A 56,064-nucleotide genomic window follows, 5' to 3' on the forward strand; every position below is an offset into this window, starting at 1 on the left:
AAGAAGGGTCTCGATGTCGTTCGTCACAAAACGATCAACGAGGCCCTTCCCCATTGGTGGCTACCGCCCAAGAACTTCGGACTTACTCGTCTAGGGCAGCGAGGGCAGCTGACCGATCGTCTCGTACGTGGTCAGCTGCGCGATGCGCCTGCTGTGGCGCTCGCTGCCGGTGAACACCGTGGTCAGGAAGACCTCCACGAACCTGGTGGCGTCCTCCGTGGAGTGCATGCGCGCGCCGAGGCTGACCACGTTGGCGTTGTTGTGCTCGCGGGCCAGGCCGGCCGTCTCCTCACTCCAGGCCAGCGCGGCGCGGATGCCGCGTACCTTGTTGGCGGCGATCTGCTCGCCGTTGCCCGAGCCTCCGATGACCACCCCCAGGCTGCCGGGGTCGCCGGCGACGCCCTCGGCCGCGCGCAGCACGAACGCGGGATAGTCGTCCTCGGCGTCGTAGACGAAGGGACCGCAGTCGGTGACCTCGTGACCGTGGTCTTTCAGCCAGGACACGAGGTGGTTCTTGAGCTCATAGCCGGCATGGTCGGCACCGATGTAGACACGCACCCGCCCAGTCTTCCACAGCCCCCGCGAATGAGCCTCGCTGGCTAGAGTAAGGACCTCTACCGTTGTCCAGTCCTTACGAAAGTAGATGTCCATGCGTGAGATCCGTGTCATCGGCGATCCGGTCCTGCGCACGCCCGCCGATCCCGTGACGGATTTCGACCGCGAGCTGCGCCGGCTGATCGACGAGATGTTCCAGGCGATGTACGCGGTCAACGGCGTGGGCCTGGCCGGCCCGCAGATCGGCGTGTCGCGCCGGCTGTTCGTGTACGACATCGCCGGGCGCAAGGGTCACGTGCTCAACCCGGTGCTGACCGTCGACGACCCGGAGGAGGTGACGGACGAGGAGGGCTGCCTGTCCGTGCCCGACCGGCAGACGCGGCTGCCGATCTACGCCCCGGTGGCGCGGGCCGCGGGCGTGACCGTCGAGGGGATCGACAGGCTCCAGCGTCCGGTACGGATCAAGGCTCGCGGGTCGCTCGCGCGCTGCTTCCAGCACGAGACCGAGCACCTCGACGGCAAGCTGTACGTCGATCGCCTGCCGCGAAACGAAGCCCGCAAGATCATGCTCCGAGCATAGGTTGGGCGCATGAGCATACTTTCCGGGAAAGGCGCGTTGGTCACAGGAGGATCCAGGGGAATCGGCAAGGCCATCGTGGAGCGGCTGACCGCCGACGGGGCAGAGGTCGTCTTCTGCTACGAGCGCTCGACCGAGGCCGCGGAGCAGGTCGCCAAGGAGACGGGCGCGCACGCCGTACAGGCCGATCTGGGCAGCAAGGACGATCTGGCGCGGCTGTTCGACGAGGCCGGGTCGCGGCTGCCCGGGCTCGACATCCTGGTCAACAACGCCGCCGCCGTGCTCGGGCAGAAGCCCATGGCGGAGATCACGGACGAGGAGTACGAGCGGGTGTTCGCGGTCAACACCCGGTCGGTCTACCTGGCCATGCAGTGGGCCGCGCGGGTGATGCGCGACGGCGGGCGCATCATCAACATCTCCACGCTCAACACGCAGGTGCCCGCTCCCGCGCTGACGCTCTATTGCGGCAGCAAGGGGGCCGTCGAGCAGTTCGCCAAGGTGGCGGCGCGGGAGCTGGGCGGGCGCGGGATCACCGTCAACGTGGTCTCGTCCGGCGCCACCGACACGGACATGCTGCGGGGCGCCAACCCGCCGGAGGCGCTGGAGCAGACGGCGGCGATGACGGCGCTGCGACGGCTCGGGCAGCCCGGCGACATCGCCTCCGTGGTCGCCTTCCTGGCGGGGCCCGACTCGCGCTGGATCACCGGCCAGAACCTCAACGCCACGGGCGGCCTGCTCATCTGACCCACCTCTCTTCCCGTCGGCGCCGCCCCTCACCCACGCAACCCGGGGGGCGGCGCCCCTCACGGATGCCACACCCGGCGCGGCGCGGGCGGGGGGCCTCATGGGGCGGCCCGAGCGTGGCGCGGCACGCACCGGGCCGGGCGCGGGGCGGCGCGGGGGTGTTACAGCTGCATCGCCTTGGTCTCGAGGTATTCCTCCAGGCCCTGCTCCCCCAGCTCCCGCCCCACCCCCGACTGCTTGTAGCCGCCGAAAGGCGCCAGCGGGTTGAAGCGGCCGCCGTTGATGGCCACCTGCCCCGTGCGCAGCCGCCGGGCGACGGCGATCGCGCGGTCCTCGGTGGCCGCCCAGACCGCTCCGGCCAGGCCGTACTTCGTGTCGTTGGCGATCGCGACGGCCTTGTCCTCGCTCGTGTACGGGATGAGCGACAGCACCGGCCCGAAGATCTCCTCCTGCTCGATCGTCATCCCCGACTCCACCGCCGCGAACACGGTGGGCTCCACGTAGTAGCCGCGATCGAGGGGCCGCTCGGTGCCGCCGGCCACCAGCCGGGCGCCTTCCTCCTGGCCCCGGTTGATGTAGCGGACCACGCGGTCGCGCTGGGTGGCGGAGACCAGCGGGCCGATCTTGGTGGAGTCGTCGAAGGGATCGCCGACGGTGTAGCCGCGCGCCGCCTCGACGGCCAGGCGGACGGCCTCGTCGTACTGGTCGCGGTGGACGATCATGCGGGTCCACGCCGAGCAGGTCTGGCCGGCGTTGACGAAGCAGTTGGCGACGCCGACCTTGACGGCCAGCGCCAGATCGGCGTCGGGGAGGATGATGTTCGCCGACTTGCCCCCGAGCTCGAGCGCGACCCGCTTGACGGACTCGGCGGCGAGCGCGGCCACCCTGCGCCCGGCGGCGGTCGAGCCGGTGAAGGAGACCATGTCCACCTCGGGGTGGGCGGCCATGGCCTCGCCGACGACCGGGCCGCGCCCGCTGACCAGGTTGAACACGCCCGGCGGCAGGCCCACCTCGGCGAAGATCTCCGCCAGCGCGTACGCCGCCAGCGGCGCCACCTCGCTCGGCTTGAGCACCACGGTGCAGCCGGCGGCCAGCGCGGGGGCCACCTTGCAGATGATCTGGTGCAGCGGGTAGTTCCACGGCGTGATCGCGGCGACCACCCCGATGGGCTCCTTGACCACCATCGAGTTGCCGACGCGCGACTCGCGGGGGTGGGTCTCGGCGAGCTGCGCGTAGGAGGACAGCACGGTCGCCGGCATGAGCGTCTGCACCCTGCGCGCGAAGCCCAGCGGCGCGCCCATGTCGGTGGCGATCGTCTTGGCGATCTCCTCGGAGCGCTGCTTCAGCAGCTCGGCGGCGGCGCCGAGCAGCTTGCCGCGCTCCGAGGCGGCCGTTTCGGACCAGCCGGGAAAGGCCTTTCGAGCGGCGCCCGCGGCCGACTCGACGTCGTCGGGAGATCCCGCGGGCACACGGTCGATGATCTCTTCCGTGGCCGGGTTGACGACGTCGATCGACTCGTCCGACGCAGAAGCGGTCCAGGAGCCGCCGATGTACAGCTGACGCATAGCCACCATCCTGTCAGGAGCTCAGGTGGCGGTGAGAGGCTTGTCCTGACGCGGGGATAAGTCTTCTACACCGCAAGCAGCGTTCTTCCGCCAGCGTACGATGATTGACCCCTGGAGAATGTGAGAGTTAGAGGGTTAGTCGAATTCGGGGCGCTTGGTCCGGCTGCGCTTCAGCTCGAAGAAATCCTCGAAGGACGTGACGGCGAGCACGCCGTCCCAGAGCCGGCCCGCGTCCTCACCCTTGATGATCTTGGTGATCACCGGTCCGAAGAAGGCGTTGGCGCCGACCCGGATGACCGGGGTGCCGACCTCCTGACCGACGAGGTCGATGCCCTCGTTGTGGGAGGTGCGGATGGCCTCGTCCCATTCGTCGGAGTCGATGGCCTCGATGAGCTCCTCCTCGAGCCCCGTCGCTTCGAGCGCGCCCGCGATGACCTCGCGCAGGCGCTCCGGCTCCTTGCTCAGGCCCTGGTTGTGCAGGCGGGTGCCGAGCTCGGTGTAGAGCGGCCCGAGGATCTGCTCGCCATGCTTGGCGGCCGCAGCGGCGACGACCCGGACGGTGCCCCTGGCCCGCTCGGTCGACTTGCGGTAGTCATCCGGGATGTCCTTGTCCGCGTTCAGGACGTAGAGGGACATGATGCGCCAGCGAGGCTCGATGGGACGGACCTTCTCAACTTCGAGAAGCCATCGTGACGTGACCCATGCGAAGGGACAGGCAGGATCGAACCACAGATCCACGGGAATCTTTTCGCTCATGTGGACCCGTAACCTGAGGTGGATCGGGTCCTATTCCCAGCGTGGCACGATACGGACAAAGTTCGATGAAGTGGTGAAAAGGAGCGCAACTTGGCAGGCAATCTGACCCGGGACGAGGCTCGTGAGCGCGCCCGGTTGATGAAGGTCGAGTCGTACGAGGTCGCACTCGACCTGACCGAGGGAGAGGAGCGCTTCGAGAGCGTCACCACGGTCCGTTTCACCAGCACCCGGCCGGGCGCGTCCACCTTCATCGACCTGCACGGCGCCCACGTGCGCAAGGTGACGCTCAACGGCGAGGACCTCGACGTGTCCGCCTACGACGAGGAGAAGGGCCGCTTCCCGCTCCCGTCGCTGGCCGCGGCCAACGAGCTGCGCGTGGACGCCGACTGCAGCTACATGCGCACCGGCGAGGGCCTGCACCGCTTCGTCGACCCGGTGGACAAGAAGGTCTACCTGCACAGCCAGTTCGAGACGGCAGACGCGCACCGCATGTACGCCTGTTTCGACCAGCCCGACCTCAAGGCCACCTTCCAGCTCACCGTGCTGGCCCCGGCCGACTGGGAGGTCGTCTCCAACGCGGCCGCCTCGGCGGTCGAGGAGCTGCCGGAGCAGGGCGGCAGGCACGGGGCGGTGGCCCCGGCCAGGCGGTGGGAGTTCCCGCCCACGGCGGCCATCTCGACGTACATCACCGCGCTGGTGGCGGGGCCGTACCACAAGGTGACCTCGGAGCACGACGGCATCCCGCTGGGGATCTACTGCCGGGCCTCGCTGGCCGAGCACCTCGACGCCGACAACATCCTCGAGGTCACCCGGCAGGGCTTCGACTTCTTCCACAAGGTGTTCGGGGTCCGCTACCCGTTCGGGAAGTACGACCAGTGCTTCGTGCCCGAGTTCAACGCCGGGGCCATGGAGAACGCGGGCTGCGTGACGTTCCTGGAGGACTACGTCTTCCGCTCCCGGGTCACCGACGCGGTGGTCGAGCGGCGCGCCGAGACGATCCTGCACGAGATGGCGCACATGTGGTTCGGCGACCTGGTCACCATGCGCTGGTGGGACGACCTGTGGCTGAACGAGTCGTTCGCCACCTACATGTCCGTCCTGGCCCAGGCCGAGGCCACCAGGTGGGGCAAGGGCGCGTGGACCACGTTCGCGAACGTGGAGAAGGCCTGGGCCTACCGCCAGGACCAGCTCCCCTCGACCCACCCCATCGCCGCGGACATCCCGGACATGCAGGCGGTCGAGGTCAACTTCGACGGCATCACGTACGCCAAGGGCGCCTCGGTGCTCAAGCAGCTCGTGGCCTACGTCGGCCTGGACAACTTCCTGGCCGGCGTACGCGACTACTTCGCCGAGCACGCCTGGGGCAACACCGAGCTGAAGGACCTGCTCAACGCCCTGGAGCGGACCTCGGGCCGTGACCTGTCGTCCTGGTCGAAGGAGTGGCTGGAGACGTCCTGGGTCAACACGCTGCGCCCGGAGTTCGAGGTGTCCGACGGGCGGTTCACCGGCTTCGAGGTGCTGCAGGAGGCGCCCGCGGAGCACCCGACGCTGCGTTCGCACCGGGTCGCGGTCGGCCTCTACTCGCTGGTGGACGGCGAGCTGAAGCGGACCAAGCGGGTCGAGCTGGACGTGGTCGGCCCCCGTACGAGCGTGGCCCAGCTGGTCGGCGAGGAGCAGCCGGACCTGGTGCTGCTCAACGACGACGACCTCACCTACGCCAAGATCCGCCTCGACGACCGCTCGATGCGGACGCTGGTCGACGGCGGCATCGCGGCGTTCACCGAGTCGCTGCCGCGCGCCCTGTGCTGGTCGGCGGCCTGGGACATGACCCGTGACGGCGAGATGGCCACGCGTGACTACGTCAGGCTGGTCGTCTCGGGCGCCGGCACGCTCAAGGACATCACTGTCCTGCAGGCGGTGCTTCGCCAGGCGCGCATGGCCGTCCAGCAGTACGCCGACCCGGCCTGGCAGGCCGAGGGCCTGGCGCTGCTGGCCGCGGAGCTGCGCAAGCAGCTCGGCCAGGCCGCGGGGGGCTCCGACCACCAGCTCGCGTTCCTGCAGGCGTTCGCGCCGGTGGCCACCTCCGACGCGGACCTCGACCTGCTGCAGCGCATCCTCGACGGCTCCGAGGTGCCCGAGGGCCTGAGCGTGGACGCCGACCTGCGCTGGTCGCTCCTGCACGCGCTGGTCGCCGGCGGCCGGCTGGGCGAGGCCGACATCGACGCCGAGCTCGAGCGGGACCCTACTGCCACGGGTGAGCGGTCGGCGGCGCAGTGCCGGGCCGCGATCCCGACGGCCGAGGCCAAGGCCGCCGCCTGGGAGCGGGTCGTGGGCGGCAAGCTGGCCAACCACATCGCGCGTACGACGATCTCCGGGTTCCAGGACCCGCACCACACCGAGCTGCTGGCGCCGTACCGGGAGAAGTACTTCGCCGAGGTGGGGCGGATCTACCGGGAGTGGACGTTCGACCAGGCGTCGACGTTCGCGGTGGGGTGCTTCCCCGCGCTGCTCATCGAGCCGGAGACGGTGCGGGCCGCGCAGGACTACCTGGAGGCCGAGCAGCCGCCGCAGGCGCTGCGGCGGCTGATCCTGGAGGGCGCCGACGGCGTCAGCCGGGCGCTGCGCAACCGGGAGAAGGACGCCGCGTCCGCCTGACGCGCCGTTTCACGGAGGACCCCTGCCACCGGCGGGGGTCCTTTCGCGTTCCCGGGGGTTGACAGGCACGCGAACCAAGGGGGATATTTCGGGACTAACTTTACTTCTGAAGAAAGTCCCTCATCGCATGGTAAGCACCGATCGCGGAGACCTCACCCGGACGGCGATCCTCGCCCTGCTGGGCACGGTCGGGCCGCTCAGCCGCAGCGAGATCGCGCGCCGGCTCGACCTCAGCCCGGCCACCGTCACGCAGCTCACGCGGGAGCTCATGGGGCACGGGATGCTCGAGGAGCTCGACCTGACGCCGTCGCGCGGCGGGCGGCCCGCCGTGCGGCTGGGGCTGGTCGGGAGCGCGGGGCGGGCGCTGGGCGTCAAGGTGACGGCCGAGCACCTGGTGCTTGTCGACGTGCGGCTCGACGGGGAGGTGCTCGGCTCGTGGGAGCGGCCCTTCGACCCGTCCGCGCCCGACGCGCTCGACTCGCTGGCGGGGGCGATCTCGTCCGTGGTGGCGGAGAGCTCGGCCGATGAGCGGACGCCGCCGCTGCTCGGGATCGGGGTCGGGGTGCCGGGCAGCGTGGACGACCAGGCGGCCGGGACGGTGAACGCCCCCACGCTCGGGTGGCGGGCCATGGCGGTGGGCGACTGGCTGCGGCGCCGGCTCGAACTGCCGGTGCTCGTGGAGAACGACGTGAACGCGCTGGCGGCGGCCGAGCGGCTGTACGGGCGGGGGCGTACGCACCGGGACTTCCTCGTGGTGACGATCGGGCGCGGCGTGGGCGCGGCGATCGTGGCGGACGGACGGGTGTACCGGGGGGCGCGCGGAGGCGCGGGCGAGTTCGGCCACCTGCCGGTGGACCCCGGCGGGCCGGTGTGCGGATGCGGGGCCCGGGGCTGCCTGGAGGCGTACGTCGGCGCCGCCGGCCTGCTCGCCGCGGCCCGGGCCAGGAACGTCCATCTCGATCTGCCGGCGCTCGGCCGGGCCGCCGCCGGGGGCGACGCGGCGGCACGGGAGGTGTTCGCCGAGGCCGGGGCCATCCTGGGGCGGGCCACCGCCGGACTCATCAACGTCGTCGACCCCGAGGTGGTGGTGGTGCTCGGCGAGGGGACGGCCGACTGGCCGCTCTGGCGGGCGAGCTTCGACGCGGCGCTCAGGGCGCAGCTCTACCCGGGCCGGCGCGACATCTCCGTCGAGGTGGAGAGCTGGGACGACACGAGCTGGGCCCAGGGCGCGGCGGCCCTGGTGCTGGCCACCCCGTTCGACGCGGCGGGGGCGGCGGGCGAGCAGGGCCGCCTGGTGCGGGCCCGCCTGATCGGGGCGACGCCGTGACCCCCATCCAGGGCCCGCCCAGGAAGGGCTGGCGGTACGGGGTCACCGTCGCCGTGTTCCTGCTCCCCAGCCTCGTCCCCCTGACCCTCTACACGCTCATCCCGATGCTGGGCTCGTTATGGACGAGCCTGCACGAGTGGGACCTCATCACGGACATGCGCTGGGTCGGCCTGGACAACTACGCCGAGCTGATCGGCGACCCCGAGATCCGGGCGGCCTTCCTGCACACGCTCTCCTTCATCGCCGGCTATCTGCCGCTCGTCTACGTCGGCGGGCTGGGCCTGGCCGTGCTGCTGAACCGGGCGATGCGGGGCCGGAGCCTGCTGCGCGGCATCTACTTCCTGCCGGTGATCACGAGCTGGGTGGTCGTCGCGCTGATGTGGAAGTGGCTGCTCAACCCCGCCGGCGGCGTCGTGAACTGGGCGCTCGGCCTGCTCGGGATCAGCGGCCCCGGCTGGTGGACCGACCCGGACTGGGCGATGCCGTCGATCATCCTGGCCTCGGCCTGGAAGGACCTGGGCTTCGTGATGATCATCCTGCTGGCCGGGCTGCAGGCGATCCCCCGCGAGTACCAGGAGGCCGCCATGGTGGACGGCGCGTCGGCCTGGCGCAGGTTCCGGCACATCACGCTGCCGCTGCTGTCGCCTTCGACGTTCTTCGTGGTCGTGATCTCGCTGATCAACGGCTTCCAGGTCTTCGACCAGGTCAAGATCATGACCGGCGGGGGTCCCGGGGGCGCGACGCAGGTGGTGGTGTCGCAGATCTACGACCTGACCTTCAGGTACGGCAGGGCGGGTGCGGCCTCGGCGCTGTCCTGGCTGCTGTTCGCCGTGGTGCTGCTGGTGACCGTCGTGCAGATCCGAGGTCAGAAGCGGTGGGTGACCTATGGGTAGCCGAGGATGGATCCGCAGCGAAGCGAGGACATCCATCCGAGTCCGCCGAGCGGAGCTCGGCCAGATAGCACGCTACCTGCTGGTCGGGCTGGGTGCGCTGGCGATGCTGTTCCCGTTCGCGTGGGCGGTGATCACCTCCGTCACGCCCGGTGACGCGGTGCTGGCCGTGCCGCCCGACTTCACGCCCGAGGGCGCGAGCCTCGACGCGTACGGCAAGCTGCTGGAGACGTTGCCGTTCTGGCGCATCGTGCTCAACAGCGCCTGGATCGGCGCCGCCTCCACCGCGCTGCAGCTCGTCACGAGCGCGATGGCGGCCTACGCGTTCGCCCGGCTGCCGTTCCCGGGCAGGGGCGCGCTGTTCGCGGTCTATCTCGCGACGCTGATGATGCCGCTGCCGGTGCTGGTCGTGCCGCTGTTCATCGAGATGCGCACGTTCAACCTGGTCGACACGTATTTCGCGCTGCTCGCGCCGACGATCGCCTCGGCGTTCGGGGTGTTCCTGCTGCGGCAGGCGGTCAACCAGGTGCCGCGGGAGTTCGACGAGGCGGCGGTGCTGGACGGCGCCGGACATTTCAGGATCTTTCTGTACGTGGTGCTGCCGCTGATCCGCCCGGCACTGGCCACGTTCGCCATCTTCGGCTTCATGGCCAGCTGGAACAGCTACCTCTGGCCGCTGATCATCATCAAGTCGCCCGAGTTCATGACCCTCCCCCTGGGCCTGGCCACGCTGCACGGCCAGTTCACCACCGAGTGGGACGTGGTCATGGCGGGCTCGGTGGTCAGCGTCGTACCGATCCTCATCCTCTACGTCTTCGCGCAGAAGCACGTCATCGCCAGCGTCGCGCAGAGCGGGCTCAAGTAAAGGAATCCCCCCATGTCCAGACATTTCCTCATCGTCGCGGCGGCCACGGCGCTGCTCGCCTCCGCCTGCTCCCAGGGCTCGGCCACGAAGGCCACGACCGGCGCGGACGGCAGGGTGACCCTGCGGTACTTCACCTTCTCGGCGGCCCCCGACCACGTCAAAGACCTGGACAAGATCGAGAAGGCCTTCGAGAAGGAGAACCCGAAGGTGGACGTGGTCGTCGAGACCGCGCCCTTCGACCAGTACTTCACCAAGCTCCAGACCAGCATCGCGGGCGGCACCGCGCCGGACACCTTCGAGCTCAACTACGAGAACTTCGTCACCTACGCCAGCGCCGGCTCCCTGCTCGACCTCGGCGGCGTGGCGGGCGACGGCGACACCTCGGTCTACGCCCAGGAGTCGCTCAACGCGTTCAAGCGCGAGGGCAAGCAGTACGCCCTGCCCGCGTCGTTCTCGACAGTTGTGCTCTTCTACAACAAGGACCTGTTCGAGAAGGCCGGGGTCGCCCCGCCGACGGCGGACTGGACGTGGGCCGACGAGCAGGCCGCGGCCGCGAAGCTGACGGACCGGAAGAAGGGCGTGTACGGCGACTTCCAGCCGGTGCAGTTCTTCGAGTTCTACAAGACGCTCAAGCAGGCGGGCGGCGAGTTCCTGTCGGCCGACGGGAAGAAGGCGGCCTTCGACAGCCCGCAGGGCGTCAAGGCGGCGCAGTGGCTGGTCTCCAAGGTGGGCAAGACCATGCCGACCGAGGCGGAGATCGGCGGCACCGCCGACTACGACACGAACCTCTTCAAGTCCGGCAAGCTCGCCATGTGGCACAACGGCATCTGGCAGTTCGCGGGGCTGAAGGACGTGCCGTTCGAGTGGGACGTGGTCGTCGAGCCCGGTGACGCCACCAAGGCCAGCGCGGTCTTCCACAACGCCGTCGCCGCCTCCGCCACCACGAAGCACGCCAAGGAGGCGTGGGCGTGGGCCCGCTTCCTGTCCTCGTCGGACACCGCGGCCACCACGCGCGTCGAGTCCTCCTGGGAGCTGCCGCCGGTCGCCGACCAGCAGGTGCTCGCCGGCTACCTCAAGGACCCGAAGCCGGCCAACCGGCAGGCCGTGTTCGACTCGCTCAAGTCCATCGCGCTGCCGCCGGTCATCAAGCGGCAGCAGGAGATGCAGGACGCGGTGACCAAGCAGCTCGGCGAGGCCGCAGCCGGGCGCAAGCCGGTGGCGGACGCGCTCAAGGCCGCCGCCGCCGACGTGAACGCCCTGCTCGGCTGATCATTAGGAGAGTTCTCGTTGTCCCTCGTCGCGCACAGCCTCGACGTGATCAAGAGGTTGCAGTCCCCCACCGGGGCCTATCCGGCCTCGCCCACCTTCTCCGCCTACCGCGGCTACTCGTGGCTGCGGGACGGGGCCTTCATCGCCGAGGGGGTGAGCAGGCACGGCGACGTGGCCGGGGCGGACGCCTTCCACGCCTGGTGCGCCCGCACGGTCGGCGACCGGGCGGGCCAGGTGGACGCGCTGGTCTCGCGGGCCGCCCGGGGCGAGGCCGTACCGGTCGCGGAGATGTTGCCGACCCGCTTCACCCTCGACGGGGTGGACGGGGACGACGACTGGTGGGACTTCCAGCTCGACGGGTACGGGACGTGGCTCTGGGCGCTGCGCGAACACGCCGCGCGGCACGGCAGGGCGGTCCCCGGGGTCGAGAAGGGGGTCAGGGCGACCGTCCGGTACCTGACGGCGTTCTGGCACCTGCCCTGCTACGACTGGTGGGAGGAGCACGTCGAGCAGCGGCACGTGGCCACGCTCGGCGCGATCCACGCGGGCCTGCGGGCCGCTGCCGCGCTCGGCGTGCTGAGCGCGGCGGAGGAGGCGTCGGCCGCCGAGGCGGTCGAGGGCATCGCGGCGCTGGTGGAACGCGACGGCCTCATCCGGGACGGGTCCCTCGCGGCGCCGGTGGAGCGGGACGGCCTCACCCGGGACGGGTCCGGCCCGCCGCGGCTGCGGAAGTGGCTCGGCGGCGACGCCGTGGACGCGAGCCTGCTCGCGTGCGTGGAGCCGTTCGGCCTCTACCCGGCCGCGCACCCCGTCGGGGCGGCCACGGTCGCCGAGGTGGAGCGCGTGCTCGCCAGGGACGGCGGGGTGTACCGCTACCTCGCCGACACCTTCTACGGCGGGGGCCGGTGGGTGCTGCTGGCCGGTTTCCTCGGCTGGAACCACGCCAGGGCGGGACGCCCCGCCGAGGCCCGGCGTTACCTGGACTGGATGGCCGCCCAGGCCACCCCCGGCGGTGACCTGCCCGAGCAGGTGTCCGACCTGCTGCTGGCGCCCGGGCGGCGGCAGGAGTGGCTCGACCGCTGGGGGCCCGTGGCCACGCCGCTGCTGTGGTCGCACGGCATGTACCTGATCCTCGCCGACGAGTTGGGAGTACACGCATGATCCGGCATCGGCCGCACGGCTCCGGGCACCCGTACGCCGAGACCGAGGACCAGCGCGTCCCGGCCAGACCCGTGGACGGGGAGCCGGTGGAGCTGCGGGTGCGGGCCTCGGCGAACGTGACCGCCGTGGTGTGCGAGTGGGCCGCCGACGGCGCGCCGCCGATCGAGCTCCCTCTGACCAGGAGCGACGGCGGTACGCGGGCCGGCGCGGGCGTGGACGGCGGCCATCTCGCCGCCGCCCAGGCCAGGGCCACGCGGGCCGCCGCCGGGTCGTGGGCCGTGCGGACGCCCGCGCTGCGGGCCGGGCACCGCTACGCCTACCGCTTCCGCGCCACGGCCGCCGGCGGCGGGACCCGTACCGGCAGGTGGTTCGAGGTGTCGGCGGCGAGCTGGTCGGACGACGGCGGGAAGCTCGACGTCACCGGCGCCGACCGGATCGTCCCGGGGAGTGTGCGGTGGCTGTCGGACGGCGACGGGCCGCTGCGGGTGCGCTTCGAGCTGGAGCTGGGGCCGGAGGAGCACGTCGTGGGGTTCGGCGAGCGGTTCGACGCCGTGGACCAGCGCGGACGCGAGCTCGACGCGGTCGTCTTCGAGCAGTACAAGGCGCAGGGGCGGCACGGCCGCACCTACCTGCCGATGCCGTTCGCGATGGTCGTGGGCGGGCCCGCGAGCTGGGGCTGGCACGTGCGGACCTCGCGGCGCACCTGGTACGACGTGGGAGCCTCGACGCCCGGCCGGGTGCGGGTGGAGGCCGAGGTGGGCCGGGACGGCGAGCTGGGCGTGCGCTTCCACGACGGCGCCGCGCCCGCCGACGTCCTGCGCGGCTTCCTCGACGACGTCGGGCGGCCCACGGAGCTGCCGCCGTGGGTGTTCCGGCTGTGGGCCAGCGGCAACGAGTGGAACACGCAGGAGCGGGTGCTGGCCGAGATGGACCGCCACCGCGAGCACGGCATCCCCGTCGGCGCGCTGGTCATCGAGGCGTGGAGCGACGAGAGCACGTTCACGGCGTTCAGGGGGGCCGAGTACGAGCCCTCCCAGGAGCCGCACCGCCTGGCCGACTACACCTTCCCGCCCGACGGGCCCTGGCCCGACCCCAAGGGCATGGTGGACGAGCTGCACCGCAGGGACATCAAGGTGCTGCTCTGGCAGATCCCGCTGCAGAAGACGCGCCCCCACCCGCGGCACCAGGCCGCCGTGGACGCCGGGCAGCTCGTCGAGCGCGGGTACGGCGTGCGCGAGCCCGACGGCCGCCCTTACCGCAACCGTGGCTGGTGGTTCCCGCTCGCGCTCATGCCCGACCTGTCCTCCCAGGAGGTACGCGACTGGTGGACGGCCAAGCGCCGCTACCTGGTCGAGGAGGTGGGCGTCGACGGCTTCAAGACGGACGGCGGCGAGCACGCCTGGGGCCACGACCTGCGCTACGCCGACGGGCGCGACGGCGCGGCGGGCAACGGGCTGTTCCCCGTCCACTACGCGCGTGCCTTCGGCGACCTGCTGCGGTCGTGCGGCAAGGCGCCGGTGACGTTCAGCCGGGCGGGGTTCGCCGGGTCGCAGCCGCACGGCGCGTTCTGGGCCGGGGACGAGGACTCCACGTGGGAGGCGTTCAGGTCCTCGATCAGGGCCGGGATCACAGCCTCCGCCTGCGGGATCGTCTACTGGGGCTGGGACCTGGCCGGCTTCTCCGGCGAGGTGCCGGAGGCGGAGCTGTACCTGCGGGCGGCGGGGGCGGCGGCGTTCATGCCGATCATGCAGTACCACTCGGAGTTCAACCACCACCGCGCGCCCCTCAGGGATCGCACGCCGTGGAACGTCGCCGCCCGGACCGGGGACGAGCGGGTGATCCCGGTGTTCCGGCGGCTGGCCGAGCTGCGTGAGCGGCTGGTGCCGTACCTGGTGGAGCAGGCCCGTACGGCGGTCGGCGGCGGCGCGCCGCTCATGCGCGGCCTGTTCTTCGACCACCCGCGCGACCCGCGGGTCTGGCGCCACCCTCTGCAGTACAAGCTCGGGGACGCGCTCCTCGTGGCCCCCGTGACCGAACCCGGCATTTCGGAAATTTCGGTCTACCTTCCGGACGGCGACTGGATCGACGTCTGGACCGGGCGCGACCTGGCGGGCGGCCGGGAGGTGACACTGCCCGCCGCCCTCGATCACCCGCCCGTCACCTGCGCGAAGGAGCACTGGACACGCCTCGCGGGAGTGTTCACCGACTTGCCAAAAGCACGCCGGACACGATGTTAGCCTCGGTAGCGTGCTAGGGGCCGGGACCACTCTCAATGATCGCTACGTGCTCGCCGACCGCCTCGGCGGCGGTGGCATGGGCGAGGTGTGGCGTGCCGACGACACGGTTCTCGGGCGCGCGGTGGCGGTCAAGGTGCTCATGCCCGCGTTGTCGGAAAGCCCGGCGTTCATCCAGCGCTTCCAGAACGAGGCCCGCGCCATGGCCACGCTCCGGCACCCCGGCGTGGTCGACGTCTACGACTACGGCATCTGCGAGGTCGAGGGCCGCCAGGTCAGCTTCCTGGTGATGGAATACGTGCGCGGCGAGTCGCTCGACCGCGTCCTGCGGCGCGGCCCGCTCGGCGCCGAGGCCACCATGCGGCTGATCGCGGAGGTCGGCGACGCGCTGGCCGCCGCGCACGCGCAGGGCATCGTCCATCGCGACGTCAAACCCGCCAACCTCATGATCAGGACCGACGGCGGCGTGGTGCTCACCGACTTCGGCATCGCCCACTCGGCCTCGGCCGGCCATCTGACGGCCACGGGAACGATGCTCTGCTCGGCCGGTTACTGCGCCCCCGAGCTGGCCACGGCCAGCGACGTGACGCCCTCGGTCGACGTCTACGCCCTGGGCGTGGTGGCGTACGAGTGCCTGACGGGAGAGCTCCCGTTCCAGGGCGACACACCCGTACAGATCATCTTCAAGCACCTCAACGCCCCCATCCCGCAGCTGCCTCACGACGTGCCTCGCGGGCCGCGCCAGGTGGTGGCGCGGGCGCTGGAGAAGACGCCCGACCGGCGCTGGCCGTCGGCCGCCGTGATGGCGGAGGCCGCGCGCAAGGCGATGGACGCCCCGGACCGGCCGCTCGACCGGCCGCTCGACCGGCCGCTCGTGCCGCGCCGCCACCGCACGCTGCGGGCGGTGCTGACCGCGGCCGTCGCGGTGGTCGTCTCGGGGGTGGTGGCGGGGTCCGTCTGGCTGCGCCCGGCCGGCCCGGCGACCACCGTCGACGAGGTGTCGCCCACCGTGGACGCCACCTCGGTCACCGCCACCCCGCCCACGCCGAGCACCAGGAGGCCGTCCACGCCTCCGGCCAGGCGCGGGCCGACCCCCAAGCCGACGGCGACCGGCAGCGTGACGCACGTGCCGAGCCCCAGCGCCTCGGTCTCCGCCACCCCGACCGCGACGCCCACCCCCTCGCCGACCACCTCGGAGCCCGAGCCCACGGCGGAGCCGACCACGGCCGGTCCGGAGGAGCCCCCGACCGCCGATCCCACGATCAGCCACTCTTCCGGCGAGATTCAGTGCATCCGCTCCCCGTGCCCGGGATGACGGTCTTTTGCGTGTCCTCGGCCGCTCGCCGATCGTGAGAGAGTCGTCGGGTGGACTCGACTCGTGACCTGCTCGTCGCCCTGGCCCGCCGCTATGCCTTCGCCGATCTCGGCGCGCTCGCGCCGGCCGCGGAGATCGCCGAGGTCTGCGAGTTCGGTCACCGGTTGCTCTCGCTCGACGCCGAGGACTTCGCGGCCGAGGCGAAGGGCGTCCCGGCCGACCTGCGGCGGCGCGCCCGGGCCTGTCACATGCCGCAGACGCCGCGCGAGCAGCCGCGTGGGGCGCTGGAGTCGCTGCGGCCCGCGTACGGCCTGCTGCTCGAGGTGATCGCCGCACGGTGGCACCGGCGCGAGCTGAGCCCGATGATCGCCGCGGTCCACATCGCCAGCGAATACCTGCCGCTGCTGGCCTTCGAGCCCCAGCTCGGCCATGCCGGCGACCCGGCCCGCTGGCCCGAGGGGCTGAGCGCGCCGGGGAGCCGTTTCGGCGTGATCGGCGACCGGGAGTGCGACCACACCAAGTCCGAGCAGTCCGCCACCAACCGGACGCTGCGGGTGTCCCTGGAGCCGGGCGAGGGCTGGCGCGCGTACTTCGACCGGCAGCACAGCCAGGTCGCCGGCGCGCTCGCCGTCTGCGTCGCCACCTGCCGCAACCCGTGCACGGCCATGGACTGGATCGCGCCCGAGCCGCGCGCCGACCTGCATGTCCGGGCCCGCACGGCGCTCACCTTCGCCGACACCCCCCTCGTCCGGCTGCGGCACGCGGCCCCGGTGGGGCACGGGTTCGGGGTGCCGTCGCCCGAGGAGGTGCTCGACGCGTGGGAGCGCAGCCGCGCCGCCCTCGACAAGAACCCCGTCGGGGCCGCGGCCATGCAGGACGACGGGTTCCCGCTGCCCGGGCTGCCCTCGCTGTTCTCGGCCGTCGCGACCGCGCCCATCGAGCCCGCGACGCTGCTGAGCGGGGTCAGCGAGCACATCGTCGACCTGCTCCAACGCCTCTAGCGGCGGGCGGTGGCCTGCTCCCCCAGGGCGCCGATGCCGTAGAGGAGGCCGCCCACCAGATCGCCCACGCTGAACGCCGTCGCCATCGACATCGCCGTGAGCCGGCAGGAGCCGTCCGTCAGCCGCCTGCGGGCGTTCTCCCCCGTCACGATCTCCAGCGCGCGGCCCTTCAGGTCGACGAGGAGCACCACGGCGTCGCCGGCCTCCTCGCCCAGGGCCGCGTGCAGGCGTTCGGCGAAGTGGCGGCGCGAGCCCACCGGATCCCCCAGGAACACCCCGAACCGCAGCCCGCTGCGCCGCTCGGCGGTGTGCAGGGCGCGCCTGACGTCGTCGGCCTGTGCGGCCGTCAGTCCTCGCATCGTCACATCACCATCCCGCGGAAGCCCCGCCGAGGTGTCCGCCGGGCTCGGCCGTCTCGGCGGCGGCCACCCAGTCGTGCTCCGGGACGTCCGCCCAGTGCGCCACCCGGTCGGCCAGCACCAGGTCCGAGGTGCTCACGCCACGCTCGCTCCTGGACGGGCCGCCCAGCCACACCGGGCCGGACTCCACCCGGCGCTGCGCGCTGCGCCCCGGCAGCAGGACCAGCAGGCTGATCACGATGAACAGCCCGAACGACACCCCGATGAGAAAGAGCAGAATCTCGCCTGCGCTGTGCACACCTTGAACGTAATCCCGATGTGAGCAGCGGGCCAGACCCCACCTGGGAGTGTCCACCAGGTAAGATCTTTTTTGAGACGACATCTCTAGAGAAGAACGTAGAACATACCCCGAAAACATGCGTGGAACACGATGAGCTGGGCCATAAAACTATGGACAGGGCAACACTAGGAATCGTTCCGATCTCCGAGCTACGGTGAGTTACGTGGACTCCGACATCCAGCGTGAAGACGGTCACAATGCGTCACCAATCTGGGTGAACGACCGGCCAGAGAGCGAGCAGACCGCTGCCGCGAAGCCTTCGGCGCCCACCTCCACGTACGCGCCCGTCGAGCGCGCGTCCGTGCGTAGCCTGCTGCAACAACCGCAGTTCCACCGCCTGCGCAACCGCGCGCTGGTGGGGATCGGCGTCGCGGTGGTGGTGGGCTTCCTCGTGAGCGACTGGCGGCTGGGCGTGACCGCGGGTGTGATCGCGGCCGTCGCCGAGGCGGTCTATCGCTCGCGATCCCATTCGTCCGTGCCCGCCTGGCGGCGCACATCCGTGGCGGAGCGCCGCACCGAGGCGCAGCTGCGCAAGCTCGAACGCAGCGGCTATCGCACGCTCCACGCCAGGGCGATCCCCAACAGCGAGGCCCAGATCGACCATCTCGTGGTGGGCCCGACCGGCGTGTACGCGGTCGACTCCGAGAAGTGGGACAAGCGGCTCCCGGTGCGGGTGCAGATGGGCAAGAAGCTCTTCCACGGCCCCTTCGACAAGAAGGCCCGCCTCACCGAGGCGAAGTGGGAGGCGTCGCAGGCCAGCGAACTGATCACCCAGTCGTTCGGCCGCGAGGTCTCGGTCGTGCCCTCGCTCGCCATCTACGGCCCGCCGGTGCCGTGGAAGATCATGACCATCCGCGGCGTGGACGTCTACCAGGGCGACCGCGCACGCAAGTGGATCACCAAGCGGGAGCGGGCCCTGACCGACGGCGAGATCGACCGGATCTTCGACATCGCCGCCCAGGTCCTGCCCGCCCGCTACGGCGAAGACTAGGCCCCGGCCCGGGCATACCCGTTCGATATGGCGGGGTCCGGGCCGACGGTCATTCCCCAGCCCCGCCGGGCTCGTCCCCGCGGGGCTTTTCCACGCCCGAGGCCACGCCCGAGGCCAGGCGCGCGCCGAAGTCGTCCAGGGCCACGGCCAGGTCCGCGCTCGGCGGGAGCGTCTGCGGCAGGCGCGAGTACAGCGCGGTGCCGAACCCGGCGACGCGGACGATGTGGTCGATGAGCGCCTCCCTGTCGCGCGGCCACGGGAACGACGGCTGGGCGATCAGCAGCGAGACGCAGCCGTGCACGGCCGACCACATGCCCAGCGCGAGCTCCTCGGGGTCGCCCTCCAGCACCCGTGTCTCCACGCAGGCCGAGACCGCGTCGACCATGTGACGGAAGCACTCGGCGGCGGCCGGCGGCACGCCCGGCCCGGCCGTGGCCCGCATCATCAGCACCCGGTACTGCACCGGATGTTCCAGGGCGAAGCGGGCGTAGGCGCGCCCGCACCTGCCCAGGGCGAGGAACGGGTCGCCGCCCAGGTTCTCCCTGAACATCCGGCCGAACTCGCCCCAGACCCGCATGCAGACCGCCTCGACCAGCGCCTCCTTGTCGGCGAAGTGCAGGTAGACGGAGGGCGTGGAGACGCCGGCCCGCAGGGCGACCGCGCGTAGCGTGAGCGCGTCCTCGCTGCCGGACTCGGCCAGCAGGTCCTCGGCGGCCCGCAGGATCTCCTCGCGCAGCAGCGCTCCCTCTCCGCGCCTGGCGCGTACGCGTCTGGTGGTCATGGGTCTCAGGTTGACGCCGTCAGGTTAACGATGTCAATCTGAGGCCCTGGGGAAGGGATTTACTGAAAAATGGGGAATTTTAGCGAAGCGACCGCCTTGACCGATCGCGGCGAAGGCGAGTTCGGGGCCGTGCTGGACGCCCAGTGGAGCGTCGGCAACCGGCTGCACGGCGGCTACCTGCTGGCCGTGCTCGCCAGGGCCGCCTGTGAGAGCCCGGCGGGCGCGGGCCACCCGCACGTGACGGCTGTCAGCGGCTCCTTCATCGAGCCGCCCGAGCCCGGCGAGGCCGTGGCCCGGGTGGAGACGCTGCGGGTCGGCAGGAGCGTGGCCCAGGTCAGGACCGCGCTGGTGCAGGAGGGCCGCATCCGCGTCGAGTCGCACATCACGCTCGGCCTACTGGACGACACCGGCCCCTGGTGGTCGTCGCAAGAGCCGGTCGAGCTGCCGCCCGAGGAAAACTGCTTCCTCGCTCCCACCAACCCGCCGGGCACGGACCTCACGGTGCCGCTGATGGCCGTGGTCGAGGAGCGCATCGTCCCCGAGCACCTGTCCTTCGCGTTCGGCGCCCCCACCCGGGCCGGCGTCATCGCGAGCTGGCAGCGGCTGGCGGACGGCTCCGACTGGGACCCGCTGAGCCTGCTGGTGGCGCTCGACCCGGTGCCGCCGGTGTCGTTCGACCTGGGCCTGTCCGGGTGGGTGCCGACGATCCAGCTCTCGGCGTACATCCGCAGGCTGCCCGCTCCCGGGCCGATCAGGGTGCGGCTGGCGGCCACGGACGTCGGCGGCGACCGGATGGACGAGGTGGCCCACGTCTGGGACGACAAGGGCCGCCTGGTGGCCCAGGCGACCCAGCTCGCCGCCGTACGGCTGCCGTCCTAGCGGTAGATCTCCGGGACCGAGGCGCACCACGGGAAGATCTCGCTCCGGCTGGAACGGGTGACGTCGCCGCACAGGCCGACCTGGGTCGGCCGCTCGGCCCCCTTGGCGTGCAGGATCAGCACGGCCTTGTCCAGGGGATACTGCCGGGGCGAGTCCGCGCCGAAGTCGAGCGCGCCCGTGGCGCCCTCGATGGCGTGCCCGCTCTGGTCGGGCGTGTAGAGCGTGCCGAGCTGGCGCCAGACGGTGTACGAGTTCACCGGCACGCGGTGCCGCTCCCTGCCCAGCCGCCGGATGGCGGTGATCATCGTCTCGGTCGCGTCGTAGGCCAGGGCGGCGTGCCCGTCCAGCGTCCGCCCCGGCCCCGGCTCCTCGCACTCGAAGGGGAACGTGGCGAACAGGGTCGCGTAGAAGTCGTGCCGCTGCGGCTCGCCGCACTTGTTCGGGGCGGCGGCGAACGACTCGTAGTAGTAGCCCACGCCGCTGACGGCCGATCTGACGCGCACGTCCGCGGCGTACCTGGTGACGTCGTCGCCGCCGAGGATGGTCGGCGGCGCGTCCGCGCACTTGTCGGCCACCCCCTTCACGAACTCGGCGAAGTCGGGAATCCCGCGCCCGGCGAAGTACACCAGCCCGTCGAACCCGCACGCCGACACCCCCGCGTCCCTGGGCTCCCCCGCGTAGGGGTCGTCGCTGCGGTCGTCGGGGCCCGGCTTGGCCCCTCCGACGGGCGTGAACCTGAGCCCCTCCACCGCGAACCCGCGCTCCTCCATCCGGGCGACGACCCGGGCCCTGAGGTTGGAGGCGTAGTAGTCGGTCACGTCGTGCGAGTAGTAGACCCGGGCCCGCCGCTTCACCTCGCCCTTCTTGACCAGCGAGTCGGCGAAGGCGGCCGCCATCCACGCCTGGCGGGAGTTCTGCGGGGCGACCTGGAAGTAGAACGGCGACTCGTTCACGAGGCGGTCGGCCGACAGCGTCGAGGCCACCATGGGCAGCCCGGCCTTGCCCAGCTCCTGGATGGCCGCGACGGTCTCCTGGCGGCTCTGGTCCAGGCCCACCACGCCCACGATGGGCGCCTCCTCGTCGCGGTAGCGCAACAGCAGCCGGGCGATGCTCGAGCCGTGCTGCATCCTGCCGCCCGCGTTCGCCAGGAGGATGCGGACCAGCGGCTCGCTGGCGCCGGCGGAGTTGTTCTGCCGCCTCTGCGCGATGGCGACGCCCGCCAGGCCCTCGCGGGCGGCGGCCAGCGTGTCCCGGTCCGTGGAGGTGAGCGCCGCGAGGTAGGCGATCGTCACGTACGGCCGGTCGCCGCCCTCGTGCAGCTTCGCGGCCCGCTCGTTCTCCTGCTGGAGCACGGCCTGGACCTGCCGCATCTCGGTGTTGCCCGGCGAGAACAGGTAGTCGGGCTCGGCCACGCCCACGCACTCGGTGCCGGCCAGCTGCCTGCCGCTCTCCGTCCACGGCGTCCACAGGCCGGTCGCGCAGGCGTTGCGGTGCCAGGCTGCGGTCTGGCCCGCGTACGCGCCGACCATGCCCGCCAGGGCCATCCAGAACAGCGCGATGGCCGTCCGGGACGACCACCACGGGGCCATGCGAGCGGGCGGCACCCAGGCGGGGTCGGCGACGTCGTACCTGGTGAGGTCGGCGGGCACGGCCGGGGCCGAGATGGTGAGCGGCGTGTCCAGCACCCGCCGCCACGTGTCGCGGTCCTCGGCCGTGACCAGCTCACGGCGCCAGCGGATGAGCCGCAGCAGCGCCTTGTCGTCCTCCGGGAGCACAGCGTGCGGCGTGTAGGAGACCACCACGACCGGATCGAACCTGCCGAGGTCCGCGCGCCGCTCCTCGATGAGCTCGACGAGCGCCTCGCCGTGCTCGTTGAGCAGCAGGAGCGGGTAGAAGACGTGGCCCGCGCCCCGCACGTGCAGCGGGGAGCGCCGGTACTGCCCGCTCAGGTCGTCCATGAACGCGCGCAACAGCAGCCGCGCGACGGCCGGCTCGTCGGCCGGATCCAGGTCGGCCAGCAGGGCGGCGACGCCGGACGCCTTGGGGCCGTCGCCCGACAGCGCCCGCCGCAACCAGCGGAAGCGCCCGCCGAGCCCGGGCACCCGCCCGCTGAGCCGCAGGTCGTGCAGGAAGCCGGGTAACAGCTTGAGCAGCAGGTTGAGCGGGAAGGGGACGTGTTCGGCGCCCCTGCCCGCGGTGTCGACGCCCCACCCCCAGTTGCGGTCGGACTCGCGCAGCACGCGGCGGGCCTGGTCCTCCTTGCCGTGCGACTCGGCCAGCCGCTCGACGATCAGGGCGGTCAGCTCGTAGCGGGGGAAACGCAGCCTCGTGCCGCGCAGCGCGGACACGATCCGGGAGAGGATCTCCAGCACCCCCTCGCCCGGCTGGATGTCGGGCCGGGCACGCGGGATCCCGCGCGAGATCACGTGGGTGGCCTGCCTGCCCTGCGGCGCCAGGATCTGTGGCCAGTCCCCCGCCTTGCTCAGCTGGACCAGCGGGACGCCCATCCGGTCGACGTGCTCTTTCGTGTCCTGCCCACCTCGCCACCTGGCCAGCAGCGGCTGCCTGGCGACGTGCGGCGAGTCCTGGACCCCCTCGCCCTTGGCCGGTCTGCGGCACAGGCGGTCTATCGTGTGGATGAAGTTGCCGACAGGGTCGTCGAGCATGACTGCCCCGTTGCTCATCTGATCTCTGTAACACGAGTCCGGGCGCGGACGGCTGCTTTTTCGGGCTCGATCCGGTAACCAACCGTCCGATGTGTGGACACGTGTCTCAGTTGCCGGGCAGTGGCCGTAACATGTGAAGACTCGCTAGCGATGGGAGATGCGCAATGCCCGCCCTCAGGTCACGTACAGTCACCCACGGCAGGAACATGGCCGGTGCCCGGGCCCTGCTCCGGGCGACCGGCGTAGCCGGGAGCGACTTCGGCAAGCCGATCATCGCGGTGGCCAACAGCTACACCCAGTTCGTGCCGGGTCACGTACATCTCAAGGACGTGGGCGACGTGGTGTCGGCCGCGATCCGGGAGGCCGGGGCGATCCCGCGGGAGTTCAACACGATCGCCGTGGACGACGGCATCGCGATGGGCCACGGCGGCATGCTCTACTCGCTCCCGTCGCGCGAGCTGATCGCCGACTCCGTCGAGTACATGGTCAACGCGCACTGCGCGGACGCGCTGATCTGCGTCTCCAACTGCGACAAGATCACGCCGGGCATGCTGCTGGCCGCGTTCAGGCTGAACATTCCGACGATCTTCGTCTCCGGCGGGCCCATGGAGGCCGGCAAGATCCCCGGCAAGAAGCTCGACCTCATCGACCCGATGATCGCCGCCGCCGACGACTCCGTCTCCGACGCCGCGCTGCTGGAGATGGAGGAGAGCGCCTGCCCGACCTGCGGCTCGTGCTCCGGCATGTTCACCGCCAACTCCATGAACTGCCTGGCCGAGGCCATCGGCCTCGCGCTGCCCGGCAACGGCACGATCCTGGCCACGCACAAGGCGCGCAAGAAGCTGTTCGAGGACGCGGGCCGCCAGCTCGTGGAGATCACCCGCCGCTACTACGAGGACGACGACGCGTCGGTGCTGCCGCGCTCGATCGCCACCCGCGACGCGTTCGAGAACGCCATGACGCTCGACGTCGCGATGGGCGGCTCGACCAACACGATCCTGCACATCCTGGCCGCCGCCCGCGAAGCCGGCGTCGACTTCGGGCTCAAGGAGATCAACGAGATCTCGCTGCGGGTGCCGTGCGTCTGCAAGGTCGCCCCGGCCACGAACAAGTACCACATCGAGGACGTCCACCGCGCCGGCGGCATCCCCGGCATCCTGGGCGAGCTCGACCGGGCCGGGCTGCTGCACCGCGACGTGCCCACCGTGAACGGCGGCTCGCTGGCCGACATGCTGGCCGCCTGGGACGCGAAGTCGCCGACGGTGCTGCCCGAGGCCGTCGAGCTCTGGCACGCGGCCCCCGGCAACGTGCGCACGGTCAAGGCCTACTCGCAGGACAACCGCTGGGACGACCTCGACCTCGACCGCGCGGCCGGGTGCATCCGCGACCGGGAGCACGCCTACACCGCGGACGGCGGCCTGGCCGTCCTCTACGGCAACATCTCGCGCGACGGCGCGGTGGTGAAGACGGCCGGCGTGGACGAGTCGATCTGGAAGTTCAGCGGGCCCGCGGTGGTGTTCGAGTCGCAGGACGACGCGGTCGAGGGCATCCTCGGCGGGCGCGTCAAGGAGGGCGACGTGGTGGTCATCCGCTACGAGGGCCCCAAGGGCGGTCCCGGCATGCAGGAGATGCTCTACCCGACGTCCTTCCTCAAGGGCAGGGGGCTCGGCAAGGCCTGCGCGCTGGTCACCGACGGCCGCTTCTCCGGCGGCACCTCCGGCCTGTCCATCGGCCACGCCTCGCCCGAGGCCGCCGAGGGCGGCGCGATCGCGCTGGTCGAGGACGGCGACATCATCGACATCGACATCCCCAACCGGTCGATGGAGCTGCGGGTGCCCGAGGCCGAGCTGGCCGCGCGGCGCGAGCGGCTCCTGGCCGACCTGGGCGGATACCGGCCGCGCGACCGCAACCGGCCGGTGAGCGCGGCCCTGCAGGCGTACGCGGCGATGACCACGTCCGCCTCCACGGGCGCCTCGCGCGACCTGTCCCAGCTGTCGCGGTGATGCAGTAAACCTGCGATGGATCCGCAGCGCAGCGAGGACATCCATCGCAGGACCGCCGGGCGCAGCACGGCCAGAGAACACTCACTGTGCGGTAGGTGACAAGGACCTTGCCTGCCGCACAGGTTTTCGAAAAATGTCGGTCGTCGTCTCTAATATTGGGGTATGACGACAGTCGTGAAGCACGATACTCGCCCGCTGACGACCGCCGAGATCGCCGCCCTCGCCCTCTCCCTCGCTCACCTCGGATCGGGCCCGCAGGCCGTCACGGCACGACGTGGCCTGCAACACGCACTCGAGCACCTGGAGCTCGACGACGACGTCATCGCCACCACGCTCACGACTCTGACCGAGCCGCTGCCCGTCGAGGTCGCCTCCAGAGCCAGGCTCATGGCGGACGCCATCACCAGCCGTCTCATGATCCGCCTCCACTACCGCGACGCCTCCGGCATCATCACCTCGCGCGACGTCGAGCCGGTGACGTGCCTGGTCCACCGCGAATACTGGTATCTGGTCGGCGTGTGCAGGATGCGCCGGGGGATCAGGGCGTTCCGGTTCGACCGGATCATCGCGGTCGAACCCACGCTCACGCCGTCCCGTCCGCACCTGGCCGACCGGTTCCTCCCGTTCCAGCGCCGCAAGCGCCCCAGGGCCGCCTAGGAAACTGACCGGCGTTTGACCTTCCGCGCCCCCGGCCTTTGGGGTGGCGGCTGGCAGGCTCCCGCACATGCGCGTTCGGGGGATCTCGCTCGTCGTTGCCCTGCTGGCCGTGGCCGGCTGTGCAAACCCGTCAACCGTCGTCCCGCCTCAGGCCGCCTCCTTCGGGCAGCCCGGCGGGGTGGTCGTCGAGAGCGTGCTGCCTGTTGCCGCGCGGCGCGCTCTCGACCGCACGCTGGACCAATACCTGCGCGAACGCCCCGGGCGCGCGGCGCTGGCCGTCTATGACCGCACGACCGGCGCCAGGTACTCCTACCGCGAGCGCACGCCGTTCGTGCTGGCGAGCGTGGCGAAGGTGGACATCCTGCTGGCGTTCCTGCTGAGCAAGCAGGGCGAGCTGAGCGCGTACGAGCGCACGCTCACCTCCAAGATGATCCGCGAGAGCGACAACGACTGCGCGCACGAGCTCTACCTGACGGTCGGCGGCCAGAAGGGGCTCACCAGGGTCCTGCGCCGGCTCGGCGTCGAGCAGACGTGGCCGGGGCCCGGGCTGTACTGGGGAACGACCCGCAGCCGGCCGTCCGACCAGGTCAAGGTGCTGGAGTGGCTCACGGACCCCGCGGGGCCGCTGCCGGCCTCCGACCGGCGCTACGCGCTGAAGCTCATGTCGTCCGTGGAGCCGTCACAGGCGTGGGGGGTCAGCTCGGCCGGGGGCGACGTGGCGCTCAAGAACGGCTGGCTACCCGTGGACGCGCACGACGGGCTGTGGACGATCAACAGCGTGGGCCGGCTCGGCGTGGACGGGCACGACGTGCTCATCGCGGTGCTGTCGGAGCGCAGCCCGACCATGGAGACGGGGATCGCCACGGTCGAGCGGCTCGCCAAGCTGGCGGTGGAGGAGCTGACGCGTTCGCAGGCGACCTTCACCGCCGCCCAGGTGTTCTAGGCCGCCACAGGCCGTCACAGGCCGTTCTAGGAGCAGCACCCTCCGCCGCAGCAGCCGCCCCCGCTCGCCTTCGGAGCGGCCGCGCCGCCCGTCATCGACACCGTGGACAGCAGCTTCACCGTGTCGTCGTGGCCGTCGGGGCAGGTGGCCGGGTCGTCGGAGGCCGACATGGGACGGGAGACCTCGAACGTGGAGCCGCAGGCGCGGCAGCGGAAGTCGTAACGCGGCATGCCCCTAAGAGTAAGTCATGTGCTCGTAGTCGGACACGGGCACGTAGCCGATCGACTGGTAGACGGCGTTGCTCGTCGGGTTGCCCAGGTCGGTGAAGAGCACCACCTGGTCGCAGCGCTCGGCCAGGCCGACCTGGCTGGCGTACGCGGTGACCGCGGCGCCGTAGCCGTTCCTGCGGCACGACGGCGGCGTGTAGACGGGCCCGATGCGGCAGACCCCGCCGACCGCCGGGGAGAGCGCGGCCAGCGAGACCGGCGCCCCACCCGCCTCCCACACGAACAGCTCGCGGGCCGCCAGCCGCCGCGCGACCGACTCGACCACGTCGTCGCCCATGCCCATCCGCACCTCTTCGGCGAACGCCTGGTACCAGCTGACCAGCAGCGGGAAGTCGGCGGGGGCGGCGAGCCTGCCGCGTCCCGGCGTGCCGGGGACGGCGAGCGCCCCCAAGCGGTAGAGCCGCTCGGGCACCAGCCGCCCAGGCTCCCCCAGCAGCCGCTTGACCTCGGAGGTCAGCTCCACCCTGCCCACGACCTCGGCGGGGTCGCCGAGCGCGGCCAGGAGCGGCTCGACGGCCTCCAGGGGCATGTCGGCGAGCCCGACCGGGTGCGGCGGGGTGTGGAAGACCGCGCCCCGAACCTCGCCGCCGACCGTCCACCAGCCGAACCGGGGACCCTTCGCGGGCATGCCGGCGCGCAGGTTGGCGAGGACGGTCAACGCGACCGTGTTGCGCACCGGGTCGCCGAGCAGGAAGGGCTCGGCGACCGCGGCGTACTCCTCAACATCTGAGGTGAAGGTCCACATGCCTGCTCATGGTGTCAGGCGGTGGCCACCCCTTACAAAGCGATATCTCAGGCCGCGGCCTCGAGGTAAGGCGCCCATTGGGGGTCTCCGATCAGCGACGCGCCGATGAGCCTCCAGTGAGCGCCCCGTGGCACCGCGGGGCTGAAACGCAGCGTCCACCCCAGCTCCTCCAGGTACTTGTCGGCCTTCCTGTGGTTGCACGTGGTGCAGGAGGCGACACAGTTTTCCCAGGTGTGGGTGCCGCCCCGGGACCGCGGGATGACGTGGTCGATGGTCTCGGCCCGCTGCCCGCAGTAGGCGCAGCGGTAGTCGTCGCGCCTCATGAGGGCGGCCCTGGTCAGCGGGATGCGGGACCGGTAGGGGATGCGGACATATCTTCGCAGCCTGATCACCGAAGGGACGTCGAGCGTGTGGCTGGCGGAGCGCAGCACGGCGCCCCTGCCGTCCCGGTGGACGACGTCGGCCTTCTCCCGCAGCACCAGCACGACGGCCCGGTGCAGGGAAAGGGTGGTCAGCGGTTCGTAGGTGGCATTCAGCAGCAGGACCTGGCGCATCATGGAGCCTCTCCCTGCTGCGCGCGTATCAAAGGGGACATGCCGTGGCATGTCCCGACTGTCGGCCCCTCCTGGGGCACTTGTGCTTCCGTCACGTGGACCTCCGCCGGACGGTCCAGCGGATGGTCACCACGGCACCGTCCTGTCACCAAGTCTGGCGTTTGCACCCCGGTCCCCGCCACCCCAAATATCCTCCAACCGGAATGGACCAGAGGGACACACGTTACGTTTTATGCCCGCTTCACCAGCGCTTTACGCATGTCCTTTGGCAGTAGGGTTCCCAGCATGAAGCTGGAGCCGTACCCGACCGCACGCCGCGAAGACACCGTCGACACCCTGCACGGCACGCCCGTGCCAGATCCTTATCGATGGCTGGAGGATCCCGACAGTCCAGAGACGAAGGGGTGGCTGCTGGAGCAGGCCGAGCTGTTCAGCAGGGGCAGCGGGCCGCAGCGGTTCAAGAGCCGCATCGCGGAGCTGCTCAGGTCCGGCTCGGTCGGCGCGCCGGCGTGGCGCGGTGGCCGCCACTTCTTCAGCCGCCGCACGCCCGACCAGGAGCACGCCGTCTACTACGTCGTCGAGCCTGACGGGACCGAGCGGGCGCTGATCGACCCGATGGAGATCGACCCGTCGGGGTTGACCACGCTCGACGCCGTGCAGCCCGACAAGGAGGGGCGCCTGCTGGCGTACCAGATCTCCGTGGGCGGCAACGAGGAGTCGATCCTCTACGTCATGGACGTCACCACCGGCGAGCGCGTCGAGGGGCCGATCGACCGCTGCCGCTACTCCCCCATCGCGTGGCTGCCCGGCGGGGAGGCGTACTTCTACGTCCGCAGGCTGCCCAGCACCGAGGTCCCGGAGAACGAGACGCAGTTCCACCGCCGCGTCTACCTGCACCGGGTCGGCACCTCCACCGAGGACGACGTGATGATCTTCGGCCAGGGGCTGAAGATGACCAACTACTACGGCGTCTCGGTCTCGCGTGACGGCCGCTGGCTGCAGGTCTCGGCGCACGAGGGCACCGCGCCGCGCAACGACCTCTGGCTGGCCGACCTGGCCGCGTCCCCGGCCGACCGGCCGGACCTGCGGGTGGTGCAGGAGGGCGTGGACGCGCAGGCGGGGCTGGTGTTCGGCCGCGACGGCAGGCTCTACGTCCACACCGACCGCGACGCGCCCAGGGCCCGGGTGTGCGTCACCGACCCGGCCGAGCCGGGCTTCGAGACCTGGCGCGACCTCATCCCCGAGGACCCCGAGGCGGTGCTGAACGACTTCGCGATCCTCGACGACCTGGAGCGCCCGGTCATCCTGGTGGGCTGGACCCGCCACGCCATCAGCGAGATCACCGTCCACGACCTGGAGACCGGCGAGCGCGTCGGCGAGGTGCCCACGCCCGGTCTCGGCTCCGTCGGAAGCCTCTCCGAGCGCCCCGAGGGCGGCTACGAGGCGTGGTTCGCCTACACCGACAACACCAGGCCGCCCTCCGTCCAGCGCTACGACGCCAGGACGGGCGAGACCACGCTCTGGGCCGCCTCCCCGGGCGCGGTCGAGGTGCCCCCGGTGCGCACCTCGCAGGTCGTGTACCAGTCCAAGGACGGCACCGACGTCCGCATGCTGATCATCTCCCCCGCCGACGACACGCCCGGGCCGCGCCCCACCATCCTGTACGGCTACGGCGGCTTCGGCCTGTCGATGACCCCCGGCTACTCGGCGTCGATCCTGACCTGGGTCGAGGCCGGCGGGGTCTACGCCATCGCCAACCTGCGCGGCGGCGGCGAGGAGGGCGAGGAGTGGCACCGCGCGGGCATGCTCGGCAACAAGCAGAACGTGTTCGACGACTTCCACGCGGCGGCCGAGCACCTCATCGCCACCGGCGTGACCACGCCCGAGCAGCTCGGCATCTCCGGCGGCTCCAACGGCGGCCTGCTGGTGGGCGCCGCGCTGACGCAGCGGCCGGAGCTGTACGCGGCCGTGGTCTGCTCGGCGCCGCTGCTCGACATGGTCAGGTACGAGCAGTTCGGGCTCGGCGCCACCTGGAACGTCGAGTACGGCACCGTCGAGGACCCCGAGCAGTTCGGCTGGCTGCTGGGCTACTCGCCCTACCACCACGTCCAGGAGTCGGTGAACTACCCCGCCACGCTCTTCACCGTCTTCCAGTCCGACACGCGCGTGCACCCGCTGCACGCGTGGAAGCTGTGCGCGGCGCTGCAGCACTCCTCGACCGGCGACCGCCCGGTGCTGCTGCGCAACGAGACCGAGGTCGGGCACGGCGCCCGGTCGGTGAGCAGGTCCGTCGATCTGTCGGCCGACACGCTCACCTTCCTCGCCCGGCACACCGGTCTGTAGCCTCGACGGCATGAGCGCGCTGGGGCCGGCCATGGTCGAGGCCGCCCCGGCGCCGGGCCGCAGCCCTGCGTGACGCGTACCGCGAGCGCCGGGCGGCCTCAGCCGGGGGTCAGGGAGTCGGGGGCCGGGACGGGCAGCGGATGGGCGCCCTCGGGACGCAGCCCGTCGAAGATCATGCTCAGGTAGCGCCGCCAGAGCCCCGGAACCGCGTCGCCCAGCGGGGCCACCGCCTGGCAGGCGGCATTGATCAGCAGCACGACGTCGTGCCCCGTGACGTCGTGCCGTACGAACCCGTCGCGGCAGGCCCGGTCCGTGAGCGACCGGGCGACCGCCACCAGCCGATCGCTCGCGGCCCTGATCTGCGGATCCTCGCGCATGGCCGGGGTGAACGCCTGGCAGAACGAGCGCAGCTCGACCCCGGCGGCCATGAACTCCAGCAGCGCCGCCCCGGAGTCCGCCCCCTCGCGCAGCGCCTCTCCCCTGGCCGCCAGCGACTCCAGCTGGTCGCTGAAGATCGCGGCCATGAGCTGCTCCTTGGTGGCGAAGTGCCGGAACACGGTGCCCTTGCCGATCCCCGCCCGCGCCGCGATGCGCGCGATCGAGACCTCCGTGCCGCGCTCCGCGAACTCGGTCGCCGCCGCGTCGAGCAGCAACCGCCTGTTACGCACCGCGTCCGACCGCACATTCGCCACATCAAGACCCTACCGCAACCGGACCGCGCGGTCATATTATGCTCAACCTGACCGAGCGGTCCGATTAGTTGGAGGTTCCCATGAAGGCACTGGTGGCGAGGGGCTACGGCGGGGTGGAGGTCCTGGAGGTGGCGGACGTACCCGTCCCACTGCCGGGCCCCGGCCAGATCCAGGTCCGCGTCGCGGCGGCCGGGCTCAACCCCGCCGACGTCCGGCTCGTGAGCGGGGCGTTCAGAGAGATGGCCCCGCTGGAGTTCCCGCACGTCCTCGGCAGCGACTTCGCCGGCACGGTCACGGCCGTCGGGCCGGGCGTGGCCCGATTCTCCTCGGGTGATGAAATATTCGGACTCGGCCTGGCGCGGGCCGCCGGGAGCATGGCGAGCCTGACATCCTCGCCGCCGTCGTTCACGACGGGCACGATGGCCGAGTACGCGATCTTCGACGCCGACACGCCGGCCCTCGCGCACCGGCCGGCCGGCCTTCCCGTCGAGCACGCCGCCGCCCTGCCCATCGCCGCCCTGACCGCCCTTCCGCTGCTCCGCGCGGGGACCTTCGCGCCCGGCACGAAGGCGCTGGTCATCGGAGCGGCCGGCGGGGTGGGCGGAGCCGTCGTGCCGCTACTGGCGGACCGGGGCGTACACGTGATCGCCACCGCGATCCCGTCGGACGAGAGCTACGTACGCGGCCTGGGAGCCGCGGAGACGATCGACCACAGCTCCGCGGACACCGCCGCCGAGACCCTGCGCCGCCACCCCGGCGGCGTCGACGCCCTGGTCAACCTGGTGCTCCCCGGCCCGGCCCTGGCCGAGCCGGCACGGGTCGTCCGTCCGGGAGGCCCGCTGCTGACCGTCGCCTTCCCCAGCCCCGACCCGTCCACCGGCTTCGAGACCGTCTACACCCACGCCCGTCCCGGCGATCTGGACGAGGTGGCCGCCCTCGCGGCGAAAGGCACGCTGCCTTCCACCGTCAGCCGCCGCTACCCGCTGGCCGAGGCGGCGCGGGCGTACCGGGATCTGGTCCACGAGCACGTGCGGGGCAAGCTGGTGATCAGCGGGTAGCTAGCGCGGGAAGACGATCGTCTTGTGCCCGTCCAGCAGGACCCGCTGCTCGGCGTGCCACTTGACCGCCCTGGCCAGGGCCAGGCACTCCACGTCGCGGCCGATCGCCACGAGGTCCTCCGGAGAGTGGCTGTGGTTGACCCGGGCCACCTCCTGCTCGATGATCGGCCCCTCGTCCAGGTCGGAGGTCACGTAGTGGGCCGTGGCGCCGATCAGCTTGACGCCGCGGTTGTGGGCCTGGTGATACGGCTTGGCGCCCTTGAACGACGGCAGGAACGAGTGGTGGATGTTGATCGCCCGCCCGGCCAGCTTCTCGCACAGCTCGCCCGAGAGCACCTGCATGTAGCGGGCCAGCACCACCAGGTCCGCCTGGTAGTGCTCCACCAGCGCCAGCACCTCGGACTCCTGCCTCGCCTTGGTCTCGGGGGTGACCGGCAGGTGGTGGTAGTCGATCCCGTTGGACTGGGTGAGCGGCCGCAGGTCGGGATGGTTGGAGACAACCGCGACGATCTCGATGTCCAGGGCCTTGGACCGGACGCGGTAGAGCAGGTCGTTCAGGCAGTGGTCGAACTTGCTGACCATGATCAGCACGCGCGGCTTCCTGGCCACGTCGCGCACCTTGAACTCCATGGCGAAGTCCGGCGCGAGCGTCGCGAAGGCGCCGTTGAGCTCGTCCTCGCCCAACGGCCCCGCGAACTGGACACGCATGAAGAAGCGCTGCCCGGCCCGGTCGCCGAACTGCTGGCTCTCGATGATGTTGCATCCGTGCCGGGCCAGCAGGCCGGAGACGGCGGCCACCACACCGGGCCGGTCGGGGCAGGACAGCGTCAGGATGTATTCGGCGGGGCTGGTCATGCCTTCACTCTCGCGGGCGTGGGATCGGCGGTCACCGCAGGGCTGATCCTGGCCAGTGACCATCACAGAGAGTACCCGACACACGTTACGCGTCCGATCGTCCATCATCCATGCGATCCCGGGTAGTCAGGGGGGAACGCGGATTCGGGAGGGGCAACCCCGGGTTGTCTCGTGGCTTGGGATGGAGCGCGGTCCTTGGACGTCGCCGTACTGATCGTGGTCGCCGGCCTCTTCGCCGTCGTGTCCGGGGTCAACGACGGGGGCGCCCTCCTCGCCACCGGGCTGAAGCTGCCCTCGGTGCGCCCGGCCACCGGCATCCTCGTGCTCGTGGTGCTGACGGCGGTGGTCCCGCTGGTCACGCATCAGGTGGCGGTGACGTTCACGACCAGGCTGGCCTCGTTCCACGCGCCGGGCGGCAGGATCGCGATGACCGTCGCGGTGATCTCGGCGCTGGCCGTGGTGACCGCGCTCAGCATGAAGGGCCTGCCGACCAGCCTCACGCTCGCCGTCGTGGGCGGGCTCACCGGTGCGGGGCTGGGCTGGGGGCTGCCGGTGTCGCCGGGCTCGGTGCTGCTGGTGCTGGCGTTCGGGGTGGCGGCGCCCTTCGTGGGCGGGCTGCTGGGCTGGGTGCTCGTCCGGGTGCTCCTGATCACGATCACGGCCCGCGGGCTGCGGCGCTGGCACCAGGTGGGGTTCCTCCTGCAGAGCCTCGCCTACGCCGCCAACGACGGGCAGAAGATGCTGGCCGTGTTCATGATCATGTTCGGCTTCTCGGGCGCGCCGCTCCCGTACACGTCGCTGGTGGCCGTCCTCTTCGGACTCGGCACCATGTACGGGCTCCCCAAGGCGGGCCGCACGCTGGGCCGCGAGCTCATCGCCTCCCGGCCTCCGCACGGGGTCGCGGCCGAGCTGGCCGCGGGCACGGCGGTGATCGCCTGCGCGGCCGTGGGCATGCCGGTGAGCATGACCCAGGCCATCGCCGGCGGGCTCATCGGCGCGGGCGTGGCACGGGGCGGCGGCCGCGTCCGCTGGTACGCCACCGGCAAGATCGTCGCGGCCTGGCTCCTGACTCTGCCGGCCGGCGCCCTGCTGGGCGCGGGGCTGTCGGCGCTGGTGAAGGCGATCGCGAGGGTTGAACTCTCATGAAGGGACGGCGAACGTGAAGCACTCTTCGAGGGCGGCTCCGCCCATGACGCGCCGCCCCGGCTCCGCGAAGGCGGCCGGACCATGAAGCGGCTGCGGCGGATCCGCAACCTCATGACCGGCCGCATGGACAGCGCGCTCACGGAGGCCCTGCTCGGCCAGCTCCGGGCCACCAAGGAAGGCGCGTGGCTGGCGATGGCCATGATCGGGGGCGAGGTGGGCAGGACCGGCGCGCACGAGCAGATGCGCTCGATCGAGCACATCGGCGACGAGGAACGCGCCTGCCTCGTCGAGGAGCTCAAAACGGCCCTGGTCACCCCGATCGACCCGGAGGACCTGTTCCGGCTGTCCCGCGCCATCGACGACGTGCTGGACTCCTTGCGGGACTTCGTCCGCGAGTCCCACCTCTACCGGGTCCCCGACCAGATCCGCTTCACTCCCCTGCTCGACCAGGTCATCGTCGGCATCGAAGCGCTGGAGAACGCGGTCCGCGACCTCGCCTCCCGCCCCTCCGCCGTGGTCCAGGACGCGCTGGAGGCGAAGAAGGTGGGCGGGTCGATCCGGCGGATGTACCAGTACGAGATCTCGCGCATCTTCTCGGGCGAGGTGACCGCGGAGGCGCTGAAGAGGCGGGAGCTGGTACGCCGCCTCGAGATCGTCGGAGTCGCCATCGGCGATGCCGCGGACGCCATCGCCGACGGCGCCATGAAGCGCTAGCCGAAGGCGTTGACCCCGGTCAGCTCGGCGGACAGCGCCCACAGCCGGGCGGCCTGCTCCGGGTCGATCGCATAGTCGCGCACCCCGGGCCCGACGGCCTCCGTGGTCGGCTCGGCGAGGTCGCAGTCCTCGCAGTAGACGCCGCCCATGCCCGCCAGCTGCGGCGAGGTGGCCGCCCACACCTGGGTGGCCGCGCCCTGCTCGGGGGTCTTGAACGTGGGGTCCAGGGCGTTGCCCTCCTCGTCGATCCACCCCGCGGCGACCATCTCCTCCTTGCGGAGGTGGCGCTGCAGTGGCGTGAGGATGGCGCCCGGGTGCAGCGCGAACGCCCGCACCCCCGCGTCCCGGCCGAGCGCGTCGAGCTGGACGGCGAACAGGACGTTGGCGGTCTTCGCCTGCCCGTAGGCCTGCCACTTGTCGTAGCCCCGCTCGAACTGGACGTCGTCCCACCGGATGCCCGCATGCCGGTGCCCGGCGGACGAGACGGACACGACCCGTCCCCGGCCCTGGGCGACGGCCGGCCAGAGGCGGTTGACGAGCGCGTAGTGGCCCAGGTGGTTCGTGGCGAACTGCGCCTCCCACCCGGGGCCCACCCTCGTCTCCGGGCAGGCCATGATCCCGGCGCTGTCGATGACGATCTCGACGCTGCGGCCGGTGGCCAGGAAGCGCTCGGCGAACTGCCGTACGCTCTCCAGATCGGCGAGGTCGAGCTCGTCCACCTCGACCCCGCCGATGCCCCCGACCGCTTCCTCGGCGGCCTGGCGACGGCGCGCGGGCACCACGACGTGCGCTCCGGCTCGGGCGAGCGCCCGCGTGGTCTCCAGGCCGATGCCCGAGTAGCCGCCGGTGACGATCGCCAGCTTTCCTGAGAGATCGATCCCGTGGAGCACGTCGTCCGCGGTGCTCCTGGCCCCGAACCCCGACCCGATCTTGTGTTGCGGCGTTGTCATGCGACTCACGCTACGAGTTGGAGCCCACTCGAGGTCAAACGCTCCGATGGGCGTTACAGGCCGAGGGGCTGGGCGAGGTCGGTCAGCTGGGTCAGGGCGTGGGCGAGGTCCGGGACGTCCGGGGAGAGGGGCTGGATGACGACGTGGTCGGCCCCCGCGTCCAGGTGGGCGCGCACGCGCTTGGTGATGGCGTCGGCGCTGCCCCAGGCCACGATGGCGTCAGCGAGGCGGTTGCTGCCGCCGTCGGCGAAGTCGTCGTCCGTGAAGCCCAGCGTGCGCAGGTTGTTGAGGTAGTTGGGCAGCATCAGGTAGTAGGACATGTGGGCGCGGGCGATCTCGCGGGCGCGGGCCGGGTCGGACTCCAGGACGACCGCCTGCTCGGGGATCAGGAGCGGGCCCTGGCCGAGGATCCGGCGGGCCTGCGCGGTGTGCTCCGGCGGCACGAAGTAGCTGTGGGCGCCGTCCGCCAGGTCCCTGGAGAGCTCCAGCATCTTGGGCCTCAGCGCGGCGAGGACCCTGGGAGCCGGGACCGGGGGCACGGGCAGCGTCCGGCCGGCCTGGTCCATGGCCTCCAGGTAGGTGCGCATCGCGGCCAGGGGCTTGGCGTAGTCGTGGCCGCGGCCGGTGACCAGCGGGGCATGGCTGACCCCTATGCCCAGCAGGAACCGGTCGGGAAAGGCGTCGCCCAGCGCGGCCGCGCCCGCGGCCATGGCCGTGGCGTCGCGCACCCAGATATTGGCGATGCCGGTGCCGACCGCGATGCGCCGGGTGGCCGCCAGCAGGACGGCGGACATGACGAGCGGCTCCTTGCTGCTCCTGCCCTCGTTGACCCAGAGCGAGCCGTAGCCCAGCGACTCGATCGTGGCCGCCGCACGACGCGCCTCCTCGGCGGGGGCCGTGCCGATCATGGGATGCCACACTCCGACGCGCCCGATGTCCACGGCCGCTCCCCTCGCATAGAATGTTCGATCGAGATGGAACACTACAACAATGTTCGATCGCAGTCGAACAGGACGCGCGGTCTGACGCACACATCCCCGATCGAGGTCTCGCTGCAGGCCGCCCTCGACGCTCTGGGCGATCCGATCCGGCGCCGCATCGTGCGGGAGCTGGCGGACGTCCCCGACTGGACGCGCGCCTGCGGCACGTTCTCTCACCTGCCGGTGGCCAAGTCCACGCTCAGCCACCACTTCTCGGTGTTACGCAACGTGGGGCTGCTGGAGCAGCGCGACGAAGGCGCCCGGCGGCTCAACCGCCTGCGCCAGGAGGAGTTCGATCATCGCTTCCCCGGCTTGCTGGGGCTCGTGCTGGAGGAGGAGCGGCAGGAGTAACGTCGGGCTGGTGGGTGCCATAGAGGGGCAAGCGGGCATCAGCGACCGGCCTGCGGCTCGGGTCGTCTGCCTGGATCGCGACGGCAGGGTGCTGCTCATGCACTGGTACGACCCCGTCAGCCGCCTGGACATCTGGGAGCCGCCCGGCGGCGGGATCGACCCCGGCGAGACGGCGCTGGAGGCGGCCAGGCGCGAGCTGGGCGAGGAGACCGGGCTGCCGGGCTCGGCGGTGCGGGAGGGGTTCGTCGAGGTCGAGCGCGACTTCTCGTGGCTGGGAGTGCGGTATGTGAAGACCGAGCCGTTCTTCCTGGCCACCTTCGAGGAGGCGCGGCCGGAGGTGGATCCCGGGGAGCTCACCGAGGAGGAGCGAGTGGCCTACCGGGGCTACGCCTGGGCCGAGGAGCTGCCCGGCAACGTGGAGCCGCCCGAGCTGGCGAAGGTGATCGAGCGGCTCACGGCGCGGTGAGGCGTCATCACAGGTCCAGCGTGATGCCCTCGGAGGCGACCTCCAGCGTGCCGTCAAAGAACTTCGTGGCGGCCAGCAGCGCGAGTGCCGGGGACGTGTCGGGCCACAGGTGGGTGAGGAGCAGGCGGCCCACGCCCGCCGAGGCCGCGGTGCGGCCCGCATCCAGGGCGCTGGACAGGTAAGGCGCGTCCTCTTCGGGGATCCGTTCCGGATAGGTCGCTTCGGCCACCAGCAGGTCCGCTCCCTCCGCCAGCACCGCCAGCTCGGGGGACGGCCCCGTGTCACCGGTGTAGGCGATCACGCGATCTCCGGCGCTCAGTCGCAGGCCTGCGTTGGGCACGTGGTGCGGCAGGTCGAACACGTCCAGGCGGAACGGACCGATCTCGTACGGCACGCCGGGCGCCAGATCGCGCGTCACGAAGCTGCCCGCCAGCATGCGCGGCTTGTCCAGCGCCAGGACGGCGTCCAGCGCGCCCGGCGGCGCGTACACCGGCAGGGCGGGAGCGGGGACGTCGGCGAGGGCGCGGGCGCGCAGCAGCGGGTTGAGGTCGGCGCAGTGATCGGGGTGGCCGTGGGTGACCAGCACCGCGTCCACCTCGTCGGCCCGCATGCGCCCGAGGAGCCTCGGCAGCGTGGCATAGCCGGGATCGACGAGGACGCGGAACCCCTCGGCCTCCACCACGTACCCGCTGCACGCCTGCCCCGCCGCAGGCCAAGCCCCACATCCGCCCAAAACAGTAAATTTCACACTAACCCCATACGAAATAAGAAAAGTCGGCAAAAATCCAGGACGCGAGCGGGAGCGCGCGGGCCCTCACATGTGGGGGCCGTCGCGGAAATGGCCGAGTTCGTCGAGCGTCGTCACCAGGAGCCCGCGTAGCAGCCGCCCCGCCACCTTCTCGTGGTCGGGCTCCACGGGCACGCCCTTGCCGACCTTCTCGACATACGCCTCGCGCTCCCGCAGGTCGGTGTACGGCAGCGCGGTCATCCCCACGGCCACCGCCACCCGGGTGCCGCCCCGGGGCAGCACGGCCACGGTGTGCGTACGCAGGCAGGTCTCGTCAGGGGCGCCGTACCAGCCGCTCTTGACCCCGGCCCCGGGCGAGCGGATCGCCTCCCGGGCCCCGAACGCCTGCGACGCGCTGACCTGCCGCATCCACCCCAGGATGGTCTCCGCGACCGGGTCGCCGGCGACGGCGGCCTGGGCGAGCACCGCGTACGCGATAGCGACCTCGTCGGCGGCCACCTCGACGGAGCCGAACCGCGAGGGGTCGCCGTTGGGCGGCGACCAGGCGATGCCGGTGCGGCTGCGGAGGTCGTCGAGGATGACCCGGGGGCCGACGGCCAGCCAGAGGTTGAGCGTGTCGGCGTTGGAGGACACGACCACGGCGGGCTCGGCGTGCCGCCGCCACCGTTCGGCGTCGGGGATGTGGGCCGCGCTCACCCACGCGTACAGGGGCTTGAGCAGCGAGGCGCAGCGCAGCCGCGCCAGCCCCACGGTGACGCCCACCGTGCGGGCGGGCGGCCCGCCGTAGCCGCGTCTGATGCCCGCGGCCTGGACGCTGGCGCTGTGATCGAGGTCTTTGAGCAGGTCGTTGAAGCCCACGCCCCCACCGTAGACCTACGAAGGGATCCCCCAGCGGCCTTCGTACCACTCCGTGCTCGGCGGGTCGCCGGGCAGCTCGGTCGCCCCCGGCGCGCGCAGGCCGTCGAGCGCGATGGTCAGCAGCCGCTCCTTGGCGTGCGGATGCTCGGCGCCGGGCGCCGGGCGGCTGAACTGCTCCATGAGCAGCGAGATGTCCAGCGTGGTGACGTCGCCCCTGAGCACGCCGGCCGCGCGCGCCCTGGTGATCAGCCGGTCGGCGAGTTCGGTGCCCTTGCGCGCCGTGCGCCACATCTCGTCGGTGACCTCGATGGTGCCGGCGACCGGTGCGAGCGCGCCCGACCTGAACCCCACGCACGCGCGGATGTAGGAGGCCAGCCCTTCCCACGGGTCCGGCTCGGCCAGCCCGGCCTCGGCCGCCTCGACCCCACGCTCCATGGCGATCACGCACAGGCGCTGGAGCAGCTCCTCCTTGGTGCGGTAGCGGCGGTAGAGGCTGCCCATGCCCACGCCCGCCGCCTTGGCGATGGCCGACACCGGCGCGTCGAACCCCTGCGTCGTGAACACCTCGTGCGCGGCCCGCAGCAGCCGCAGATCGTTGCGCGCGGCCTCGGCCTGCCTCCCGCGTGTGCTCATGCCGTACAGGATATTAGTATTTTCGGAGCGAATCGCTCCGATAGAGAAGGGCTCATCATGCGTGCGGTGGTCTTGAGGCGGTACGGCGGACCGGAGGCGCTGGTCGTGGAGGAGGTGCCGGACCCGGTGGCCGGTCCCGGGCAGGTGCTCGTGGACGTGTCGGTGGCGGGCATCACGTTCGTGGAGACGCAGGTACGCGCCAACCGGGGGCCGCGGCAGGCCGAACTGCCCGCGATCCTGGGCAACGGCGTCGCGGGGACGGTGGCCGCGACCGGCGAAGGCGTCGACCCGGCGCTGACCGGCACGCCGGTGGTCAGCACGCTCGGCGGTCACGGCGGATACGCGGAGCTCGCGGTGGCGAGCGCCGGCGACCTGATCCCGATCCCCGGCGGCCTGTCGCCCGAGTTCGCGGTGGCGCTGCTCGCGGACGGGCGCACGGCCGTGGGCCTCGCGCGGGCGGCCGCCCCCAAGCCCGGGGAGTGGGTGCTGGTCGAGGCGGCCGGCGGCGGCGTGGGGAGCCTGCTGGTGCAGCTCGCCACGGCCGCGGGGGCGCGCGTGGTGGGCGCGGCGAGCAGCGCCGCCAAGCGCGACCTGGCGGCGAGCCTGGGTGCGGAGCTGACGGTCGACTACACCGACCCCGGCTGGACCCACCTGGTACGGGACGCGACGGGCGGCCTCGACCTGGTCTTCGACGGGGTCGGCGGCGAGGTCAGCGCGGCGGCGCAGGGGCTGCTGAAGGACGGCGGCAGGTTGAGCGTGTACGGCATGGCGGGCGGTCCGATGACCACGCCGGATCCGCGCGTCACTGCGGTCGCCTGGCCGCAGGCGGACCTGCGCGAGCTGGCCAGGGAGGCCCTGACGCTGGCCGCCGCCGGACGCCTGCGCCCGACCGTCGGCGCCACCTACCCCCTGGAGTCTGCCGCCGAGGCGCACGCCGCCATCGAGGCCCGCGCGGTGACCGGCAAGAGCCTGCTCATGATCCAGCCCGTTTAGGCGCCGAACCGCGCCCACGACACGACGAGCGCGGCAGGCACCAGCGCGACCACCCCCAGCGCGGTCACCACCTTCCATCGGCGCGCCACCCCCGGCTCCGTCACGAACGCCGCCACGGCCCCTGCCCCGGCGAAGACCGCCCCGGCCGTGACAGCGTGCGCGAGCGAGGACGTCCACGACGGCAGCGCCTCGCCGACGAGCCTGAACACCACCAGCACCCCGCCCGCCACCAGCGCCACCCGCCGCCCCGGCCGTACGTCCACCCGCTCCAGCACGAGCGCGGACCCGGCGATCAGGGCCAGCGTGATCATTACCACGACGCCGACGGCGGGTGCCAGGCACCCCCAGTCCTCGCAGCCGATGCCCACCCAGGCCAGGCGCACGCTGGCCCACCACAGCACCCCCAGAGCGGCGCACACCGCGGCCGCCCGCCCCATTCGCCCCCGCATCACCCAATAATCCCATCGCGGCAGGCGGCCGTCAGGAGAGGCGATCGGCCCGCCGCTCATCCGCGTCGGCCTCGGCGGCGCGCCCGAGCGCGCGCAGGGCGACGGCCCTGTTGGTGTACAGGTCGGGCTCGGGCTGCAGCTCGATGGCCCGGCTCAGGTCCTCGACCGCCCCCTCCAGGTCCCCGGCGGCGTACCGCAGCACCCCCCGATTCCCCCAGGCGGCGGCGAGCCTGGGCGCGCGCTCCACCGCGCGGTCCAGCGCCTCCCCCGCCGCCGCCAGCCGTCCCGCCGCCGTCTCCAGCTGCCCCAGCACCGTGAGCAGGTGGGGGTTGCCCGGCTCCAGGACCAGCCCGGCCACGACGTCGGACAGGGCCTCCTCGTCCCGGCCCGCCGCGGCCAGCAGCCCGGCCCGGTTGATGTACGCGTCCAGGTAGGACGGGTCCAGCTCGATCACCCGTCCCAGGTCGGCCAGCGCCTCCTCGGTGTCACCCCGCACGGTGTGCAGCTCCGCCCGGTTGTAGTACGCCTCGGGCAGCGGCGGCCCGGCCCGCATGGCGCGTTCGAAGTCGGCCAGCGCCTCCTCGTGCCGCCCGAGCTTGAACAGCAGGTTCCCCCGCTCCAGGTAGTAGTCGGGAAAGGCCGGGTCCAGCGCGATCGCGGCCGCGTAGTCCTCCATCGCCTCCTTGACGTGACCGAGCGCGGCCAGCAGCTGGGCCCGGTTGGCCAGCAGCACCATGCGGTGCAGCGGATGCCGCTCCCGCAGCTCGCGCGCCAGCTCGACGGCCGACTCGACCAGCGACAGCGCCGCGCCCGGCCGGCCGTGCCGCAGCTCGATCAGCGCCAGGCCGTTGAGGTCGAAGCCCAGCTTGAACGCCCGCTCCAAGGGCTCCGGCAGCAGGGTGGAGATGGCGATGGCCTCGTTGATCCAGCGCCGGGCCCGGCCCAGGTCACGGCGTGCGGGGTCGGGGTGGCGGGCGTCGAGCATGGCGGTGCCGTACGCGCTGGCGGCGTGCATCGCCGGATCCTGGCTGGCCGCGCGCACCCCGTCCCAGATCGCCTGGGCGTCGTCAGTGCGGCCGAGGCCGCCCAGCGCGGTCGCGGTGCGCTGCGCGAAGCGCCACCAGTGCTCGCCGCCCGGCTCGGTGCGCACCATGCCGCGCTCCCCCAGCTCGACGGCGGCGTGCAGGAATCCGTCGCGCATGCACCGGTCCACCAGGGCCCAGAGCTCGTCCGCGCTCCGGGTGTCGGGCGGCGGGTCGGGGCCGCCGGAGTACAGCATGATCGTGAGGAGGTCCGGCGGGATCCGCCGCATCATGACGTCCAGCAGTTCGGTGTCCGTCGGGTCGGCCTCGGCGCCGTTGCACACGGCGATCGCCCGCCCGGGGGGTACGGCGTCCCTGATGAACTCCGCGAGCCCGTTGGCCAGCCGCAGCGTACGGCGGGGCGCGGGCACGAGGATGCGCTCGTCCTCAGGCAGCCCGGCGTCGATCGTGGCCCGCCGGAGCGGCACGAGAGGGGCCAGTTCGGGCGCGGCGGCACGGATCTCGATGTCGTGCGCCGCCACCAGGTCCCCGTCCCGTTCCAGAGCCTGCGGCACCAGGTGACGCAGCAGGGCGGCGGCGACAGTGTAGGGGCCGCGCGGCCGGCGATGTCCGTCGATCAACGGTGTCAGCAGCCGTACGGCCCCCCATTGAGCGGGTGCTTCGCCCTCAACTCTGAGATGGGACCTTCCCTCGGTCACCCCTTGTGAAGGACGCTGGAGGTCCCCGCCAGCCTCGCGGTGCCAGGCTTGCGGACAATGATGCGCTTCATGACATACCTCTCCCACTGGGGCTATTTTCCCATTATTAGTGCGCCCCGCCGAATATCAAGATTTATGGTGAATAAGTGGGAGGTTACACCGCAAAAAAGCGGTTGCCTTTTGATTGACACCAGTAAGCTATTGGGACCGAAACCAACGTGGGAGGGCTTTCGTCCGGGCCTGCTCGGCTTCCCCCATCAGATCGCACAGGCACCGGCCGAGCAGGGTGACCGACCGGCAGCACCCCGGCCCCGGCAGATTCCTCGCCCGAACGATGACCGTGGCCCGCTCGATCAGCCGCTCCAGGCTGGGCTCCCCGCCACCCTTGAGCGAGCGCGTGTGCCAGGGGCACGTCTCAGCGTTCACACAGGCCCCTCTGTCGAGATACGGCGTCTGGCTGCCACCGAGCGGCAGCGGATCCTCACGTTTGATCCTCAGGTCGGCCAGCGTCCTGGCCGCCCGCGCGGCGACGATGAGGAGGGTGTGGTTGGCGCGGGTGCGCTCTTTTCCCAGCGCGGCGGTCCTCGCGGGAAGCGCGAGCAGCATCGCGCCGGCCATCAACCCCCCGCCGACGACCATGCCCCAGCCGATCGGCTCGTGGAACCAGATCACCGAGATCGCGGCCACCCAGAGCGGCTGCGACGACATGAGGATCGCGCTCGGCACGGCCGTGACGTGCGCCTGGCCGTACGAGCGGGCCAGGAACCCCAGCGCGCACGACACCACGGCCAGGTGCCCCAGGATCAGCCAGTCGGACCCTCCCGACGGCAGCACGACCCCGTCGCGGACGGCGACGACCCCGGTGAGCAGCCCGATGGTGAACAGCTGGATCACCGTCAGCGCGTACGCGTGGAAGGTCTCACCCCGCTTGGACAACTGCGCCAGCAGCAGCGTGTGGCCGGAGTAGAGAGCGGCGGCGGACAGCGTGACCCCGAGCGCCAGCACCGAGACCTCGTGGTCCTCCATCCCCCTCAGCAGCGTGAACACGGTCATCCCGGCCAGCGCGAGCACCACCCCCGCCCAGATCCGGCGCGGCACTTTCACCTTGAACAGGACGAGCGCCAGGATGGGCGTGATCACCACGCTGCAGCCGACGGCGAACCCCGACAGCGAGGACGGCAGGCCGTGCAGCGCGACGGCCTGACCGGCCTGACCGATCCCGAACATGACCCCGAGAACGACCCCGTAGATCCAGGTCCTGCGCGGCAGCCCCCGAAAGCAGCGCGGCCTGATGACGAGGAGGGTGAGCGCGGCGATCAGGTAGCGCTCGGCGAGCAGATCCTCCACCGGTAACCGGTGGATGAGATCCTTCATCAGCGGGAACGCCGACCCCCAAGCGGCGCTGACGAACAACAGAAGCACGGCTCCCAGGAGGGGTCGGGGAGCGGGCACGACTGCCATGGCAAAAGCATCTCACTACTATTCGCAGCCACTGATGTACAGGGAGCAGCCGGTGAGGTTCCTCTACACCTCGGTGTTAAGAGCCTCACCCGCGGGTTTGTACATCCATACCGCGGACGCCAGAACCGGCGTCGTCGCGTACTGCGGGTGACGGAAGGAATGTCGGCGGTGAAGTCACGCCAGGAGCCCGGGGAAGATCACCGGGGAGGGGAGGAAGCGGCCCCAGGAGGGGTTGGGTGGGGCCGTACGCCGGGAGCCTCAGAGCTCGATGACCGCCGGAGGGGCCAGGCGTTTTTCGAGGTAGACGACAGTGTGGTCGCCGACCCGCTGTCTGGAGAGCTCGCGCCATCCCTCTCGCTCGTAGAGCGCCAGGGCGGCCTCCTGGTTGAGCGTGGTGTCGCCTCTGACGCGTTCGAAGCCGAGCTCCACCGCGCGCCGTTCGAGTGCGAGCAGCATGGCCGCACCGTAACCGCGCCGCTGGAACTCCGGGTGCACTCTCAGCCGGCACATCTCAGCCGTCGCCGTGTCGACGGGTTTCAGCCCGCCCATCGCGACGACCCGCTTGTCGACCTCGCCGACCAGGAAGTCACCGCCGCAGCCCAGGTAGATCTCCTGGATGCGCGGGAAGTCGTCGTCGTAGTAGACGCCGTCGCCCGGCACCAGTCCCACCTCGGCGAGGGAGATCCGGTGGAGTGCGAGGATGGTGTCGAGATCTGACCACCTATAGCGCCGGATCTCCACGTTCATGCACCGCCGCCTTTCGTCGGGACCCTCGGCCGGCGCAGTTCGGCCCTGTACTCCTCGAGTTTCGAGTTGTTCGCGTCACGGGCCATGATCGCCTGTTCGAGCGCCAGGGCGGGACGCATGATGAAATCGGTCATGTACTCGTCGCCGAGCATCCGCAGCGCCCTGGTGCCGATGTCCAGCGCGGAGTCGAACTCCCCGTCGATCATGCGGCACTGGGCCTGGTCGAGCCTGATCAGCGTCTGGTCGAGGATGTGATCCTCGTACTTCTCCAGCGCCTGGTCGAGCACCACCTCGGCCTCCAGGGTCTGGCCGAGCTTGGTGAGCACGTCGCCCTGGTAGAAGTAGAGCTGCTTCTCGGTGTAGCCGAAGGCCATGTCCGCCTGGTGCTCGGGCCGCATGTGGGAGAAGGCGTTCCTGGCCCTGGCCAGGGCGCGTTTCGCCTGGTCGACGATCTCCTTCTTGTTCTCGACACCCGAGAGCATGGCCAGCGCCCGCGCCTCGACGACCGGTGCCATGGCCTGCGCGGGACAGGGCATGGTGCCGGCCAGGTCGCGGCTCTTCTTCGCCAGGTTGAGCGCCTCCCGGGCGTCCCCGAAGTAGAGCGGGACGAGCGACTCGCGGGCGGTGATCCACGCGCGCAGTGCGCGGTCGCCCGTCTCGTCGGCCGCGGTGCGTCCGGTCCTGAAGAAGGAGCGGGCCAGCCGGTGGTCACCGAGATTGATCATGATCATGCCGCTCAGCCCTGCCAGCTGGGCCGCCATCCGCAGAAGGCGGTCGTGCAGGTCGATGGGCTGACGGTGGGTCAGCGCCGCGCGTACGGCGCTCATCTCGAGCATCACGTCGCACAGCAGGCGCAGCGGGGCCGTCGTCGTGTACTGGCGGCCGAAGCTCTGCGTGGCCTCTTCCCACTGGTCGAGCATCGCCGCCGACACCGTGGCCGCGACGAGCGTCTCGTCCATCCGGCGCCTGATGCCCTCGCACGCGCCGAGCACCGGCCCGTCGAGCTCGGTGGCGGCGCTGGTCCCGGGGTTGAGCAGGTTGAGCATGGTGCGCCGGAGGATGTTCTCGTCGGCCTCTGTCTCGGGCTCCGGGGGCGACCCGGTCTCGCGCTCCGCCTGCGCTAACGGCCGCTCGGTGCTGTCTCCCAGCAGCACGCCCGGCGTGCGGTGCCCGTGGCCGCAGATGCACGGCCCGTCGAAACCGAGCTCCAGCGGCTCCACCCGATAGACCGTGCACAGGTAGTGCATGTATTCGGGTCCTGGGCGCTTGAGCCCGCTCTCGTAGGCCGACAGCAGGGTCTCTCCGATGCCGGGCATCGCCTTGTTGTCGCGCTCGAACAGGGCTCTGATCTGCTCGATGACATCCGCCAGCGCGATGCCGTAGGAAAGACGGTGGGATTTGACGCGGCTGGTGCCGAATTGCGGAGTGCACTGCTCATGGATCTCGTCAGCTATCTGGGCCGAAGTGCGCCCGGCGGCCAGGCCCTTGGCTCTGATCCGCCTGGCTATCTCCGTTTCCCTGTGCTGCCTGCCGGACATCCCGGCCCCTCTCGCGCGTGTCTCGACCGGTCCATATCTGGTGACTCAGCGTAGCGTCCATGTAGCTGTGCGCCTACCCAAGAGTGTGAACCAATGTCGCCAGCTTGAAAACGCCCGGCATCAAGCCTACGGATAAGGATCGTCCTCCGAGGGACTGTTTCTTACATCCCACGAGGGAGAAGCAACTCCCCGTGACCGGGGAAGCGGCATTGCGCCCGCCCTTGACATGAGCCATGTTTGGCCCACCAGCCGATTCCCAAAAGGAGGGGACGAAAGGTGGGGGACGACAACTTCGAGCATCTGAAGCGTCTCGTATCCGAACTCGACGCTCACGGGTTGCTCGCGAGAGTGGTCCAGACCCAGGGCGGGCGCATGTTCGCACGGGTCATCAACCCGAACGCGACCAGCCTGTCGGAGAACGTCACCTGTCGGTCGACGAGCGCATCGGATGTACCGGACTGGTGGTACTGCTGGTCCTGGGGTGAACGGATGCACAAGGCCGACGACCCGGCTGGAGCGGCCACGAAGGTCGCACGCGTACTGGCCGCCGTGGGCGAGTGACAAAGCGGTGACCCGGGTGGAGCGCAGCCACCACGGCTCACCGCACCCACGGCGGCGTCAACGGAGCCGGCGGGGTGGCCGGTGCGGAGGGACTCCCGTATGCCGGAGCCCTTGGTCGCCCCGCCGGTTCCGGCCCAGGCACGGTCTCGCATGCCGTGCCTGTCCACAGCCACCCACCCGGTCCTCCCGGGCGGGTGTTCGGGGGATCCCTCCCGGAACCGGCACGGGACACGCTTCCGGGTGCGCGTCCCGTTCCGAGCCGTCCGTCATCGGAGCGTCCGCTCTCTCCCTCCGCGGCCCAGAGAGCAGGCGTCCCCGTCTTCCCCGGCGTGATGTGACGGCGGGCGGTCCGGTCGGCGGTATTTTGGATCGAATCGGTCCAAAGCAGCCGACCGAACCGCTTCCGGAGGGGGATCTACCCAGTGTTACTGCTGGTGACCGCGTCGCAACCACCCGCTTCTCAGTTGGACTTCGAGAAGTTGACCCAGCAAATGGCTGGGAGCTGCGAGAACGACCCGGCGGGCATTTGCTCTACTCTTGTCGGGATGTTCCAGAATGCGACCTGGGCGCCCTTGGTGGCTAGTCTGATCACAATCGTCCTGATCCTCGTGCTCGCGATCGTGCTTCGCAAAGTCGCGCACCGGGTTATCACGAGAGTGGTCAACCGCGCGGCCACGGGTGGTTCGATAACCAGCAGGTTCCGCAAGAACGCGGTGCCCGACAGCATCGACGCGCTGCTGCACGAGCGCCGCAAGCAGCGCGCCGAGACCATGGGCTCGGTGCTCAAGCACGTCGCCTCGATCGTCATCCTCGGCACCGCGGTGCTGACCGTGCTCGATCGGCTGACGATCCCGATCGCACCCCTGCTCACCAGCGTCGGCATCCTCGGCGTGGCCATCGGCTTCGGCGCCCAGGAGCTGGTCAAGGACTTCATCGCGGGCATGTTCATGCTGCTCGAAGACCAGTACGGCGTGGGCGACGTGATCGACGCGGGCGCCGCGGTCGGCACGGTCGAAGCGGTGACCCTGCGCGTCACCAGGCTGCGCGACGTCGACGGCCGCGTCTGGTACGTCCGCAACGGCACCATCACCCGGGTCGGCAACGAGTCGCAGGGCTGGTCGCGGGCCTTCATGGACGTCCCGGTGGCCTACGACGCGGACATCATGAGCGTCCGGGTGCTCCTGGAGCACGTGGCCGAGGAGATCTGGGCCGACGGCGAGTTCCGCGAGACCAAGATCGTGGAGCAGCCGCAGGTGTACGGCGTCGAGCAGATGTCCGACAGCTCGCTGGTGTTCCGCATCAGCGCCAGGACCCTGCCCTCGGCGCAGGCCGAGGTGTCCAGGGAGCTCAGGTTCCGGGTCAAGTCCGCACTCGACTCCGCCGGCATCCCCATGGTCGCCACCGCATAGGCTGAGAACGTGAGTGAGACCTCCTTCTACGACGCCGTCGGGGGCGACGAGACCTTCCGGCGCCTCGTGCACCGTTTCTACGAGGGCGTCGCGGAAGACCCGTTGCTGCGGCCGCTCTACCCGGAGTCCGATTTCGAAGGCGCCGAAGAGCGGCTGCGGGGCTTCCTGATCCAGTACTGGGGCGGGCCCAACACCTACAGCCAGCAGCGCGGCCACCCGAGGCTGCGCATGCGGCACATGCCGTTCGTGATCGGCGAGCCGGAGCGGGACGCCTGGCTGCGGCACATGCGTGACGCGGTCGACTCGCTCGACCTGCCGGAAGAGCTGGAGACCAGGCTCTGGGACTATCTGGTCTACGCGGCCCACAGCCTGGTGAACTCCCCGACATAGCGGGCATGACACGCCACATGGATATCCCCTGGTGGCGTGATGCCATCGTCTACGAGATCTACGTTCGCAGCTTCGCCGACGCCTCGGGAGACGGCGTCGGCGATCTGGCCGGGGTGCGCGAGCGCCTGCCGTATCTTCGGCGGCTGGGGGTCGACGCCATCTGGCTGACGCCTTTCTATCCCTCCCCCATGGCCGACGGCGGCTATGACGTGGCGGACTACCGGGGTGTCGATCCGTTGTTCGGCACGCTGGCCGACTTCGAGTCGCTGGTCGCGCAGGCGCACGAGTACGGGTTGCGGGTGCTGGTCGACATCGTGCCCAACCACAGCTCCTCCGAGCATCCCTGGTTCCAGGCGGCGCTGCGGGGCGAGCGGCGCGACCGCTACATCTTCCGCGACACCACCAACAACTGGCAGTCCACGTTCGGCGGGCCCGCCTGGACGAAGGTGGCGGACGGGCAGTACTACCTGCACCTGTTCGCTCCCGGGCAGCCCGACTTCGACTGGCGCAATCCCGAAGTGCACGCCGAGTTCCTGGACATCCTGCGGTTCTGGCTGGCCCGGGGCGTCGACGGGTTCCGCATCGACGTGGCCATGGGGCTCTACAAGGCCGAGGGGCTGCCCGACGTGGGCGACCAGTCGTTCATGTCGGTCTCGCCGGTGTGGGGGCAGCCGGAGGTGCACGACGTCTACCGCGACTGGCGTCGGCTGCTGAACGGTTATCCGGGCGAGCGGATGGCCGTGGGCGAGGTGTGGACGGACAGCTCCGAGGACCTCGCCCGCTACGTACGCCCGGACGAGCTGCACCAGAGCTTCAACTTCGCCTGGCTGCAGGCGCCGTGGTCGCCGACGGCGTTCAAGAAGGTGATCGACGACACCCTGGCCGCCGTGCCGTTCGCCACGTGGGTGCTGTCCAACCACGACGTCGTACGCCACCGCACCCGCTACGGGACCGCCGACCCCGGCACGGGGCTCGCGCGGGCCAGGGCGGCGCTGCTGACGATGCTGGCCCTGCCCGGGTCCGCCTACCTCTACCAGGGCGAGGAGCTCGGGCTGCCCGAGGTGACCGACCTGCCCGACGAGACCAGGCAGGACCCCGTCTTCTTCCAGTCCAAGGGCGAGCTGCCCGGGCGCGACGGGTGCCGGGTGCCGATCCCGTGGACGGTGGACCCGCCCTCCCACGGCTTCTCTCCCGGCGGGGTGGAACCGTGGCTGCCGCAGCCGGCCACGTTCGCGGAGCTGAGCGTGGAGAAGCAGGAAGGGGACGCCGGCTCGACGCTGGAGTTCTACCGCCGGGCCCTGGCCTGCCGCCGTGACCTGGTCGGATCAATTCCTTATACCTTGGAGTGGCTGGACTCACCCGAGGGTGTGCTTTTCTTCACCCGCGGCCCGCTGACCTGCGCCATCAACTGCGGACTCCGACCGGTACACCTGCCCGAGCACGACACCGTGCTCCTGTCGAGCGGTCCGCTCAAGGGGGACCTGCTGCCGCCCGACACCGCGGTGTGGCTCCGGCACGAGTCATAGCGGTGTGGCTCCGGCACGAGTAGCGGCCTTAGTGATCCTGCGGTGTGGCTCCGGCGTTAGTCATGCCTTCGCGAGCGCTCGCCGCGGAAGGGGATGACGGGCAGCGAGAGCAGCGCGCACGCCAGGCCCCCCGCGAACCCCGCCCAGAACCCGGCGTGCTCGATCAGCACGCCGGCGAGCGGCGTGATGACGAGGGAGACGGTGTTCTGGACGGTGTTGTGGGTGGCCAGCACCCTGCCGGCCCAGGCGGGTCCGGCCAGCTCTCCGGCGGCGAGGTAGGCGAGCCCGTTGCCGGCCACGGTCATCACCGCGGCGAGGGCGAGCATGACGGGTCCGAACTCGCCGCCGGTGATCGTGCCGACGACCAGCAGCACCAGCACGCCGAGGGTGGCGAGGGTGATGAGCAGCAGGGGCCGCATGCGCAGGCCGGTCCTGTCGGACCAGCGCCCGACCGCGATGCGCACCGCCGCCCCGCCGATCGCCGCCACCCCGAACAACTGCCCGGCCGCCACGCTGTCCCAGCCGTACAGGTGCACCAGGCAGGTCACGCCGTACGTGCTGACCACCATCTGGGGCACCACGTGCAGGGCGCTGGTCGCGTGCACCCGCCACAGCGCGGGCTGCCGGTACGGCGTGCCCGCCGGCGCGCTGCCCGGCGCGGAGATCGTACGCGGTGGCTCGGCCAGGAAGATCGCGGCCAGCACGGCGGCCAGCAGGCTGACGGCGGCGCAGACGGCTAGCACGCCGGGCAGGCCGTGCGCCCGGGCGACCGGCGGGAGGACGAAGGCGCCGATGGCCATGCCGAGGGTGAAGGAGACCTGGCGCACGCCCATCGCGACGCCGCGTTCGGGCGGTTCGAACCAGCGCAGGACGATCCGCCCGCCGCCGACCAGCGCGGCCGAGCCCGCCGCGCCCGCCAGGGCCAGCAGCGCGATCACCGCCCAGGTCCGGTCGACGAACGCGACGGCGGTGAACAGCACGGCCGCCAGGCCCACTCCGGTGCCCAGGACCACGCGTTCGCCGTGCCGGTCGGCCAGCGCGCCCCAGGCGACCAGCGCGAACAGGATGCCGATGGCCGGGGCGTTCGCGATGATCCCCGCGACCGGCAACGAAACTTCGAAATGTCGCTGTATTTCGGGCAGGATCAGGGGCAGTCCGCCCAGTCCTAAGGTGACGCTGGTGTGCGCGTTGACACCCAGCGCCAGCATCAACCACCGCTTCACGAGAAGCGTTTGAGATAGGCCAGTTCGCTCTCGGTGAGCCTGCGCGGTGCCGCCCGCTCGACGTCGTAGGCCGCGAGGACCGAGGTGGCGGTGACGTACACGTCGCTGTCGTCGAGGATCTCGTACTGAATCGTGAACCGCACCGACCTGATCTCGGTCACCCACGTCTCGACCCGCACCGGCTCCGCACGGAAGCCGAGGGGGCGGCGGTAGTCGATCTCGTGGCGGGTCACCACCAGCCCTTTGAACGGCTCCTCGCCCGCGCTGTACGGATCGATGTGGAACATGCCGAAGCGGGCGTCCTCGAGGTAGTCGAGGAAGCGCACGTTGTTCACGTGATCCTGGGAGTCGATGTCGGCAAATCTCACCGTTCGGAGGTATACGTGCCGCTGGGCTTGGGAGCGTTCAACCACGTCCGCCACCGTACCCGCCCGGGTCTGGTGTCCTTGCGTCAGGTCTGTTTCTCGTGGTCGGAGGTGTCGCGCGAGCGGGCTGGCCAAAGGCCGCACGATGATCGCCCCGGGGGCGGACAGGGGGATCGAGCGCAGGCACGGGCGCAAGCACGGGCACGGCGCAGGCACGGGCACGGCGCAGGCACGGGCACGGCACGGGCACGGGCACGGCACGGGCACGGGCACGGCACGGGCACGGGCACGGCACGGGCACGGGCACGGCACGGGCACGGGCACGGCACGGGCACGACGCAGGCACGGGCTCAAGTCCACCGGACAAGGGGATCAGGCGCGGGGGCCCGCACCGGGAGCCGCCTCCTGCCGGGGGCGCGCGAACCACGCCCCCGGGTGACGGGGATATACGGGCCACCACCCACCCTGACAGCTTTCGATTACTCAGCGTAACCATCGCTCGAGGCTGCCACCACCGAGCCCACTCAGCGCTCGACCCCCTCAGCACCCGGTTTCCCCGCCACCTGACCGCTCATTACCCGCGTCGGGGGACCGTGGGCGTTCAAGGGGTGGCGGTGCTGATGTGCCGGGGCTGTAGGCGCTCCTGGAGCGGGCTCGGGTGACGCCGGTTTGGTTGGGTGGCAGTGGCACGGGGATGGCACACGATGGAACGCCTTTTCCTCAGAGGGCACACGACGTACCGGATGGTGCAGGAGGAGAGGACGCGATGGCGAAGTTCATGGACGTGCACAGCGGGTTCGTGGGAGTCACGGAGGAGCAGTTGCGTGCGGCGCATGAGCGCGACCTGGCGATAGAGGAGTCCGAGGGCGTGCACTTCGAGCGCGCCTGGCTCGACCCCGAGTCGGGCAAGGTGTTCTGCCTGTCGTCGGGGCCGTCCAAGGAGGCGGTGCTGCGCGTACACGAGAAAGCCGGGCATCCCACGACGGAGATCTACGAGTTGCCGGTCGAGGTGGAGTAGGCGGATACGACAGCAGGAATGGGCAGCAGCCCGTCGCCCATTCTTACTAAAGTGCTTTTTTGGGCACTTGTCGGCCCTGCATCCCCATGCTCACCCTCGCCGGCATGCCGCCACGTTCACAGCCCTCAGGGGAACACGGCGTGATTCGCGTTGCGATGATCGACGACCACGAGCTCATCCGCCATGGCCTGGAGTACCTCCTTCCCCGCTTCGATGACCTCGAAGTCGTGCTCCAAGGCTCGGGGATCGGTGACCTGCGCGGCTCCGACCTGGATCACGACGTGCTGATCCTCGACCCGTACCTGTCCACCGGCGACTGAGGTCAGGGAGCGGTGGGCGACCACCAGGGTCCTGGCCATCTCGGCCTCGGGTCGGCCCGCCGACGTGCTGGCCATCCGCTCGAACGCCAACGAGTACGTCACCAAGGCCCCCCGCGGGCCTCATCGTGAACGCCGTGCGTACCGTTGCGGCCGGTGGCTTCTACCTGTCGGCCAGGCTGGCCGACATCCTGTCTGCAGAACGAGCTCGATTCCCCGACCTCCGAGGCGAGCCCGCCGCGTCTGTCGGCGCGAGAGATGGAGACGCTCGCGTATATCGGCCAAGGGTTCACCCGTGCGAGGCGATCGAGGAGGCGTGCCGGGCGTCCATGTCCTCCCGCACCCGCCAGGCCGCGTGCAACGGCAGCCACATGGCCGCCTCGATCTTCACCAGGGAGTCGGCGACCATCCACTGGATGGCCAGATCGTCTGCCCCATGGACTTGCGGATCTTGAGGTGAGCGAGAAGTCCGTCAGCCGCCTCCCCGACCATCACTGTTGCGCGGTGTCAAGAACCTGATTCTAGAATTGGCCAGGTCTATACTCTGCCGCGTGGCGCGTAAGTCCTCATGGGAGTGGAGTCGTACGGCTCAGACCCGTAAAACCATGCTGCAGGCGGCTCGCGAGGTCTTCGGCGAGCACGGCTTCGCCGAGGCCAGCGTCTCCGAGGTGGTCGCCCGCGCCGGCTCCAGTGTCGGCAGCCTCTACCACCACTTCGGGGGCAAGACCGAGCTGTTCCTGGCCCTGTATGAAGACCACCAGGCAGCGCATGAGGAGGCGTCGGCCGCCAGTGTGGCCAAGGCCAAGAAGGCGGGCGTGGATGATCCCGTCGAGCTGCTGATCGCCGGGGCTCGCGCGTACCTCGCCGGGGCCTGGGACCGGCGCGATCTGGTGCGGCTCTTCATCGATGGGGACGGGCCGCCGGGGTTCGAGCTGATCCGCCGTACGCGGGGGCGGGAGTGGGTACGCCAGAACGCGGTGCTGCTGAGGGCAGGGGATGATCCACTCGATCGGTTCACCGTGGCCGTGCTGACCAGCATCATCGGTGAGGCTGCCCGGGAGGTCGCCACCTCGGACACGGAGAAGGAGGCGCAGGAGGTCATCGAGGCGGCGATGACTCTGATCCGGCGCCTCGACCCCCTCCAGGTCCTCGAAGAGGGGTGACCGGGACCTGGCGGTCGGCGCTCCGATCCGCACTTGCCCCGACACGGGCCGGGAGCGATCGCGCCGAAGCGGGAAAGCCCTCCGGCTGCCTGCGCAGCCCCACCGGATTCCCCTCACCGGTCCCGAACGGCTTCCCGTGAGCTCCAAGGCATCAAGGGCTGGGTACGCCGTTGCCATTCCACCCGCGGCCGGCCAGCACCTCCTCCAGCGTCGGCCGGACGTCGCCCGGCTCGTGCGGACCCGGCTGGGCCAGTTGGATCAGGACGCCGTGGGCCTCCTTGGGGTGCAGGAAGACCTCGCGCCAGCGGGGATCCGCCTGGTTGAGGCCGTGCAGGCGGTAGCCGCGGTCGGTCAGCAGGGCCACCGCGGCCGTCAGGTCGTCGACGTGGAAGTTCAGGTGGTGGACGCCGCCCCGCCCTCTGGTGAGCTCGAAGAAGCTGTCGAAGAACGTCGATCCGGCCAGGGGCTCCATGAGCTCGATCTTGCTGCCGTTCGCATATGTGAGCTGTAACGTGCGGAAACCGACGGCCCGGTTGTCACCACCGCCGCCCAGGTGCCGGCCGCCGAGCAGGTCGAGGTAGATCGGCAACAGATCCCTGATCCGGGGAGCGGCCACGGCCGTGTGGTCGAAGGCGACTTCGAGGCCGTCGAGTTCAAGGTCCAACACACGACTCCTTACACCGGGCAATCCTAGAATCGGATTCTAGCCAGGGATGAACATCTCACCCTTGACGACGGGCACACTGAGGAGCAACATCACAGAAATGAATTCTAGAGCAAGCTTCTAGAACGCTTGACGGGGGTCCAGCCCACAGAAAGGCAAGCCATGAGGCTGTCCTACGTCCGCGAGCTCGACGAGTACCCGACCGGCGCCCGCCGCATGAAGATCCTCACGATGGCCGTGCTGGCCATCCTCATCGGCTCATACGAAGGGCAGATCGCCCCCGTCGTACCCCTCCTCCTCAAAGATCTACACATGTCGCTGGCCACGTACGGCGCAGTCTCGGGCGCCGCGGCGGTGGCCGGGGCGATCGCCTCCATCCTGGGCGGCAGACTCACCGACCGGCTCGGCCGGGTGCGGCTGCTCATCCCGCTCATGGGCCTGACGGCCGTGTGCTGTTTCGCCATGACGCTCGTGCACAACCCGCGCGACCTGTTGATCGCCCGGATCGTGCTGGCATTCGTGGACGGCGTGGCCATGGCCAGCACCGCGCCGCTGATCAGGGACTTCTCACCGCGCCTGGGGCGGG

At 71.0% G+C, this 56,064-nt stretch carries 56 protein-coding genes (1 of these 56 only partly in view); 31 read left to right on the plus strand and 25 right to left on the minus strand.

Features of this window, described 5'->3' with window-relative positions; all coding sequences use genetic code 11:
- Positions 1-90 precede the first annotated feature (90 nt).
- Positions 91-558, minus strand: a complete 468-nt coding sequence (locus ACWDRB_RS35075; protein ID WP_350731504.1) for a ribose-5-phosphate isomerase — start codon at positions 556-558, stop codon at positions 91-93.
- Positions 559-649: 91 nt separating this feature from the next.
- Between ACWDRB_RS35075 and def the strand changes: the two genes are divergently transcribed.
- Both def and ACWDRB_RS35085 read left to right on the plus strand, forming a co-directional pair.
- Positions 650-1,135 carry a peptide deformylase gene (gene def / locus ACWDRB_RS35080; protein ID WP_192786922.1) on the plus strand — a complete coding sequence of 162 codons (486 nt, stop codon included), beginning with the start codon at positions 650-652 and terminating at the stop codon, positions 1,133-1,135.
- Between the two features lie 9 nt (positions 1,136-1,144).
- Positions 1,145-1,876 carry an SDR family oxidoreductase gene (locus ACWDRB_RS35085; protein WP_449901024.1) on the plus strand — a complete coding sequence of 244 codons (732 nt, stop codon included), beginning with the start codon at positions 1,145-1,147 and terminating at the stop codon, positions 1,874-1,876.
- A 161-nt stretch (positions 1,877-2,037) separates the two neighbouring features.
- Here ACWDRB_RS35085 and ACWDRB_RS35090 read toward each other — a convergent pair whose 3' ends face one another.
- Together ACWDRB_RS35090 and ACWDRB_RS35095 are read right to left on the minus strand one after the other, a co-directional pair.
- Positions 2,038-3,441 (minus strand): aldehyde dehydrogenase family protein, encoded by a 1,404-nt coding sequence (locus ACWDRB_RS35090; protein WP_449901026.1) that lies wholly within the window; start codon positions 3,439-3,441, stop codon positions 2,038-2,040.
- A 135-nt stretch (positions 3,442-3,576) separates the two neighbouring features.
- Positions 3,577-4,197 (minus strand): mycothiol-dependent nitroreductase Rv2466c family protein, encoded by a 621-nt coding sequence (locus ACWDRB_RS35095; RefSeq protein WP_449901028.1) that lies wholly within the window; start codon positions 4,195-4,197, stop codon positions 3,577-3,579.
- A gap of 90 nt (positions 4,198-4,287) precedes the next feature.
- Between ACWDRB_RS35095 and pepN the strand changes: the two genes are divergently transcribed.
- The 9 genes from pepN (at position 4,288) to ACWDRB_RS35140 (ending at position 16,914) form a co-directional block, all read left to right on the plus strand.
- Positions 4,288-6,852 carry an aminopeptidase N gene (gene pepN / locus ACWDRB_RS35100; RefSeq protein ID WP_449901030.1) on the plus strand — a complete coding sequence of 855 codons (2,565 nt, stop codon included), beginning with the start codon at positions 4,288-4,290 and terminating at the stop codon, positions 6,850-6,852.
- 127 nt (positions 6,853-6,979) lie between these two features.
- Positions 6,980-8,179 (plus strand): ROK family protein, encoded by a 1,200-nt coding sequence (locus ACWDRB_RS35105; RefSeq protein ID WP_449901032.1) that lies wholly within the window; start codon positions 6,980-6,982, stop codon positions 8,177-8,179.
- Complete coding sequence (locus tag ACWDRB_RS35110; protein WP_449901034.1) at positions 8,176-9,072, plus strand: carbohydrate ABC transporter permease; 897 nt, start codon at positions 8,176-8,178, stop codon at positions 9,070-9,072. Before ACWDRB_RS35105 ends, ACWDRB_RS35110 begins: the two co-directional genes overlap by 4 nt.
- Positions 9,073-9,175: 103 nt before the next feature.
- Positions 9,176-9,934 carry a carbohydrate ABC transporter permease gene (locus ACWDRB_RS35115; protein ID WP_449901036.1) on the plus strand — a complete coding sequence of 253 codons (759 nt, stop codon included), beginning with the start codon at positions 9,176-9,178 and terminating at the stop codon, positions 9,932-9,934.
- 12 nt (positions 9,935-9,946) lie between these two features.
- Positions 9,947-11,203, plus strand: a complete 1,257-nt coding sequence (locus tag ACWDRB_RS35120; RefSeq protein WP_449901038.1) for an ABC transporter substrate-binding protein — start codon at positions 9,947-9,949, stop codon at positions 11,201-11,203.
- An 18-nt stretch (positions 11,204-11,221) separates the two neighbouring features.
- A complete protein-coding gene (locus ACWDRB_RS35125; protein WP_449901040.1) occupies positions 11,222-12,364 on the plus strand; it encodes a glycoside hydrolase family 15 protein in 1,143 nt (380 codons plus the stop codon).
- On the plus strand, positions 12,361-14,601 hold the full coding sequence (locus tag ACWDRB_RS35130) for a glycoside hydrolase family 31 protein (RefSeq protein WP_449901042.1): 2,241 nt from the start codon (positions 12,361-12,363) through the stop codon (positions 14,599-14,601). Before ACWDRB_RS35125 ends, ACWDRB_RS35130 begins: the two co-directional genes overlap by 4 nt.
- 10 nt (positions 14,602-14,611) lie before the next feature.
- Positions 14,612-15,913, plus strand: a complete 1,302-nt coding sequence (locus ACWDRB_RS35135) for a protein kinase domain-containing protein (protein ID WP_449901044.1) — start codon at positions 14,612-14,614, stop codon at positions 15,911-15,913.
- A 50-nt stretch (positions 15,914-15,963) separates the two neighbouring features.
- A complete protein-coding gene (locus ACWDRB_RS35140; protein ID WP_355200194.1) occupies positions 15,964-16,914 on the plus strand; it encodes a hypothetical protein in 951 nt (316 codons plus the stop codon).
- Here the strand turns inward: ACWDRB_RS35140 and ACWDRB_RS35145 are convergent.
- Both ACWDRB_RS35145 and ACWDRB_RS35150 read right to left on the minus strand, forming a co-directional pair.
- Positions 16,911-17,273 carry a DUF5130 family protein gene (locus ACWDRB_RS35145; RefSeq protein WP_350731525.1) on the minus strand — a complete coding sequence of 121 codons (363 nt, stop codon included), beginning with the start codon at positions 17,271-17,273 and terminating at the stop codon, positions 16,911-16,913. The genes ACWDRB_RS35140 and ACWDRB_RS35145 overlap by 4 nt on opposite strands.
- Before the next feature lie 7 nt (positions 17,274-17,280).
- A complete protein-coding gene (locus ACWDRB_RS35150; protein WP_397367441.1) occupies positions 17,281-17,571 on the minus strand; it encodes a hypothetical protein in 291 nt (96 codons plus the stop codon).
- A 205-nt stretch (positions 17,572-17,776) separates the two neighbouring features.
- On the opposite strand from ACWDRB_RS35150, the gene ACWDRB_RS35155 reads away from it, so the two are divergent.
- Positions 17,777-18,604: a nuclease-related domain-containing protein gene (locus ACWDRB_RS35155; protein ID WP_350731529.1), complete on the plus strand. Its 828-nt coding sequence runs from the start codon at positions 17,777-17,779 to the stop codon at positions 18,602-18,604.
- Between the two features lie 49 nt (positions 18,605-18,653).
- Here ACWDRB_RS35155 and ACWDRB_RS35160 read toward each other — a convergent pair whose 3' ends face one another.
- Positions 18,654-19,385 (minus strand): TetR/AcrR family transcriptional regulator, encoded by a 732-nt coding sequence (locus ACWDRB_RS35160; RefSeq protein WP_355200191.1) that lies wholly within the window; start codon positions 19,383-19,385, stop codon positions 18,654-18,656.
- Between the two features lie 96 nt (positions 19,386-19,481).
- Here ACWDRB_RS35160 and ACWDRB_RS35165 point away from each other — a divergent pair, with 96 nt between their 5' ends.
- The gene (locus tag ACWDRB_RS35165) at positions 19,482-20,264 is read left to right on the plus strand and encodes a thioesterase family protein (protein ID WP_449901048.1); all 783 of its coding nucleotides are present in this window, start codon (positions 19,482-19,484) and stop codon (positions 20,262-20,264) included.
- On the opposite strand, the gene ACWDRB_RS35170 is transcribed toward ACWDRB_RS35165, so the two are convergent.
- The gene (locus ACWDRB_RS35170) at positions 20,261-22,948 is read right to left on the minus strand and encodes an ABC transporter substrate-binding protein (RefSeq protein ID WP_449901050.1); all 2,688 of its coding nucleotides are present in this window, start codon (positions 22,946-22,948) and stop codon (positions 20,261-20,263) included. The two genes, ACWDRB_RS35165 and ACWDRB_RS35170, sit on opposite strands and share 4 nt — an antisense overlap.
- A gap of 146 nt (positions 22,949-23,094) precedes the next feature.
- On the opposite strand from ACWDRB_RS35170, the gene ilvD reads away from it, so the two are divergent.
- The 3 genes from ilvD to ACWDRB_RS35185 all read left to right on the plus strand — a co-directional run bounded on the left by ilvD (position 23,095) and on the right by ACWDRB_RS35185 (position 26,533).
- A complete protein-coding gene (gene ilvD / locus ACWDRB_RS35175; protein WP_449901052.1) occupies positions 23,095-24,933 on the plus strand; it encodes a dihydroxy-acid dehydratase in 1,839 nt (612 codons plus the stop codon).
- Positions 24,934-25,095: 162 nt separating this feature from the next.
- The gene (locus tag ACWDRB_RS35180; protein ID WP_350731538.1) at positions 25,096-25,590 is read left to right on the plus strand and encodes a helix-turn-helix transcriptional regulator; all 495 of its coding nucleotides are present in this window, start codon (positions 25,096-25,098) and stop codon (positions 25,588-25,590) included.
- Positions 25,591-25,657: 67 nt separating this feature from the next.
- Positions 25,658-26,533 carry a serine hydrolase gene (locus ACWDRB_RS35185; RefSeq protein ID WP_449901055.1) on the plus strand — a complete coding sequence of 292 codons (876 nt, stop codon included), beginning with the start codon at positions 25,658-25,660 and terminating at the stop codon, positions 26,531-26,533.
- A 26-nt stretch (positions 26,534-26,559) separates the two neighbouring features.
- On the opposite strand, the gene ACWDRB_RS35190 is transcribed toward ACWDRB_RS35185, so the two are convergent.
- Genes ACWDRB_RS35190 through ACWDRB_RS35200 form a run of 3 tightly spaced genes read right to left on the minus strand, consistent with a single transcriptional unit; the run spans position 26,560 to position 28,119 of the window.
- Positions 26,560-26,763, minus strand: a complete 204-nt coding sequence (locus ACWDRB_RS35190) for an FmdB family zinc ribbon protein (protein ID WP_355200186.1) — start codon at positions 26,761-26,763, stop codon at positions 26,560-26,562.
- Positions 26,764-26,767: 4 nt separating this feature from the next.
- Entirely contained in the window at positions 26,768-27,565 is a 798-nt protein-coding gene (locus tag ACWDRB_RS35195; RefSeq protein WP_449901057.1) for a GNAT family N-acetyltransferase, read from the minus strand.
- 47 nt (positions 27,566-27,612) lie between these two features.
- Complete coding sequence (locus tag ACWDRB_RS35200; RefSeq protein ID WP_350731891.1) at positions 27,613-28,119, minus strand: HNH endonuclease; 507 nt, start codon at positions 28,117-28,119, stop codon at positions 27,613-27,615.
- A 285-nt stretch (positions 28,120-28,404) separates the two neighbouring features.
- On the opposite strand from ACWDRB_RS35200, the gene ACWDRB_RS35205 reads away from it, so the two are divergent.
- On the plus strand, positions 28,405-30,462 hold the full coding sequence (locus ACWDRB_RS35205) for a prolyl oligopeptidase family serine peptidase (RefSeq protein WP_449901059.1): 2,058 nt from the start codon (positions 28,405-28,407) through the stop codon (positions 30,460-30,462).
- 98 nt (positions 30,463-30,560) lie between these two features.
- Here ACWDRB_RS35205 and ACWDRB_RS35210 read toward each other — a convergent pair whose 3' ends face one another.
- Positions 30,561-31,154, minus strand: coding sequence for a TetR/AcrR family transcriptional regulator (locus ACWDRB_RS35210; protein WP_449901061.1), 594 nt, complete (start codon positions 31,152-31,154; stop codon positions 30,561-30,563).
- Between the two features lie 80 nt (positions 31,155-31,234).
- On the opposite strand from ACWDRB_RS35210, the gene ACWDRB_RS35215 reads away from it, so the two are divergent.
- Positions 31,235-32,212, plus strand: coding sequence for an NADP-dependent oxidoreductase (locus tag ACWDRB_RS35215; RefSeq protein WP_449901063.1), 978 nt, complete (start codon positions 31,235-31,237; stop codon positions 32,210-32,212).
- Here ACWDRB_RS35215 and purU read toward each other — a convergent pair whose 3' ends face one another.
- Positions 32,213-33,067 (minus strand): formyltetrahydrofolate deformylase, encoded by an 855-nt coding sequence (gene purU, locus ACWDRB_RS35220; RefSeq protein WP_397367429.1) that lies wholly within the window; start codon positions 33,065-33,067, stop codon positions 32,213-32,215.
- Between the two features lie 195 nt (positions 33,068-33,262).
- On the opposite strand from purU, the gene ACWDRB_RS35225 reads away from it, so the two are divergent.
- Positions 33,263-34,213 carry an anion permease gene (locus ACWDRB_RS35225; protein ID WP_449901066.1) on the plus strand — a complete coding sequence of 317 codons (951 nt, stop codon included), beginning with the start codon at positions 33,263-33,265 and terminating at the stop codon, positions 34,211-34,213.
- An 81-nt stretch (positions 34,214-34,294) separates the two neighbouring features.
- Positions 34,295-34,927, plus strand: coding sequence for a DUF47 domain-containing protein (locus ACWDRB_RS35230; RefSeq protein ID WP_350731555.1), 633 nt, complete (start codon positions 34,295-34,297; stop codon positions 34,925-34,927).
- Here ACWDRB_RS35230 and ACWDRB_RS35235 read toward each other — a convergent pair.
- Positions 34,924-35,877 (minus strand): SDR family NAD(P)-dependent oxidoreductase, encoded by a 954-nt coding sequence (locus ACWDRB_RS35235; RefSeq protein ID WP_449901068.1) that lies wholly within the window; start codon positions 35,875-35,877, stop codon positions 34,924-34,926. The two genes, ACWDRB_RS35230 and ACWDRB_RS35235, sit on opposite strands and share 4 nt — an antisense overlap.
- 53 nt (positions 35,878-35,930) lie before the next feature.
- Positions 35,931-36,818, minus strand: a complete 888-nt coding sequence (locus ACWDRB_RS35240; protein ID WP_449901070.1) for a TIGR03620 family F420-dependent LLM class oxidoreductase — start codon at positions 36,816-36,818, stop codon at positions 35,931-35,933.
- Positions 36,819-36,851: 33 nt separating this feature from the next.
- On the opposite strand from ACWDRB_RS35240, the gene ACWDRB_RS35245 reads away from it, so the two are divergent.
- Positions 36,852-37,208 (plus strand): ArsR/SmtB family transcription factor, encoded by a 357-nt coding sequence (locus tag ACWDRB_RS35245; protein WP_350731560.1) that lies wholly within the window; start codon positions 36,852-36,854, stop codon positions 37,206-37,208.
- A 10-nt stretch (positions 37,209-37,218) separates the two neighbouring features.
- The gene (locus tag ACWDRB_RS35250) at positions 37,219-37,674 is read left to right on the plus strand and encodes an NUDIX domain-containing protein (protein WP_449901072.1); all 456 of its coding nucleotides are present in this window, start codon (positions 37,219-37,221) and stop codon (positions 37,672-37,674) included.
- A gap of 7 nt (positions 37,675-37,681) precedes the next feature.
- Here ACWDRB_RS35250 and ACWDRB_RS35255 read toward each other — a convergent pair whose 3' ends face one another.
- From ACWDRB_RS35255 to ACWDRB_RS35265, 3 genes are all read right to left on the minus strand, one after another.
- On the minus strand, positions 37,682-38,422 hold the full coding sequence (locus ACWDRB_RS35255) for an MBL fold metallo-hydrolase (protein WP_449901074.1): 741 nt from the start codon (positions 38,420-38,422) through the stop codon (positions 37,682-37,684).
- Between the two features lie 66 nt (positions 38,423-38,488).
- Positions 38,489-39,280 carry a hypothetical protein gene (locus ACWDRB_RS35260; protein WP_449901076.1) on the minus strand — a complete coding sequence of 264 codons (792 nt, stop codon included), beginning with the start codon at positions 39,278-39,280 and terminating at the stop codon, positions 38,489-38,491.
- Between the two features lie 15 nt (positions 39,281-39,295).
- The gene (locus ACWDRB_RS35265) at positions 39,296-39,913 is read right to left on the minus strand and encodes a TetR/AcrR family transcriptional regulator (protein ID WP_449901078.1); all 618 of its coding nucleotides are present in this window, start codon (positions 39,911-39,913) and stop codon (positions 39,296-39,298) included.
- 57 nt (positions 39,914-39,970) lie between these two features.
- Between ACWDRB_RS35265 and ACWDRB_RS35270 the strand changes: the two genes are divergently transcribed.
- Positions 39,971-40,906, plus strand: a complete 936-nt coding sequence (locus ACWDRB_RS35270; RefSeq protein ID WP_449901081.1) for a zinc-binding dehydrogenase — start codon at positions 39,971-39,973, stop codon at positions 40,904-40,906.
- Here ACWDRB_RS35270 and ACWDRB_RS35275 read toward each other — a convergent pair.
- From ACWDRB_RS35275 to ACWDRB_RS35295, 5 genes are all read right to left on the minus strand, one after another.
- Positions 40,903-41,355, minus strand: coding sequence for a hypothetical protein (locus tag ACWDRB_RS35275; protein WP_449901083.1), 453 nt, complete (start codon positions 41,353-41,355; stop codon positions 40,903-40,905). The two genes, ACWDRB_RS35270 and ACWDRB_RS35275, sit on opposite strands and share 4 nt — an antisense overlap.
- Positions 41,356-41,386: 31 nt before the next feature.
- Entirely contained in the window at positions 41,387-43,018 is a 1,632-nt protein-coding gene (locus tag ACWDRB_RS35280) for a tetratricopeptide repeat protein (protein WP_449901086.1), read from the minus strand.
- 276 nt (positions 43,019-43,294) lie between these two features.
- Positions 43,295-44,518 (minus strand): DMT family transporter, encoded by a 1,224-nt coding sequence (locus ACWDRB_RS35285; RefSeq protein WP_449901088.1) that lies wholly within the window; start codon positions 44,516-44,518, stop codon positions 43,295-43,297.
- 297 nt (positions 44,519-44,815) lie between these two features.
- Positions 44,816-45,304 carry a GNAT family N-acetyltransferase gene (locus ACWDRB_RS35290; RefSeq protein WP_363980757.1) on the minus strand — a complete coding sequence of 163 codons (489 nt, stop codon included), beginning with the start codon at positions 45,302-45,304 and terminating at the stop codon, positions 44,816-44,818.
- Entirely contained in the window at positions 45,301-46,842 is a 1,542-nt protein-coding gene (locus ACWDRB_RS35295) for an XRE family transcriptional regulator (protein WP_449901090.1), read from the minus strand. The genes ACWDRB_RS35290 and ACWDRB_RS35295 overlap by 4 nt, the downstream gene beginning before the upstream one ends.
- A 276-nt stretch (positions 46,843-47,118) precedes the next feature.
- On the opposite strand from ACWDRB_RS35295, the gene ACWDRB_RS35300 reads away from it, so the two are divergent.
- From ACWDRB_RS35300 to ACWDRB_RS35315, 4 genes are all read left to right on the plus strand, one after another.
- Complete coding sequence (locus ACWDRB_RS35300; RefSeq protein WP_355200171.1) at positions 47,119-47,403, plus strand: hypothetical protein; 285 nt, start codon at positions 47,119-47,121, stop codon at positions 47,401-47,403.
- Positions 47,404-47,978: 575 nt separating this feature from the next.
- Positions 47,979-48,812 carry a mechanosensitive ion channel family protein gene (locus tag ACWDRB_RS35305; protein ID WP_350731581.1) on the plus strand — a complete coding sequence of 278 codons (834 nt, stop codon included), beginning with the start codon at positions 47,979-47,981 and terminating at the stop codon, positions 48,810-48,812.
- A 9-nt stretch (positions 48,813-48,821) separates the two neighbouring features.
- Positions 48,822-49,202, plus strand: a complete 381-nt coding sequence (locus ACWDRB_RS35310; RefSeq protein ID WP_185067323.1) for a globin — start codon at positions 48,822-48,824, stop codon at positions 49,200-49,202.
- Positions 49,203-49,219: 17 nt separating this feature from the next.
- Positions 49,220-50,728 (plus strand): glycoside hydrolase family 13 protein, encoded by a 1,509-nt coding sequence (locus ACWDRB_RS35315; RefSeq protein WP_449901093.1) that lies wholly within the window; start codon positions 49,220-49,222, stop codon positions 50,726-50,728.
- Between the two features lie 56 nt (positions 50,729-50,784).
- Here ACWDRB_RS35315 and ACWDRB_RS35320 read toward each other — a convergent pair whose 3' ends face one another.
- Together ACWDRB_RS35320 and ACWDRB_RS35325 are read right to left on the minus strand one after the other, a co-directional pair.
- Entirely contained in the window at positions 50,785-51,951 is a 1,167-nt protein-coding gene (locus ACWDRB_RS35320) for an MFS transporter (protein ID WP_449901095.1), read from the minus strand.
- Positions 51,948-52,319, minus strand: a complete 372-nt coding sequence (locus tag ACWDRB_RS35325; protein WP_449901097.1) for an acyl-CoA thioesterase — start codon at positions 52,317-52,319, stop codon at positions 51,948-51,950. The genes ACWDRB_RS35320 and ACWDRB_RS35325 overlap by 4 nt, the downstream gene beginning before the upstream one ends.
- A gap of 763 nt (positions 52,320-53,082) precedes the next feature.
- Here ACWDRB_RS35325 and ACWDRB_RS35330 point away from each other — a divergent pair.
- The 3 genes from ACWDRB_RS35330 to ACWDRB_RS35340 all read left to right on the plus strand — a co-directional run bounded on the left by ACWDRB_RS35330 (position 53,083) and on the right by ACWDRB_RS35340 (position 54,814).
- A complete protein-coding gene (locus ACWDRB_RS35330) occupies positions 53,083-53,334 on the plus strand; it encodes an SCO4226 family nickel-binding protein (protein WP_350731592.1) in 252 nt (83 codons plus the stop codon).
- Between the two features lie 140 nt (positions 53,335-53,474).
- On the plus strand, positions 53,475-53,654 hold the full coding sequence (locus tag ACWDRB_RS35335; RefSeq protein WP_449901100.1) for a hypothetical protein: 180 nt from the start codon (positions 53,475-53,477) through the stop codon (positions 53,652-53,654).
- Between the two features lie 548 nt (positions 53,655-54,202).
- A complete protein-coding gene (locus tag ACWDRB_RS35340) occupies positions 54,203-54,814 on the plus strand; it encodes a TetR/AcrR family transcriptional regulator (protein ID WP_449901102.1) in 612 nt (203 codons plus the stop codon).
- Positions 54,815-54,965: 151 nt separating this feature from the next.
- Here the strand turns inward: ACWDRB_RS35340 and ACWDRB_RS35345 are convergent, their stop codons facing one another.
- Positions 54,966-55,478, minus strand: coding sequence for a VOC family protein (locus tag ACWDRB_RS35345; RefSeq protein ID WP_449901105.1), 513 nt, complete (start codon positions 55,476-55,478; stop codon positions 54,966-54,968).
- Positions 55,479-55,640: 162 nt separating this feature from the next.
- On the opposite strand from ACWDRB_RS35345, the gene ACWDRB_RS35350 reads away from it, so the two are divergent.
- Positions 55,641-56,064 carry the beginning of an MFS transporter gene (locus ACWDRB_RS35350; RefSeq protein WP_355200164.1) on the plus strand. 893 nt of this gene lie beyond the right edge of the window, so only the first 424 of its 1,317 coding nucleotides appear in the window; its start codon is at positions 55,641-55,643; its stop codon lies off the right edge, out of view.

Source organism: Nonomuraea sp. NPDC003707, from assembly GCF_053587055.1.

Excerpts from the sequence above, each read along its gene's own strand:
- def (WP_192786922.1), top strand. The coding sequence starts at position 650 with ATGCGTGAGATCCGTGTCATCGGCGATCCGGTCCTGCGCACGCCCGCC.
- ACWDRB_RS35085 (WP_449901024.1), top strand. The coding sequence starts at position 1,145 with ATGAGCATACTTTCCGGGAAAGGCGCGTTGGTCACAGGAGGATCCAGG.
- ACWDRB_RS35090 (WP_449901026.1), bottom strand. The coding sequence starts at position 3,441 with ATGCGTCAGCTGTACATCGGCGGCTCCTGGACCGCTTCTGCGTCGGAC.
- ACWDRB_RS35095 (WP_449901028.1), bottom strand. The coding sequence starts at position 4,197 with ATGAGCGAAAAGATTCCCGTGGATCTGTGGTTCGATCCTGCCTGTCCC.
- ACWDRB_RS35105 (WP_449901032.1), top strand. The coding sequence starts at position 6,980 with ATGGTAAGCACCGATCGCGGAGACCTCACCCGGACGGCGATCCTCGCC.
- ACWDRB_RS35115 (WP_449901036.1), top strand. The coding sequence starts at position 9,176 with ATGCTGTTCCCGTTCGCGTGGGCGGTGATCACCTCCGTCACGCCCGGT.
- ACWDRB_RS35120 (WP_449901038.1), top strand. The coding sequence starts at position 9,947 with ATGTCCAGACATTTCCTCATCGTCGCGGCGGCCACGGCGCTGCTCGCC.
- ACWDRB_RS35130 (WP_449901042.1), top strand. The coding sequence starts at position 12,361 with ATGATCCGGCATCGGCCGCACGGCTCCGGGCACCCGTACGCCGAGACC.
- ACWDRB_RS35145 (WP_350731525.1), bottom strand. The coding sequence starts at position 17,273 with ATGCGAGGACTGACGGCCGCACAGGCCGACGACGTCAGGCGCGCCCTG.
- ACWDRB_RS35160 (WP_355200191.1), bottom strand. The coding sequence starts at position 19,385 with ATGACCACCAGACGCGTACGCGCCAGGCGCGGAGAGGGAGCGCTGCTG.
- ACWDRB_RS35170 (WP_449901050.1), bottom strand. The coding sequence starts at position 22,948 with ATGAGCAACGGGGCAGTCATGCTCGACGACCCTGTCGGCAACTTCATC.
- ilvD (WP_449901052.1), top strand. The coding sequence starts at position 23,095 with ATGCCCGCCCTCAGGTCACGTACAGTCACCCACGGCAGGAACATGGCC.
- ACWDRB_RS35180 (WP_350731538.1), top strand. The coding sequence starts at position 25,096 with ATGACGACAGTCGTGAAGCACGATACTCGCCCGCTGACGACCGCCGAG.
- ACWDRB_RS35185 (WP_449901055.1), top strand. The coding sequence starts at position 25,658 with ATGCGCGTTCGGGGGATCTCGCTCGTCGTTGCCCTGCTGGCCGTGGCC.
- ACWDRB_RS35190 (WP_355200186.1), bottom strand. The coding sequence starts at position 26,763 with ATGCCGCGTTACGACTTCCGCTGCCGCGCCTGCGGCTCCACGTTCGAG.
- ACWDRB_RS35195 (WP_449901057.1), bottom strand. The coding sequence starts at position 27,565 with ATGTGGACCTTCACCTCAGATGTTGAGGAGTACGCCGCGGTCGCCGAG.
- ACWDRB_RS35200 (WP_350731891.1), bottom strand. The coding sequence starts at position 28,119 with ATGCGCCAGGTCCTGCTGCTGAATGCCACCTACGAACCGCTGACCACC.
- ACWDRB_RS35205 (WP_449901059.1), top strand. The coding sequence starts at position 28,405 with ATGAAGCTGGAGCCGTACCCGACCGCACGCCGCGAAGACACCGTCGAC.
- ACWDRB_RS35215 (WP_449901063.1), top strand. The coding sequence starts at position 31,235 with ATGAAGGCACTGGTGGCGAGGGGCTACGGCGGGGTGGAGGTCCTGGAG.
- purU (WP_397367429.1), bottom strand. The coding sequence starts at position 33,067 with ATGACCAGCCCCGCCGAATACATCCTGACGCTGTCCTGCCCCGACCGG.
- ACWDRB_RS35230 (WP_350731555.1), top strand. The coding sequence starts at position 34,295 with ATGAAGCGGCTGCGGCGGATCCGCAACCTCATGACCGGCCGCATGGAC.
- ACWDRB_RS35235 (WP_449901068.1), bottom strand. The coding sequence starts at position 35,877 with ATGACAACGCCGCAACACAAGATCGGGTCGGGGTTCGGGGCCAGGAGC.
- ACWDRB_RS35245 (WP_350731560.1), top strand. The coding sequence starts at position 36,852 with ATGGAACACTACAACAATGTTCGATCGCAGTCGAACAGGACGCGCGGT.
- ACWDRB_RS35265 (WP_449901078.1), bottom strand. The coding sequence starts at position 39,913 with ATGAGCACACGCGGGAGGCAGGCCGAGGCCGCGCGCAACGATCTGCGG.
- ACWDRB_RS35270 (WP_449901081.1), top strand. The coding sequence starts at position 39,971 with ATGCGTGCGGTGGTCTTGAGGCGGTACGGCGGACCGGAGGCGCTGGTC.
- ACWDRB_RS35275 (WP_449901083.1), bottom strand. The coding sequence starts at position 41,355 with ATGCGGGGGCGAATGGGGCGGGCGGCCGCGGTGTGCGCCGCTCTGGGG.
- ACWDRB_RS35290 (WP_363980757.1), bottom strand. The coding sequence starts at position 45,304 with ATGAACGTGGAGATCCGGCGCTATAGGTGGTCAGATCTCGACACCATC.
- ACWDRB_RS35295 (WP_449901090.1), bottom strand. The coding sequence starts at position 46,842 with ATGTCCGGCAGGCAGCACAGGGAAACGGAGATAGCCAGGCGGATCAGA.
- ACWDRB_RS35315 (WP_449901093.1), top strand. The coding sequence starts at position 49,220 with ATGGATATCCCCTGGTGGCGTGATGCCATCGTCTACGAGATCTACGTT.
- ACWDRB_RS35330 (WP_350731592.1), top strand. The coding sequence starts at position 53,083 with ATGGCGAAGTTCATGGACGTGCACAGCGGGTTCGTGGGAGTCACGGAG.